This is a genomic window from Lonepinella sp. BR2271 (assembly GCF_051851515.1).
In the GTDB taxonomy this organism is placed as follows: Bacteria; Pseudomonadota; Gammaproteobacteria; order Enterobacterales; family Pasteurellaceae; genus Lonepinella.
In genome coordinates, this window is sequence record NZ_JBPDVF010000005.1 from 57,672 (window position 1) to 114,781 (window position 57,110).

Below are 57,110 nucleotides of genomic sequence, written 5' to 3' on the forward strand. Positions count from 1 at the left end.
AGAAAATAAAACCAAACGTGCGCCATTAGTACAATTTGAAAGTCAGATTTATAATAAAATCTATCAGGAATAGCGTTGCGCTAAGAAAAATAAGGGTTCTCCATATTGAGACCCCTTTTTTATCATAAGATAAAATAAAACGCTGATTACAGCATATTTTTTTCGCCCCGAGAAAGGCTAATCAAACCTGAACGCACAATCTCTAACACATTGGTTTCTTCTTTTAACGCATGAATAAACGCATCCAATTTATCTTTGGTACCCGATAGCTGAACAGTATAAGATTTGGTTGTCACATCCACGATTTGGCCTCGGAAAATATCGGCTAAGCGTTTGATCTCGTCACGTGACGTGCCTGTCGCACGTACTTTAACTAACATCACTTCACGTTCCACATGATCGCAATCGCTTAAACTGATCACTTTAAACACATCAACCAATTTATGTAATTGCTTTTCAATTTGTTCTAATATCTGTTCATCACCTGAGGCTTCAATGGTCATCCGTGAAAGGGTCGGATCATCTGTAGGCGCCACGGTTAGACTTTCAATGTTAAACGCACGTTGTGAAAATAAGGCGACCACACGGGATAAGGCACCAGATTCATTTTCTAATAATACTGATAAAATTCTACGCATTTTGTTTCTCCTTATTCTTTTTCTGGTGCGCCTAACAACATTTCATTCATTGCCCCACCCCGTATTTGCATTGGATACACATTTTCGGTAGCGTCGATCAACACATCTACAAAGACTAATTTGTCTTTAATGGCAAAGGCTTGAGTGAGCTTTTCTTCTAATTCATCAGCATGATTAATTTGAATCCCCACGTGTCCATAGGCCTCGGCTAATTTCGTAAAATCAGGCAACGAATTCATATACACTTGTGAATGACGACCTGAATAAATTAAATCTTGCCATTGTTTCACCATGCCTAAGAAACGGTTATTTAAACTCACAATCACAACGGGCGTGTCATATTGTTTGACAGTGGACAATTCTTGAATATTCATTTGAATACTGCCGTCCCCCGTTACACACACCACGGTGCTGTCTGGATGGGCAAATTTCACCCCAATCGCTGCCGGCAAACCAAAGCCCATGGTGCCTGCACCGCCTGAGTTGATCCAACGGCGTGGTTCATCAAAGGGATAATGTAACGCCACGAACATCTGATGTTGTCCCACATCAGAGGCAATATAAGCGTCGCCTTTGGTTAAGCGATAAATGGTTTCAATCACCGCTTGTGGCTTAATTTCTTTCGAAGTGCGGTCAAATTCAAGGCATTTTTTCGCTTTCCATTGATCGATTTGTTGCCACCATTCCGTTAAATCCGATTGAGATTTGGCTAAATTTTCATCTTGTAATAAGGCTAAAAATTCGCTAAACACATTATCCACACTGCCAACAATCGGAATGGCTGCCGGAATATTTTTTGAAATTGAGGTTGGGTCAATATCAATTTGAATGATTTTGGCATGTGGACAATATTTTTTTACATTATTGGTGGTGCGATCATCAAAGCGCACCCCAACCCCTAAAATCAAATCCGAGTCGTGCATGGCACAGTTGGCCTCATAAGTCCCGTGCATGCCAAGCATGCCTAAGAATTGACGATCCGTTGAGGGATACGCTCCCAATCCCATTAAGGATGACGTCACCGGTAAATTTAATAATTTGGCAAATTGACGCACTTTGTCACTGCTGTTGTTAATCACCACCCCGCCGCCTACGTACAACACCGGTTTTTTCGCCACCAATAAGGCTTTTAAGGCTTTTTTAATTTGCCCTTTATGACCTTGCGAATTTGGGTTATAAGAACGTAAGCTCACCTCTTTTGGATATTCATAAGGATATTTATTGGCCGGATTGACCATATCTTTAGGAATATCAATCACCACAGGACCCGGTCGCCCCGTAGAGGCAATATAAAAGGCCTTTTTAATGATTTCTGGAATCTGTTCAGGATATTGAATAATAAAGCTGTGTTTCACCACAGGGCGGGTAATCCCAATGGTATCGCACTCTTGGAATGCGTCGGTGCCGATTAAATTAGAGGGTACTTGTCCCGTTAAAACCACCAACGGCACGGAATCCGCATAGGCGGTGGCGATCCCCGTAATCGCATTGGTGGCACCGGGGCCTGAAGTCACTAACACGCAGCCCACTTCCCCCGTAGAACGCGCATAACCATCAGCCATATGCACGGCGGCTTGTTCATGACGAACCAACACATGCTCAATGCCACCTAAGGTATGGATAGCGTCATAAATATCTAACACCGATCCACCCGGATAGCCAAACAAAAATTTTACTCCCTGATCACGCAACGACTGCACAACCATTTCTGCGCCTGATAATTTCTTCATAAAATCACTCCGTTTTTACTCATTATTCTTGCCGAATTTTAACCGCACTTTTTACTTCAAGTACAATCTTCGGTATCACTGTAAAGTCAGTGTACTAAATTTTGATTAATTGTCTATTCTTTTTTTTTGCCATAAAACCCGAATTAATCAGAATAAAATTCTAAATTTATAAATATAACGATATTTAATAAATAAAAATCATCTAAAAAATAAAAAATGCGACATAAAGCCGCATTTTATAAAAACAAAACAAAATAAAATTTTATTTAAAAATTTTCATCAGATCACAATTTTAGCGTTTTCTACTGATCAATATCGTGATAAACAACACGGCACCCGTCGTAATAAAACCTAACCAACCAGACTGAGTGAAACCGATCACTAAATAACCAATGGTGGTCGCTAATGCCACTAATAACGCATAAGGCAACTGTGTCGTCACATGATCAATATGGTTACATTTCGCTCCCGTTGAGGATAAAATCGTGGTATCTGAAACAGGTGAACAATGGTCACCACATACCGCCCCCGCCATGACCGCTGACAAGCAAGGCAACAATAATTCCGGTGAGGCATTCACCGCAATAGCAGCCGCAATCGGTAACATAATCCCAAAGGTTCCCCAACTGGTGCCCGTTGAAAAGGCCATGGCCGCCCCTAAAACAAAGAGGATTGCAGGTAAAAAGGCTGGATTTAAATTGTCAGAAATTAAGGTAGACAAGTATTTTCCCGTTTGCATATCGCCCACAATTTTATTAATCGTCCAAGCGAAGAATAAAATGGCAATGGCGCCTAACATGGATTTCACACCCACCCACCAAGATTTTCCGTATTCGTTTAAACTCACATTGCGGTTAGCTAAAATTAATAAGCTCGATACCACCAAAGCACAAACACCACCCACTACTAAGGAAATCCCAACGGTGGTATTCTCAAAGGCGCCCAACACGCTAAACGGTTTACCATCTGCACTTAACACATCATTACCGGTTTTCATCATCATTGCCACGGTGGCGACAATCAAGGTGATAATTGGCAACACCAAATTGCGCACTTTCCCCGAGCTTTGCTCTTGCACTTCGCTTTCTTCCGTCGCTTGTGCTAACGCCAACTGTTCATGCGTTGCCATTGGACCAATATCAAAAGAAAAATACGCCACCACAAAAACCATCACCATAGAGAAAATCGCATAGAAATTCATCGCACTCATGGTCATAAAGGCACTAAATGGCGAATAACCGGTAATGGCATGTTCTGCTAATAAGCCCGCAATCAGGGTCATAATATAGGCCCCCCAACTGGAAACGGGCATCATCACGCACATTGGTGCGGCGGTGGAGTCTAAAATATAAGCCAATTTTGCACGTGACACATGAAATTTATCAGTGACAGGACGTGCAATGGCGCCTACCGCTAAACTATGAAAATAGTCATCAATAAAGGTCACAAACACCAAACAGGCCGCCATTAATTTCGCCCCACGACGCCCTTTAATGCGCTTTTGCGCCCATTCAGCAAAGGCTTGATTACTGCCCGACACGCTCAAAAGTGCGGTTAAAATTCCCAGCAATAATAAGAAAAGAATAATATGAAGATTGCTGTCATTGAAAGCAAACTGACCTTGTTCGTCCACTTCATAAATTAATGAAGAGACACGTTCAAAAAGATAGCTCAGTGTTGATCCCACCTGAGCATTGGTGAGCATTAAAGCACCCACAATAATACCAATACTTAATGACAACAAGACTTTACGGGTAATAATCGCCAACCCGAGCGCTAATAATGGCGGTACAACCGACCAAATTGAGGAGGAAAAATCGATAAGATCCATACGTTCTACCTAAAGTAAGGGAGAACCACTGACATTACTTTCATCATAAAACCAATGAAAATAATTTAGCAATAAAGGCAGTAAAAACCACCCCTAACAGTAGCGCTCCATAGTAAATAAAGTGGCGTAATAAATTACACCCTCGACTATGACAGTAACGTTTCTTTCGATAACGTCACCAACCAATTAAAATGACTTTTAATTGATTTCGGCGAATATTCCTTTCCTTTTTCTTCTTCGTTATCCACTCGGAAAAAATACTTATAATATCCGCACCTCTACATTTGTAGGATGTGCAAAGATTACCTCAATAATGGACAAATGCCAATAGGTATGAAAAATATTTTTTCATTATTTCCGTAAAAAACAAAATATTTACAAAAAACAAGAATAAGGATATGATTATTCATATCTAATTTTAAATTAACTTATCACTGGAGAATATAATATGAGTAACCTCGTAAATGTATTAACTAACTTACGTAGCTTACGTGCGGCAATTAATACGATTGACTTAGCTAAAGCAGAACAAGTCTTAGAAAAATTACAACTTATTATTGATGAAAAACGCAAAGCCGCCGAGGCGCAAGTGGCGGAAATCAAAGCACGTCAAGAGCTGATAAAAAAATATCAAGCTGAACTGAAAGAAAAAGGGATTTCCTTATCTGAATTAATTGATAATCATGCAGAAAACAAAGTCAAAAAACAACGCACTTCACTGCCTGCAAAATATCAATATATTGATGACAATGGTGAACAACGTACTTGGAGTGGTCAAGGTCGTACGCCGAAAGCTATTAAAAATGCCTTAGATGCAGGAAAATCCTTAGACGATTTTAAACTCTAATTCGCCTCACTTTTCCGATAAAACCCATTAATTAATGGGTTTTATTTATCTCCAATACAAAGAAAACGCATATGATTGAAAATAAAATTTTATTAACCGACTGTCCTGATGATAAAGGACTTATCGCAAAGATTACGAATATTTGTTATAAGCACCAATTAAATATTATACATAATAACGAATTTGTGGATTTTGAAACCAAACATTTCTTTATGCGCACCGAATTACAAGGTATTTTTAATGAAGAAACCTTGCTAGCGGATTTAAATTTTAGTTTACCACAAGGGACAAACTGCCGTTTAATTGATAGTTGCCGAAAAAAACGTATTGTAATTTTAGTCACCAAAGAGGCCCATTGTTTAGGTGATATATTAATGAAAACCTATTATGGCGGCTTAGATCTTGAAATTGCGGCGGTCGTCGGCAATCATGAACATTTACGTTCCCTTGTTGAACGCTTTGATGTGCCTTTTCATTGTATTAGTCACGAAAATTTAACACGTGTAGAACATGATAAATTATTGGCCGACAAAATTGATGAATATCAGCCTGATTTTATTGTGCTCGCCAAATATATGCGTGTATTAAATCCTGAATTTGTCGCTCGTTATCCAAATCGAGTGATCAATATTCACCATTCTTTTTTACCGGCCTTTATTGGTGCGAATCCCTATAAACGGGCTTATGAACGTGGGGTAAAAATTATTGGGGCAACCGCACATTTTATTAATAATGAATTAGATGAGGGCCCAATTATTATGCAAAATGTCATCAATGTGGATCATACTTATTCCGCAGAAATGATGATGAAAGCGGGACGAGATGTGGAAAAAACCGTATTAAGTCGTGCGTTAGATTTAGCAATTCATGATCGGTTATTTGTGTTCCAAAATAAAACCATTATTTTATAAACCTAATTTAACACCCAATATAAAAAAATCCCCAGAAATTATCTGGGGATTAAAATTCGCAATAAATAATTTATTATTTAATCACAACAACATCAATTGCCGCAGGACCACGTTGAGAATCTTGTACATTATATTCTACGTTGTCACCTTCGTTTAAAGTTTTGTAGTTGTCACCCACGATACCAGAGAAATGAACGAATAAATCTTTTCCGCCATTTGCTGGAGTGATGAAACCAAAACCTTTATCAGAGTTGAACCATTTTACAGAACCGTTTAATTTAGACATGTTGTCTTCCTTATATTTTAAAATTTAAATTTGCGCTTGGAAATGCAAGCAATAACGCTAAGAAGGGATATAGAAACTGATATTAATAAAAATCCAAGAACAAATTTAAAACTTGTGATACGGAAGAACTAATAACGCATTTTATAAACTATCGTGTAGCTGGGGCGTATTAGAACATTAATCCCCTATTAAAGCAAGTGTTATTTCCTATTATTTTAAAATAAAAATGATTATTAAAAAGATGTGAAAAAATACCGCGCTTTTCGCCAAAAATAGACAAAAAAATTGCAAGCCTTTCGACTTGCAATTTCTGTATAAAACGAAAAATAAAGAATTAACGTTTTGAGTATTGTGGACGACGACGTGCTTTGTGTAAACCCACTTTTTTACGTTCAACACGACGAGCATCACGGGTAACAAAGCCCGCAGCACGTAATGCTGGACGTAAAGATTCGTCGTATGCCATCAATGCACGAGTGATACCGTGACGGATTGCACCCGCTTGACCAGAAATACCACCACCAGTTACAGTGATGTAAAGGTCTAATTTATCAGTTAACTCAACAAGTTCTAATGGTTGACGTACGATCATACGTGATGTTTCACGACCGAAATATACGTCTAAAGAACGTTGGTTAATGGTGATGTTACCATTGCCCGGTTTGATAAATACACGAGCTGAAGAGCTTTTGCGGCGACCTGTGCCGTAGTTTTGATTTGCTGCTGTCATTTTTCTGCTCCGTGATTAAATATCTAAAACTTGTGGTTGTTGTGCAGCGTGTTCATGTTGTGAACCTGCGTACACTTTCAATTTGCGGAACATTGCACGGCCTAATGGACCTTTTGGCAACATACCTTTCACCGCAATTTCAATCACTGCTTCTGGACGGCGAGCAATCATTTCTTTAAAAGTCGCTTGTTTGATACCGCCTACATAGCCAGTGTGCCAGTAGTAAATTTTGTCGTCTGCTTTACGACCTGTTACGGCTACTTTCTCCGCATTGATTACCACGATATAATCGCCAGTATCAACGTGTGGCGTGTATTCCGCTTTATGTTTACCACGAAGGCGACGAGCTAATTCAGTGGCTAAACGACCTAACGTTTTACCTGTCGCATCTACTACATACCAGTCACGTTTTACTGTTTCTGGTTTTGCTACAAAAGTTTTCATTAATTAAATTACCAATATTAAATATTAATACCCAGTGTTTGAACCAATTCCAAACACAACCATTGATCTCAATCATCACCCCTTCGAGTGCGATCTCGACAAATAATGTGCGGTGGGAAAACCGCTACATTTACAGGGTCGTGCGATTATACAAGGTTTATCAGAGAAAAGCCAGTCATGTATGAAAAAATAAACAAAAAATAACCGCACTTTTTCGCAAAAAATCATCAATTCATACAAGACAAACGCAAAATTTAACGCTATGATAAGACAATAGTTTTATATCTTGCATTAACAATAACATTAAGGGGGCATTATGCAAAATATTCAGAACTGGTCAAATGAAATGTGGTTAGTGGCAGGCATTGGTTTCTTTGTCGGGTTTATTTTAGCTTACGTGTTAATTAGCCTAACCAAGGGTTCCGTCAAAAAACAAACAGAAACAGCCAAAGAGTTGTCACAAACCAAACAAGAATTAGACACGCAAAAACAATTATTAGAAAAACATTTTGCTGAAAGTGCCGATTTATTTAAAACCTTGGCGCAAGATTATCAGAAAATTTACCGTCATCTTGCTAAATCTTCTGAACAACTTTTGCCTGATGCAAACAACAAAAGTTTATTTTTGCAAAGTTTTATGAATTCAGAAAAATCCACGGCAGTTGAGCCTGAAGCCCCTCCAAAGGATTATAAAGAAGGTTCTTCTGGGTTGTTAAAGAATTAATCTATTAATCAATTGGGGCGAATTTAACATGAATTCGCCCTTATTTTTTAGTTAAACAAATAAATGATGATACTGTTCCAATTCCGCTTTCGTCAGAGAAAACACCCCTAATCCCCCATTTTTAAACTCAATCCAATGAAACGGCACTTCGGGGAAACGAGATTCCAAATGAATCATGGAATTGCCTACTTCACAAATTAACACGCCATTATTTTTGAGATATTTCGGCGATTCGGCAAGAATTTTAACCACCAAATCTAAACCATCTTCACCCGCTGCCAAGGCCAATTCTGGTTCGTGAGAAAATTCCTCTGGCATACAATCTAAATCTTCTTGATCCACATAAGGCGGATTGGTGACGATCAAATCATATTGATCTGGCGGTAACTGCGCAAATAAATCCGATTGAATCGGAATCACCCGTTCAGTTAAACCGTGCCGTTCAATATTATATTCCGCCACATCCAACGCATCACGGCTTAAATCCACTGCGTCCACTTCCGCCTCAGGAAAACGATCTGCGCAAGCAATCGCAATACAACCACTACCGGTACACATGTCTAAAATTCGGTTCGGTGCTTGCTCCACAAAATCCACAAAGCCATTTTGGATTAACTCACCAATCGGCGAACGAGGAATCAACACGCGTTCATCCACATAAAACGGTAAGCCACAAAACCAAGAGGTATTCACTAAATACGGTGTGGGAATACGCTGCTCTACCCGTTGCGTCACCAATTCAATAATCTGGACTTTTTCTGTCTGCGTTAAACGACTATCATACAAATCCGTCGGCACATCCAAGGGTAAATTCAGACTGCTCAACACCAATAAAGAGGCCTCGTCCCACGCATTATCCATACCTTGCCCATAAAATAAGGGTTCGCTATTAAAGGTACTGTATGCCCAACGTAAATAATCTTTTATCGTATGTAAATCTTGTGACAACGTTTGTTCAGAAAAAGCCATTTTTGTTATTCCTATTTGGTAAAATCATGATTTTCCGTTAGTATATAGAAATTCTCGAAATTTGTCGTTATTAGGATAAAAAGAATGTCGGATATTGACGAACGCTCACTTTTTTTACAAGAAATCAAAGGTATTAAACCGTTAAAGCAAGACACTTATGTACCACCACAAAAGCTGAATAAATTCAAACTTCAGCAAAAAGCAGCGATTAAAAATGATCGAGAAAAGCAAGATACCTTGTTTTATTTTTCGGATGAATACGAACCCCTATTAAATGAAGAAAGTGCGGTGAAATATTTGCGAGAAAATGAAAACAGCTATTTGTTAAAACAACTTCGCCGTGGTGATTTTGCTCCTGAAATTTTTTTGGATTTGCATGGACTAACCCGAGAACAAGCTAAATTAGAACTGGCAAGCCTAATTCAAGTCTGCGAAAACGACAATCTTTTTTGTGCCAGTATTATGACAGGCTACGGCACATTCACCCTAAAAAAACAAATCCCCCGTTGGCTGGTACAACATCCTAAAGTACGAGCATTACATCAAGCCCCAAGAGAATGGGGCGGTGATGCGGCAATTTTGGTGTTGGTGGGATGATTAATCATAAGCAAATCCACCACAAGCCCCTTTTTGAAGTTTCTCGCCTTTTTCAAACAAGGCTTTCGCTTTTTTTTCATCTATCGCAAGAAGTGGCGGGACATTCTCATCATCAGATGAAATGCCATTCTGATAATGAAAACCCATAGCACATATGGCCCGAGCATGTCTTTGGGCGGCGGCTTTTTCAAACCATACCATAGAAGCAAAGGAGTCTAACCCATCGCCCGTAAGATAATTTATCCCAACAGTATATTGTGCCTCCGCATTGCCTTGTGTCGCGGCCCTCACATACCAGTACATCCCAAGGGATTTATTAATTTCTGTGCCAAATCCATAATAATAAAGATCGCCAAGGCGAAGTTTAGCAGTGGCATTATTTCCTTCATCAATGGCTTTACTTAAGCTAGTAAAGATTTTTTGTTTTTTCTCTGCAGGAATTTCATCCGGATCAGAAGTAATATAAGCCAACCAAGTTTTGTAGTCTACTTTTTCAGGCGCAGTGGTAATATCAGCACTTTTTGCCAAAGCATTAAACGATAATCCCATTAAGGTTGAAAGGAAAAGTGCTTTAAGTTTCATAGTAAGCCCTCGCAGTTGAAATAATAAACAGAATAACATAGAGAATAGCTAGGATATTGACATATTCATCTTGCATTTTCAATGGGAAAAACAAAAAAAAGGATACTTTTTTAAAGTATCCTTTCTTTTAATTGGGTTGATTAAAAAGTTGAAGTATCCTGAAACAATCCCACTTTCAAATCCGTTGCCGTATAAATCACACGTCCATCAACCAACACTTCGCCATCTGCTACGCCCATAATTAATTTACGGTTGATCACGCGTTTGAAATGAATTTTATAGGTCACTTTTTTATTGGTCGGCAACACTTGGCCAGTAAATTTCACTTCGCCAACCCCTAACGCACGGCCTTTGCCCTCGCCACCGATCCAACCGAGATAGAAACCAACCAACTGCCACATGGCGTCTAAACCTAAACAACCTGGCATAACTGGATCGCCGATAAAATGACAATCGAAGAAGAATAAATCTGGTTTAATATCTAATTCAGCCTCGACATAGCCTTTACCGAATAAACCGCCCGTTTCGTTCATTTCCACGACTCTATCCATCATTAACATGGTAGGTGCAGGAAGTTGTGGGCCTTTTTCGCCGAATAATTCACCACGTCCAGAGGCTAATAAATCTTCATAATTGTAAGCATTTTTTCGTTCTGGCATTGCATTTGGTGTACAGGTGTTAGTCATTTTTTTCTCTTTTAAATTAAATAATATGGTGTTTTTCAGTGATTTCACTGAATTAACGCCATATTAACAGACTTTGATTTAAAAAGATATAGCTAACACGTGTTCGCTAAACAGTTCCGAGCAGTTATTTTTTACTGAACCATTTTAACCAAAATGGCGGTGCATGATGTTGTTCAGCATATTGCTCAATACGTTTTGTGATCAGTTGAGCGATAGCACTTTTTTCTTGCGCTGGTTGTTCGGCAACTAATGGGCGATCAAACAAAATTTCACAAGCCTCGAACACATCATTCACTACCCAAATAGAAAATTGATTATTTTTCACCGCAGTGACCACTTCGTCTGTCAACGAAAGCTGATACAAACAGGATTCAGGAATAATTACGCCCTGTTTTCCGTTTAATCCTCGGCCCTGACAAATAGCAAAAAAGCCTTCAATTTTATCGTTCACACCGCCCACGGAATGCACCAAACCAAATTGATCAATGGATCCAGTGACAGCAATGGATTGCGGAATGGGTAAATCCGATAACGCACTGGCTAGCACTAAAAAAGCCGCTAAAGACGCACTGTCGCCGTCAATTTCGCCATAAGATTGTTCAAACACTAGCGAGGCAGAAAAAGGCAGTTGGGACGGCATGTCTAAAATATTGGCTAGACAGTTTTCTGCGATCATCATGCCTTTGCCATGCACATTGCCGGCCAATTCGCTTTTTCTTTCGATATCAATAATTTCACCATCACCAAATTGCACAATACAACTGATTCGAGAGGGCTCGCCAAAGGACATTGGCGTGCCGCTAAATTCCACCACGGATAATCCGTTAATTTGCCCAACCGCCTCATTTTCCGTTTCAATATAAACTTGATGATAAAAAATATCCGCATAGGCTTGTTGACGCAGAAAACCTTGTTGCTGAGATTGCTGTTGAAAATATCGTTCAATATCCACCGCACTTAACGCATGGTGATTTGCGCTTAACTGACTGGCACCACTGAGAATTTGTGTGAGTTTCAAAGGAGAAGTATTGATCAACACTCGACTTTCACTTTCCCTGACGAGCCATTGATATAATTTATCCAAACCGTCAGGGGTTAAAGGCGAAAATTGTTGTTCGGCAAAAGACAACACATATTGTTGCCATGCCTGTTGCTGTGGCGCTTTTTCCACACTGACATAGCTTTCAATTTCGCTATACTCTGCAAGATGGTAAAGATCTGGCACAAGTTCATTCAAGGTCGCTAATTCTTCCCTATTGCCAAGTAAAATCACCTTTAAATTTAATGGATAACTGGGAATCTCGCATGGCAAGGCTTTAAACGGATGGGCGGAATACCAATCAAATTGCTTGGTGACCAAAATATGTTTTAAGCGTTCCCAACAATCAAAATGCGTTAACAACTGGCTCACGCTTAAAATTAACACGCCATGATTCAGTTGATGTACCAAACCTGCATTAAGCTGAATATCATGGGAAGTCGGATGAATCCGAATTGAGCCGAACAAACTTGCATGATCAAAATACAGTGCCGTGGCGACGGTTTTTTTGCTAGCAAAATTATCTTGCACGGATTGGGCCGGTTGAACGTTCACTTGGGCAAAGGAAAAACTATCTCCTTGTTCCACTTCATACTGAACCCCCGATACCTGTAACGGTGCTTGTTGTGATTTTACCCATTTTTCCACCGCACTTGCATATTCGCTTTGATCGTCCGCTTTTAACACCAACAAACTGCGGTGCGAATTTTGCAAGAATTGGGTTAAAACCGAACAGGATCGTGGTTGTAAGGCGAAAAAATCTCGCAGATGTTGTTCCCCTGCCTCTGTTGCCAATGCCGTCAAATGCGGTTGTAATGCGGTCCACGCTAATTTTTGTTCGGATAACGCCACGTTTCTTTCTCTTATCAAATCAAATAATCACGCATTATCTCACATTTCATCAAAATTCAAAAAATCTACTAGAAAAAAAAACAAAATAAAGGTATATTATTTTCAGTTACCACGTCACTAATAATGAGAAAACAATGAAATATCAAAAACTTGAAAATCAAGAAACCCAATGGAAATGGCTTTATCTCACCAAGAAACACCGAGATGGCGAAAATATTACTCGCTATCAAGAAAAAAGTTTAGCGGAAGATAAGGTAATCGCCTTGATTGCTTGCAAAAATCAGCCCGAACAAATTGAGGCTTGGATTGCCGATCATTTATCTGAACACTTAGTCATTAAATTAGATCAAGCCATTCGTGCCAGACGTAAACGCTTTTTCAATGCGGAAAAACAACATACTAAAAAGAAATCCATTGATTTAGAATATGCCGTGTGGCAACGCCTATCTAAATATTCTCGCAAAATGGGCATGACGTTGTCACAAACCATTATGTATATGATTGATGAACGAGAAAACAAAGCTCAATATGAAAAGAAAATGTCAGTAATGAAAGCCAGTTTAAAAGATTTGCTAAAATAAAGGCGAGCTTAATACTCGCCTTTCGTTGGTCTAAAAAATCACTTGGTTTTCATGCTTTGATAAATATAATAGCCATTCACACAAGCCACAAAGATATTCAACCCCGCCACTGGCCATGAACTAATCAGCAAGCCATAAATAATAAAGCAAATTGCCCCAATCAAATTGACCAAACGTAATTTCACAATATCTTTTAATAAAAACGATCCTGACACTAAAATCATGGCGACATAGCCCAATATTTCAATATAATCCATGCGTTATTTCCTTTCTGTTATGGTTATGGCACATTAGTCTAACAAGGAATGGAAAATAACACAAAACCGCAAAGGTTTGCGTGGGGAAATTTTTTAAGTGATCAGATTGTTGGATAGCAACAAGGGAATTTAATCACTAAAACGGAGAATTTTTATACGTTTGATAGATCATATTTTGCATTAATTTTTTTCTTGTTTTCCCTATTTCATAAAATGACGCATAACGATCAAATAAATGTACGCCGTATTGCACTTCGTCAATAATTTGTAATGCTTCTGTCCAATCTAAATTAGCGATATTCGCAAGCGATTGAATGGCTTTTAATGGTGGATTTTTGCCAAAACCATTAAATGACGTCATGTGTTCGCCATAAGGACTTGGGCTAAAGGTCACATCATAAAAAGGCGATAATGTCCATTTTCCCTGATCATCTTGCAAGAAAGACCAATTTTTAGAATGGTCATCCTGATTGCGCATCAATAAATTAAACATGGCTCGGCGAAATTGCATTTTCCCCGCATTAAGATCCTGACAAAGCCAGTTACTCACTTTAATTAAATCGGCATAATCTAAACTCGGTTCACGGAAATTCGCTTCAAGTAAACCGCAAGCGCTCAGTGTATGCAACCGCCCTAATTGATTGCTATCCGTTTCTATACAATCAAAGCGTTTAATCGCCAACCAATGACGTTCACCTGATTTTACCTTTAAACTCAATAAATTATGTTCAGGCACGTCAATCCCTGCTTGTTCCGCTAAATCCAAATAAAGCATTTCACACAAACCTTCTTCATGTTTTAACGCAAGATTGTTAGAGGTAAATTTCACTATCCATGCACTGTCGCCTTGTTGGTATTGACTGCGACATTGTGACATAGAATGGGCTGGGAAATAGACTTGAGCTTTTGGTCTTGCACCACCAGAACTGCCCATTTGGGTAAGTGCGGTCAACACATCTTCCGTTTGCCCATCAAAAATAGCTTGAGCCTCCGTGCCTAATTGCGTTAATTCAATTAATTTCGGATCTTGATCTGCAAAAGGCGAAATCGGTTGATAAGATAACGCCCCGATTGCCGTGTCACCAACATAGGCTAGACGATCTAAAGGTGAAAGGCTATGTGGCGAAATTTGATGTTGAATGAATACGCGATCCATTAACAACCGCCCCCAACCATCTGGCAAACTATCAGAAAAAACAGAATGTAAGCCTTCAAATAACCTTGGGGCCAGTTGTAATTCATCATTAAATTTCAATTTTAACGGTGATAAATTACCATTTGGCAACCTATCCAAATAATCTTGGTCATATTGAAAGAAAATGCCTTGAGCATTCTTGGCTAACTGCCCGACGTTGATTTTTTCAGTGCTCGATAATGTTCGCCAGACATCTAAAAGATCATTTGTTTTCATCTTTTCCCCTTATTCATGGCTAGCACTTGTTCAATGGTTTTTGGCATAGGTTCTGTTGAACGTTTAGTGAGTTCATGTAATGCGGTTAAATCATCTAAAATTTGCCAAAGTTGCAATAATTGACGAAAAGAAATTTGTCCTGTGGTTTCAAATTTCTTAATGGTTGAGGCTGGCACAAGACTGATGTTAGCCAGTTGCTCTCTTGAAAAACCTTTGCTTTTGCGTTTTTTACGCAAATAATCCGCAAAGGCTTGTTGAGTTTCGTTGGCAGAATAAAAAGGTAATAGCATAATCTTAAAATGGATACAATAATAGCTAAATTATAACATATTCTGCTATTTTAGCTACTATTATATCTATTTAAGATAGAGTTTCTTGTACTTCACTATAAACCAAATATCCCCCAAAAGCTAAAAAGATGATACCCGCCACATTATCAATATAACGACTATATTTTGCGAAAGGGCGAGAAAATAACAAAGAAATGGTGTAAAATAAGGGCTGTTTAACGATTGTATCCATTTAAAAATCATCAATTATTTACAAGGAGTTTAAATATGCTCAGTAATAAAATTAAATCAGGTTTAATTTGTGGTTCTTTATTTTTAATTTCACAAAATGTTTTTGCTTATGGTTGCCAAAATATGTTTTATGATAAAGAAATAAGATATTGCACCCCAGATGGTTCAAGATTATATTCCTATGGTGAAGTCACCAAAGAAATGAAACAAATTAAAAGCACATTTAGGGGAAAAACTTACACATATAAAGATTTAATTAAACCTTTAAATCCTGATGAATTAGTAGGGTATAAAGAGTTTTCAAAAAATCTAAATAATTTTAATCTTGAATTAGAAAGGAAATTAAATACTCTAACTGAATCTCAATTTATGCAAGTTCTACAGGTTAGGGGGGATTATCTAGAGAAAATATTAGATAATAAATATTATAATATTGGAATAGTTAATTCATTAATAGGAATTGATAAAATGATTATTTCTCTTTTTGATAAATTTAATGTCAGCAAAGAAAACCAAAATTTATTTAAAAAAGGGTCTGCTGAAAAACATAAAACTTTAAAGATTATGTCAAACTACATAAAAATGAACACATATTAAAAAATAAAAGAGCCTATAACAAAATTTGTGTAAATACCTGTTTCTGAGATAATAACCAAAAACAGGTATTTTCATTATGAATGAACAACAAATTAAATTATTGGCGAGCCTATAACAAAATCTCCCGCACACCACTATAAACCAAATACCCCCCAAACGCTAAAAAGATAACACCCGCCACATTATCAATATAACGACTATATTGACTGTAAAAACGTTTTGCGAAAGGGCGAGAAAATAACAAAGAAACGGTATAAAAATAGAAAAAGGTTTCAATCAGAATAATGATAAATGCCGTAGCCATTTGCCAGATTTCTTGCATATTGACTAACACCAAAGACATCACGCTGCTGAAATAAATCACCACTTTTGCATTGGAAAGATTAACCCATAAGCCTTTCATGATTTCGGTTTTAATGGTCGTTTTCTGGTTAAAATCCTGTTCCGTAAGTTCAGCAAACACGGTATTTTGCCGACTTTTCGCCATTTTTACGCCAAGATAAGCCAAATAACTGCCACCGAGTAACATAATAACACCATGTAAAATCGGTAAGGTTTTAAATAAAATCGCCAAGCCTAAAATCGCTGCGGCGGCCCACATGGCCACGCCAAGGGTGATACCCAAAATACCACAGATCGTATTGCGTCTTGAATTACTGGCCGCCATGCGACTCACATATAAAAAATCAGGGCCGGGGCTTAATAAACCGAAAAAATGCACAATAATTAAATTCAGCATGTTACACCACAAATGACATCAAAAAATAAACCAACACGGCATAGCCAGCGGCCAGCACATCATCAACCATAATCCCAAAACCGCTTTCTAATTTTTGATCAAAATATTTAATCGGAAAGGGTTTCCAAATATCAAATAAACGAAAGAGTACAAATGCTAATACATTGCCGATAATCCAATGTTCGGCGAACAATCCAACCATGCCGATTTGTACGATCCAAATGCCGACAAATTCATCCCAAACAATGGAACCATGATCATGGATACCCATATCATCAGCGGTTTTTTGGCATAAATAACAGCCTACAAAAAAGCAAACTGCGGTGAAAATAATGAATATTTTTAATGGCATAATTTGCATGAATAATATGCCGAGTAATAATCCAGCCAAACTGCCCCAAGTACCTGGGGCAGGATGAATTAAACCAGAACCTAAGCCCACCGCAAGCAAATGCACTGGGTTGGTTAGGCGAAGTCGTTGTAATGGGGTTTTTATGCTGTCTGTCATGATTTAAAATGTTCAAAGCTAGAGATGTGTAAATCTACCATTTTTCCCTGTCGTTGGTAAATCATATTTTGCTGTGGATTTTTTTCCACGATACGGCCTATACAGGTATAAGGCACCTTTAATGGGGCTAAATGTTGCTCCAATAAGGCTTTTTGATGATCGGGAACCGTAAAGCAAAGTTCGTAATCTTCGCCCCCTTGCAAAGCAAATTGCTCCGCTTGTTCTCGTCCATATAAATTGACCAAAGCGGAAGAACAGGGTAAATCTTCTAGATTTAACACCGCACTTACCCCACTTCGATCTAAAATATGCCCGAGATCGCCGACTAAGCCGTCAGAAAGATCTAACGCACAACAGGATAATTGATGTTGCGTTAAAGCTAATCCAAGGGAAATTCTAGGGGTCGGTCTGAGATTACGTTGAATTAAATAGCTTTCTTCTAAATTCACCTCACTTTTCTTGCCTTGATACAGATCGGAAAGCAAATAAAAACCGGCTAACCCATCTCCTAGTGTTCCAGAGACATAAATCCAATCCCCTACTTTCGCTTGATCACGCCGAAGTGCGGTGTTTTTTTCCACAAATCCTTGGGCAGTAATGGTAATAGACGGCACGCTTCCACTGGTGGTATCACCACCGATTAAAGCAACATTGTGTTCATTAAGGATGTCAAACATGCCCTGACTAAAAGCGCGTAACCAATTTTCATCTGCTTTCGGCAAGGTTAAAGCTAACGAAATCCATGCAGGTTCAGCCCCCATGGCGGCCAAATCGCTTAAATTGGTGGCCACGGCTTTATAACCTAAATCTCGGGGATCAATATTTGGATAAAAATGCGAATTTTCCACCATGGTATCGGTGGTAATGGCCAAGGATTTGCCCATTGGAATGGTGGTTAATGCACAATCGTCGCCAATATTGAGTTGTACATCCGCACGTTGTACAGTTTGCTGTGTGAAAAAGGTATCAATAAGATCAAATTCGCTTTTTGCCATACTAAATTACCACACATTGTATAATCTCCCTCTCCTTTTGGGAGAGGGCTGGGGTGAGGGGGACTATCGACGCCCTAAAGACGGTGCCACTTTATCTAATACGCCATTGACATATTTATGGCTATCGTCTGCCCCAAAGGTTTTAGCCACTTCAATAGCCTCATTGATCACCACTTTATAAGGCACATCAAGCACATATTTCAATTCATAGGTCGCTAAACGCAAAATGGCTTTTTCAATCGGAGTTAATTCTTCCGACGTGCGGTCTAAAAAAGGTGCTAATGTGCTATCTACCGCCGCTAAATTATCCACAGTTTGACGGAATAATTGACGGAAATAGGCCACATCTACGCCTTTTAAATCTTGCTCAGACACAAAAGCCAATTCCACTTCTGCGGCCTCATTTTGCGAAACAGCCCAAGAATACAAGGCTTGTACAGCACATTCTCTGGCACGACGACGTGCTGAGGGTTTCTTCACTGGTTCAGTCATAGGATTGCCCATTGTTATTTAATTTGATCAAGTAAGTTGATCATTTCTAACACGACTAATGCAGCCTCAGCCCCTTTATTGCCTGCTTTGGTGCCTGCACGCTCAATGGCTTGTTCAATATTTTCGGTGGTTAATACACCAAATGCCACGGGAATATCCGCATCAAGAGAAACATGACCAATTCCACTGCTCGCTTCGCCTGCCACATATTCAAAATGGGCGGTACCACCACGAATAACCGTACCCAAAGCAACGATACCGTCATATTTTTTGCTATCCGCTAAACGGCGAACGGCTAATGGCAATTCATAAGCCCCTGGGACTTTCACCAAGGTAATATTTTCATCTTTCACTTGACCAACACGTTTTAACGCATCAATCGCCCCATCTACTAAACTGTCATTAATAAAATGATTAAAACGAGCCACTACGACGGCAATTTTTGCATTGGGTGCGGCTAATACGCCTTCTAATACTTGCATTTTGTTTCCTTTATAAATAAACACTGATTGACCGCTGATTCTAGCACATAATTGATAATAAAAAAAGGAAACCAATTTGGTTTCCTTTCAGTGAAATTCAAAACGAATTATTTCGTTACAGCCTCTTTTACTTCTGCTGCTTTCTCTGAAACAGCGTCTGCTGCGGCAGCCGCTTTTTCTTTCACTGCATCTTTCATTTCTGTCATTTTGTCTGAGGCTGCGTCTTTCATCTCAGTCATTTTGTCTGACGCTGAATCTTTCATCTCAGTCATTTTGTCTGACGCTGAATCTTTCATCTCAGTCATTTTGTCTGACGCTGCGTCTTTCATTTCTGTCATTTTGTCTGAGGCTGAATCTTTCATCTCGGTCATTTTGTCTGACGCTGCGTCTTTCATTTCTACCATTTTATCTTTAGCTTCGCCTGCTTTTTCTACCATGGCATCTTTGGCTTCGGTTGCTTTTTCTACGGCAACATCTTTCATTTCTTTTGCTGCTTCAACCGTCGCATCTTTGGCTTCAACTACGCTTGCTTTTGCCTCTTCTACTTTAGATGACATTTGATCTTTTGATGCTTGATCACAAGCGGCTAATGCGAATACTGAACTTAATACTAATGTTGCTAATACTGATTTTTTCATTGTTTTTTTCCCTAAATAAATGTTTGTTTAATAATATCGGTCTTGCCGATGGTTGCATATTGTGAACAATTTTATTGTAAAATGCAAAAAATTTTACACTCTCTTTACAATTCAAGTCATTTGATTAAATCAAATGGTTTCACGTTCGACTAAAAAAACAGAGCAAAGTTCCCTTTGCCCTGTTAATTGCTTAATTTTTAACAATCGTCTTATTCATCAATGGTACGCAATAATTCATTGATACCGACTTTACCAAGGGTTTTGGCATCCACTTTTTTCACAATCACGGCACAATAAAGACTATATTTTCCGCATTTTGACGGCAAACTACCCGATACCACCACAGAACCGGCAGGCACTCGACCATAATGAATTTCACCGGTTTCACGATCATAAATACGTGTAGATTGACCAATAAACACGCCCATGGAAATCACGCAACCATCTTCCACAATGACACCCTCAACCACTTCAGAACGAGCACCGATAAAACAGTTATCACCAATAATAGTTGGATTGGCTTGCAACGGTTCTAATACCCCACCAATGCCTACGCCACCTGATAAATGCACGTTTTTACCAATTTGAGCACAAGATCCCACAGTTGCCCAGGTATCCACCATGGTACCCTCGCCCACATAAGCCCCGATATTCACATAAGACGGCATTAACACGCAATTTTTTGCAATATAGGCCCCTTTACGCACGGTGGCTGACGGCACAACACGAAAACCTTCTTCAGCAAAACGTTGTTCGGTGTAATCAGCAAATTTCAATGCCACTTTGTCATAATATTTGGTTTCTGCACCATCAATCACTTGGTTATCGTTGATACGAAATGAAAGTAACACAGCTTTTTTCAACCATTGATGAGTGACCCATTCGCCATTCATTTTTTCTGCCACACGATAAGTGCCTTTATCTAATCCCTCAATAACCTGTTCAATAGCTGAACGTGTTTCAGCGTCAACGGTTTTTGGAGTAATCTCTGCACGTTTTTCAAAGGCATTTTCAATGATTGCTTGTAAATTTGACATAAATTTTCTTTCCTATTTGTCGATATAAAATAATTTAACGAGTTTTACCATAACTTGCGGTAAAATTCACCTGTTCTTAACGATATTTTTTGCCGTCATCGCCGTCTTGTTCGGTTTTAAAACGGCGGTGTAACCACATATACTGATCCACCCCTTTCATAATTTCACTTTCCACCACCTGATTCATCCGAATCGCAATCTCTTTTTCTGAACTCACATCCGTGAAATCCACCGGCGGAGAAATGGTGACGGTATAACCTGAATTATCCTTATTGCGTAACGGTGCAAAAGGAATGACCTTACTGGTGGGGGAGGCTTTCAGTAAATAATAAGATCCTGTGGTTGTGGCGGCATCTTGCACCGCAAAAAACGGAATAAACACCGCACTTTTTCGCCCATAATCATGATCGGGGGCATACCAAATCGTATCCCCTTGGCGGAGTGCTTTTACCATGGCTCGCAAATTTTTCCGATCCAATAAATGCTTATTTGAACGCATTCTTCCCCACGCCTGTAACCAGTCCATAATCGGCTTATCATTAGGGCGATACACCCCAATCCCTGGGTGATACAGCCCGACAATTCTCGCCCCTAATTCTAAGGTTAAAAAATGCACGCCCACTAAAATAATCCCGTCTTTGGCATTTTCTTTTAGATACTCCACGCCCTCTACTTTAGACCATTTTTTAATCCGCCGATCCGACCAAAACCACGCCATTCCAGTTTCAATAATGGCCATGCCCACATTATTTAAATGCGCTTGTAAGACTTCTTCTCGCTGTTGTGCTGACCATTCGGGAAAGGCTAATTCAAGGTTACGCTGTGCAATTTGGGCTCGACGTTTGCCGACTTTTAACCGCTTAAATAACCCACTTAATCCACTGCCAATTTTCACCAAACAAGGATAAGGCAAACATAATAGTAACCAATATAATCCCAAGCCTAACCAAAATCCCCAGTATTTAGGATGCAGAAACGCTTTTTGAAACCTTGGATAAGGATGATGATTTTCCGACATAATGCCCCTCAATAAATAAACTCCGCATAGTTTAACCGAATTTCATCGAAATTTTAAGCCAAACTGTTTTATGCTGTGGTAAAATCAGCAAAAATATTTTTATTCTATACTATTAGGACATATTTTATGAATCAATTCTCTGCACAATTTCCCCATGCAAAAGTGTTAGTTCTTGGTGATGTGATGTTAGACCGCTACTGGTTTGGTGCCACCAATCGCATTTCGCCAGAGGCACCGGTTCCAGTGGTTCGTGTACAAGAAAATGAAGAACGCGCAGGCGGTGCCGCTAACGTTGCGATGAATATTGCCTCACTGAACGTACCAGTTGAATTGCTCGGCTTAATTGGTCATGATGAAACAGGGGTTGCCTTAACGCACTTATTAGAACAACAAAAAATTGAGTGTAATTTTGTTAAATTAGACACCCATCCGACCATTACTAAATTACGTATCCTCTCTCGTCATCAACAACTATTACGTCTTGATTTTGAAGAAGATTTTCATCAAGTCCCGACCAATGATTTATTACAAAAATTAGAAAGTGCGGTGAAAAATGTCGGTGCGTTAATTCTCTCCGACTACGGCAAAGGCACCCTAGCGGAAGTTCAAAAGATGATTCAAATCGCACGCCAAGCCAATGTGCCAGTTTTGATCGATCCAAAAGGGACTGACTTTGAACGCTACCGTGGCGCCACCTTATTAACGCCGAATATGTCCGAATTTGAGGCGGTGGTGGGAAAATGCCACAGCGAAGAAGATATTATTGAAAAAGGCTTAAAGCTGATTTCTGATATTAATTTAACCGCACTTTTAGTCACACGTTCAGAAAAAGGCATGACCTTATTACGTCCAAACCAACCGGCCTATCACTTGCCAACCGTGGCCAAAGAAGTGTTTGATGTCACCGGTGCAGGCGATACCGTCATCAGCGTGCTTGCTACCGCTCTCGCAGATGGTCGTTCTTTTGAAGAATCTTGTTATTTAGCCAATATTTCTGCCGGTATTGTGGTAGGAAAACTCGGTACCTCTACGGTATCGACGGTGGAATTAGAAAACGCCATTCATGGCAGAACCTCGACTGGCTTTGGTATTATGAATGAAAGCGAACTCAAAACGGCAGTGCAATTAGCCAAAGATCGGGGCGAAAAAATTGTAATGACCAACGGTTGTTTCGACATTTTGCACCCTGGTCATGTTTCCTACTTAGAAAACGCCCGAAAACTCGGCGATCGCTTAATCGTTGCGGTGAACACCGATCATTCCGTTAAACGCTTAAAAGGCGAAACACGCCCAATCAACGATTTAGCCAGTCGCATGGCGGTACTCGCAGGCTTATCTTCGGTGGACTGGCTGGTTGCCTTTGATGAAGACACGCCACAACGTTTAATTGCTGAAATCTTACCTGATTTATTAGTTAAAGGTGGAGATTACAATCCTGAAGATATTGCGGGCGCCAAAGAAGTCTGGGCCAATGGCGGTGATGTTCAAGTCTTGAATTTTGAAAATGGTTGCTCCACCAGCAACGTCATTCAAAAGATCCAAGCGTTGAAAGATTAAGCAATTGAAAAGTGCGGTGAAAAAAGAACTTGTTTTTCACAAAATCTTTCTATATTATTACCGCACTTTTGAGAATAATCTCATTCTTCATATTTCAAATATGCGACTATAGCTCAGTTGGTTAGAGCACCACCTTGACATGGTGGGGGTCACTGGTTCGAGTCCAGCTAGTCGCACCATTTACTAAAACGCTGTCTTTAAGGTAGCGTTTTTTTGTTTTTATCCGAAATTAAGCATAAAAAAAGTGCCTATATTTCAAGGCACTACTCGGAAAGCAAAATATGTCTGGCTATTTATCATAGCACTTGTTTTAAGTGCGGTCATAATAATGAAATATTTTTATGATTGCAAATAGCAATGTTCATTTTTGTGACGTAGGTCACACGAATTACATATAATTGCTTATTTTTTAATTATTTTCCTGTGAAACCAAAGCTAATCAACACTTTTTTCGCCTCATCAGATTTTAAATAATCCAAAAAGGCTTTGGCATCTGCACTGTCGTGATCTTTGATTAATGCCACTGGATATTCTACTGGTGGATGGCTATCTTCAGGGAAAGTGGCAACCACTTTCACTTTTTGACTTGCGGCTGCGTCGGTACCATAAACCACACCTAATGGGCTTTCCGCTTGTTCCACTAATGCTAACGCTGCACGTACGTTGTTGGCACGAGCTAATTTGCTTTCTACACTGCTCCATTGACCTAAATGGGTTAATGCGGTTTTAGCATATTTACCTGCTGGTACATGATCAGGATCGCCCACAGCTAAGAAATGACCGTCTAAGGCTTTTTGCCATTTGTCATTGCTTAAATCCACGCTGTCAATTTTGCTGTCTTTCGGTGCAATCATCACAAGGCTGTTACCCACTAAAATGGCACGGCTATCTTTGACAATGGCATCTTTCTCTGCCACATAGTCCATCCATTTTAAATCGGCTGAAACAAAAATATCCGCTGGTGCGCCTTGTTCAATTTGTTTGGCCAACACAGAAGAAGAGGCAAAAGAGAACACCACTTCTTCACTTGGTTTGACTTTTTTATAATCATCTGCCACTTGTTGTAAAGCGTTGGTCATTGACGCAGCAGCAAAAACAGTGACTTTTGCCATCGCACTTTGGCTCATGATTAAACCTACACCCACAACTAATGCGAGTTTTTTCATCGTTAATTTCATTTTTTCTCCTTGTATAATGACTAACGTTATCGCCTAAATTATATAATGAATTAGAAAAGAAAAGCTACAAGAATCAAATGATTTCCTTTAAAATAGCCAAAACCATTTAATAGGACGAAAAAATGCACACCGAAATCTTACTTACTATAAAATTACATCAAGAACTTTTTGTGGATCCCAAACGCATTCGTTTATTAAAAGAAATTCAAAAATGTGGCTCCATCAATCAAGCCGCGAAAAATGCCAAAGTGAGCTATAAAAGTGCGTGGGATCATTTAGCAGCAATGGACGAAATTAGCCCTAAACCTATCTTAGAACGTAACGTAGGGGGCAAAAATGGTGGCGGTACTGCATTAACCACTTACGCTGAACGTCTGTTACAACTCTATGATTTATTAGAACAAACCCAAGAAAAAGCGTTTAATATTCTGCAAGATGAACAGATTCCATTAAATAGTTTATTAAGTGCAACGGCTCGTTTTTCTTTGCAAAGTAGTGCTAGAAATCAGCTTTTTGGCAAAGTCAAACAATGTATCATTCATCAACTTAATGCCATGGTAGAAATTGAATTACCCTCTCTTACTCAACCTATTTACGCGTGGATTACGCAAAAAAGTGCGGTGCGTTTACAGCTAAGTTGGGGCAAGGAAGTCATGTTGATGATCAAAGCACCATGGGTAAAAATTCATACGGATATGAGCCAATATCCATCAGATGAAAAAAATCTATTCCCTGTTCAAGTTTCGTCAATTTTAGACAAAGGCGATAGCAAAGAAGTTTTACTGGCAATCAATGACCAACTCGAATTTTGTGCCACGGCACCACATCAACAAGAATTTGATGTCGGGCAACAGGTTTGGGCAAAAATCGATCCTGAACAAATTATTTTAGCCACTCTCTACTAAAGGAAATTTTTTATGAGTTTAAAATACCGCTCTGATATTGATGGACTGCGAGCCATCGCCGTGCTATCCGTGATTATTTATCACGCCAATCCCTATTTATTGCCAAGTGGCTTTTTAGGGGTGGATATTTTCTTCGTGATTTCAGGTTATTTGATTACCAAATTAATTAGCCAAGAAATGCAAGAAAACCGTTTTTCTTTTTTAACTTTCTATAAACGCCGTGCGAAGCGGATTTTGCCTGCCTTAATTACCGTGTTAGTGGTCGCATTGGCAATTGGCTCTTTTTTACTCGCCAGAGAAGATGCGATTCCATTTTTGCGTTCTTTAAGAGCTGTGCTGTCCTTTGAAGGTAATATGTATTTTGCTCGACAAAACGGTTATTTCAATGTTGAAGGTTATGAAACCCCTTTATTGCATTTTTGGTCATTAGCTACCGAAGAACAATTTTATTTTGTTTTTCCTGTATTATTGTTTGCATTATTTAAAATAACCGCTAAAATCCGCAATCCGCAATCCGCAATCCGCAATCCGCAATCCGCAATCCGCAATTATTTTAATTAGTGTTTTGATTGTTGCAAGCCTGTTGGCGAAATTTATTCCAACTCACTTACAACAATATTATCTTCCTCATTTACGAGCTTATGAACTGTTAATTGGGGCATTATTTTCTTTCTTACCCGTGAAACAAGGTAATGGAAAAACTACCTACGCTTTATTAATTGCAATGCTAGTTTGTTTGGCGATACCGAAAGATTATCTCATAGGGGACGGCTATATTGAGCAGATTGCGATTAGCCTTATTACTGCGTTATTAATTCTATTCCCCTATAACAGCACAAAAAATATTTTAGTCCACAAATGGTCGGTTAGAATTGGTTTGCTATCTTATTCGCTTTATTTGTGGCATTGGGTGATCTTGGCATTCTTTAGATATTATCAATCTCACTCTATTTTATCTTTGGAACTAACTTGCCTTGCCTTATTTATTGCAGCGGTTGGCGCAATCATTTCTTATTATGTGATTGAACAGCCTATCCGTAGAATCAAAAATCTATCCACTAAACAATTTTTAATGATACTTGGGGTTTATGTGGCGTTATTTATTCCAACTATCACCTTACTGAACCACACAAGAAATATGCCAACGAGTGTTGATTTCTCCCCTTATGTTGTGAAAAATAATCAATGTTACGGCGATAAAGCCTTTTGCCAAATTGGTGATAGCGAACAACCTATTCATATTCTCGCCATGGGAGATTCGCATATGTTGCATTATGTAGAATTTGTGGATTACGTTGGGAAAAAAGAAAAGTGGTCTGCTGATTTTTATGCCGTAGGCGGTTGCCAATTTATTTACAATGATTTTTCTCATCGTAATGAAGATTGCAATGAATTTAGACGCTACGGTTCAAAAAATCTAGATAAATATGACACAATACTTTTGGCCGGTCGTTGGGAGTCATTATTAGGAAGTGAGAATGGTGAAAAAGCGCTTAGAGACACTTTAGATTATATTTTAAGCAAAAATAAAACCTTGTATGTGTTTAGGGATAATCCCCGTTCACCTTACTCTGGTATGAAAATGCACCATTTAATCCTACGTGGTTTTTCTATTGATTTAGATGAACTTCTCCGTAGTCAAAAAGAAAGAGTGGCAGAATATGAAGCGGGCGATAAAAAATTTATGGAAATCATAAAAGATTATCCACAAATCCATTTAGTCGATTTAAATGCTTATATTCCTAAAAATTTCTTTTTTAATGGCATTCCATTATACCAAGATTTAGATCATCTCAATTCTTTCGGTTCATATCATCTTGCTGAAGAATTTGTGAAAGAGCAAAAATTAATTAAATAATGCCACCCCAAATAGCACAAGTCAGCCTTGTGCTATTTTTTTCACAAAATCCCTTTACATTTATGTACTAGTGCAATAGTATAACAGTTATTCAATAATCATTTATGTAAGGAAATATAATGACAGATACGTTACTCAATCCCTATTTTGGGGAGTTTGGCGGCATGTATGTGCCAGAAATTCTGATTCCCGTACTCAAACAGTTAGAAAAAGCCTTTGTCGATGCCAAAGAGGATCCCGAATTTCAAGCCGAATTTCAAGATTTACTCAAAAATTACGCCGGTCGTCCGACAGCATTAACCCTGTGTAAAAATATCACCAAAGGCACCAAAACCAAAATTTATCTCAAACGTGAAGACTTGTTGCACGGTGGCGCCCACAAAACCAATCAAGTGTTAGGCCAAATTTTATTGGCAAAACGCATGGGCAAAACTCGCATTATTGCCGAAACAGGGGCGGGGCAACATGGTGTCGCAACCGCTCTCGCTTGTGCGATGCTTGGCATGCCTTGTTTGGTTTATATGGGGGCAAAAGATGTAGAGCGTCAATCACCGAATGTGTTTCGTATGCGATTAATGGGAGCAGAAGTCGTTCCAGTGCAAAAAGGATCTTGTTCACTCAAAGATGCCTGCTGTGAGGCCATGCGTGACTGGGCAGCCAATTATGACACGACCCACTATTTAATCGGTACCGCAGCCGGCCCTCACCCTTTCCCGACCATTGTACGTGAATTCCAAAAAATGATCGGCGAAGAAACCAAACGCCAAATTTTAGAAAAAGAGGGACGCTTACCTGATGCCGTGATTGCAGCCGTAGGTGGTGGATCCAATGCGATTGGTATGTTTGCGGATTTTATCGAAGAAAAAAGCGTACGTTTAATCGGTATTGAACCGGCAGGAAAAGGCATTGAAACAGGTGAACATGGTGCCCCATTAGGTGAGGGAAAACCGGGTATTTATTTCGGCATGAAATCGCCGATTATGCAAACGGAAGACGGCCAAATTGAAGAATCTTACAGCATTTCCGCAGGATTAGATTTCCCATCCGTTGGCCCACAACATGCCTATTTAAACAGCATTGGACGTGCCGAGTACCCTAGCATTACCGATGATGAGGCCTTAAATGCGTTCAGAGAATTAGCTCAACACGAGGGCATTATTCCTGCTCTAGAAAGCTCCCACGCTTTAGCTCATGCGTTAAAAATGGCAAAACAAGCACCAGAAAAAGAACAATTATTGGTGGTGAATTTATCAGGTCGTGGTGATAAAGATATTTTTACCGTAGATAAAATTTTTACTGAAAGAGGGATCCTATAATGAGTCGTTTTGCTACCCTATTTGACAATTTAAAAGCAAAAAATCAAGGTGGATTTGTGCCATTTGTTACCTTAGGCGATCCTGACTTTAATCGTTCTTTTGAGATTATTTGTACGCTTGTGGATAACGGTGCAGATGCCTTAGAACTTGGTTTTCCCTTCTCGGATCCTTTGTTAGATGGCCCTGTGATTCAAGCCGCCAATAACCGTGCTTTAAAAGCAAACTGCAGTACCGAAGAAAGTTTTCAACTGATCGAAAAAGTGCGGTCAAAATATCCTGAGATTCCGATTAGCTTATTGCTTTGTGCCAATTTAATTTATGCGCAAACCCTAGACGGTTTTTATCAACGCTGTCAAGCCGTAGGCGTGGATGCGGTACTTGTGGCGGATATTCCGTTATTAGCCAGTCAAGATTATATTCAAGCCGCAGAAAAATACGGTATTCAACCTGTCTTTATTTGCCCACCGAATGCGGACGAGGCGACCATTAAAGGCGTGGCAGAAAAATCCAAAGGCTATACCTATTTGGTTTCTCGTGCCGGTGTCACCAGTGCGGAAAACCAAAGTCATGCGAAAAATTTAGATGATTTAGTCGAACGTCTAAAAGCCCATAATGCACCTCCGATTTTGCAAGGTTTCGGTATTGCTCAACCGCAACAGGTGCGTGATGCGTTAGCTATGGGCGTAGCGGGAGCAATTTCAGGCTCGGCAACGGTGAAGATTATTGAGAAAAATTTGAATAATCACGCTCAATGCTTGAAAGAGTTGGCGGAATTTGTGAAAGCAATGAAACAAGCCACGTTATAACCTGTAATTTATCTCATAAAACACTATATAAAAAAACAAATAGCCACTTTTCAAAGTGGCTATTTGTGTTATAATCGCCCGTGGTTGGTCGGGTGTGTTATCGCTTTCCCGACTGGAACTCGGGTTAGCGATATCCTCCCAAATCTTACCGATCTAAAGAAGTGATGATGTATGAAATGGTTGAAGATTTTACTCATCTTGATCATTATCTTCATGCTAACTGCTGATACCCCTATCGTCAGATAGCAACCCAACCAAGGGCGGACTTCGGTTCGCCCTTTCTTGTATTATAAATCTTTCTATAAATCTTTCAACTGTATTTTTATCATAAAATACTATACAAAAAAACAAATAGCCACTTTCAAAAGTGGCTATTTGTGTTATAATCGCCCATGGTTGGTCAGGCTCACGTAGTCTGATTGCCGTCAGACCGCTGAAAGTCTCGATCAGCTTAGCTTAAAACTAAAACTGATAAGGAGGCAAGTATGCCGACGTGGTTAAAATGGGCGCTGCTCATTACAATCATCTTGTTGCTGTCTGGCGACACACCGCAAGCGTTTAGCTAGACTGGCAACCCAACTAGGGGCGGACCTCGGTCCGCCCTTTCTTGTATTATAAGGATTTCTATTCAGATTTCAACCCCTCGCTTTTTAATTTGCCTTGTCTGTCAACACCAAATCAAATTGACCGCGCAATTTCAGTATAAAGATGATAAGACGATTCAACAACGCACTCTTTTAAAATCAAACAATGAATAATTTTTTTATTAATGTAAAGCATATAGCAATCGTTTGCCTAAAAGCCTGAATTTATGCTATTCTATGGCCTATTTTCTACAATTCATTTTTTCTAACGGAAATCCAATATGTCTAATCAACAGCCACAAATTGCTATTGTGATGGGCTCAAAAAGCGACTGGGCGACAATGCAAGAAGCCACTCAAATCTTAGATGAATTAAATGTCCCTTATCACGTGGAAGTGGTATCCGCTCACCGTACACCAGACAAATTGTTTAGCTTTGCAGAAACTGCTGAAAAAAACGGTTTCAAAGTGATTATTGCTGGTGCTGGCGGAGCCGCACATTTACCTGGCATGATCGCTGCAAAAACCTTGGTACCTGTATTAGGTGTGCCAGTAAAAAGTTCTATGTTAAGCGGAATTGATAGTCTTTATTCTATCGTGCAAATGCCAAAAGGCATTCCTGTCGGCACATTAGCTATTGGTCCTGCGGGTGCAGCTAATGCAGGATTATTAGCAGCTCAAATTTTAGCCGCTTGGGATACAGAATTATTAGTGCGTTTAAAAGTATTCCGTGAAAATCAAACCAATGTGGTGTTGGATAATCCAGATCCAAGAAGTTGATTAATTTTAACCGCACTTTGTCATAAAAAGTGCGGTGCTTTTTTTTGAGATTTTTTATTATGCAACAAAGTACTTTATATCCTACTATTTATGTTCTAGGCAATGGTCAACTTGGGCGTATGTTACGTTATGCTGGAGCCCCTTTAGATATTAATGTTGAACCATTAGACTTTAACGCTCCCCTATTTGATTTGCCAAAAGATGCCATTATTACGGCGGAAATTGAACGTTGGGAACCAACGCCTTTAACTGAAATGCTCGGCAATCATGATAAATTTGTTAATCAAAAAGTGTTTGCCACTACCGCAGATCGGTTTACCCAAAAATCTCTGTTAAATGAATTAAATCTTCCAACTTCGCCATGGGCATTAGTAAAAAGTGCGGTGGATTTTAAGCATATTTTTACCGAAATAGGTGAAAAAGTGGTAATAAAACGCCGTACTGGTGGTTATGATGGTCGAGGACAATGGATTGTTACACCAGAAAATCAAGATGTGATTACAGATGACTTATTCGGTGAAGTGATTGCGGAAAAATTTATTCCCTTTGATGGTGAAGTATCCATTGTGGGCGCTAGATTTAGAAATGGTGAAACTCGCTTTTATCCTGTAACTCATAATTTACAGCAAAACGGTATTTTACGTTATAGCGTTGCCGACAATTCAAATATTCATTTACAACCACAAGCAGAACAAATGCTTGGCAAAGTGATGTACAAACTCAACTATGTAGGTGTCATGGCAATGGAATGTTTTGTGGTTAAAAATCAGCTATTAATCAATGAATTAGCCCCTCGAGTTCACAACAGCGGACATTGGACTCAACTCGGCTGCTCAATTAGCCAATTTGAATTGCATTTGCGAGCATTATTAGATTTACCAACGCCTAAATTAGAAATCTTTGCACCAAGTGTAATGGTCAATTTAATCGGTACACAACATAACCCACAATGGCTCAATATCCCATTTAGTCAATTACATTGGTATGGAAAAGAGGTAAGAGAAGGACGAAAAGTTGGGCATATTAATTTTACCCATGTGGATAAATTACAGCTAATCACTCAATTAGAAAATTTACGCCAAGTGCTACCTGAAGATTATCAATCTGGTTTAAACTGGGCAATTAGTAAATTAAATAATTATTAGCCATAATTTTTTTGTTTTCATCAAAGAATCTAAAAATTAGCTACTTTTTATAGAATAATAACTTGCATTTTTTAACTGTTATCAGTATAAAATAAAACACTGACATATCATTTATATAAGGAAAATTATCATGTTTGAGAATATTACAGCAGCTCCCGCTGATCCCATTTTAGGTTTAGGTGAAGCATTTAAATCTGAAACCCGTGCTAATAAAATTAATTTAGGTATTGGTGTCTATAAAGATGCACATGGTTCAACACCGATTATGAAAGCGGTTAAAGAAGCAGAACAACGTTTATTTGAAATTGAAACGACAAAAAATTATTTAGCGATTGACGGTGTAGCAGATTTTAATGAACGTACCAAAATCTTATTGTTTGGTGAGGGTTCAGAAATCGTTACCCAACGCCGAGCCAAAACCGTACAAAGTCTTGGTGGTACAGGGGCATTGCGTATTGCAGCAGAATTTATTAAACGTCAAACCAAAGCACAGAATGTGTGGATTAGCACGCCAACATGGCCAAACCACAATGCTATTTTCAATGCGGTTGGCATGACTATTCGTGAATATCGTTACTACGATGCTGAACGTAAAGCCTTAGATTGGGATAACCTAATTGCCGATTTAAGTAATGCTAGCGAGGGAGATGTGGTATTGCTACACGGTTGCTGTCATAACCCAACGGGTATCGACCCAACGCCAGAACAATGGCAGCAATTAGCCAACTTGTCAGCCAAAAATGGTTGGTTGCCATTATTCGATTTTGCTTATCAAGGTTTAGGTAACGGTTTAGAAGAAGATGCGATTGGTTTACGTACTTTTGCCGCAAATCACAAAGAGTTATTAATCTCTAGTTCTTACTCTAAAAACTTCGGTTTATACAGTGAGCGTGTTGGGGCATTTACGTTAGTCGCAGAAAATGAACAAATTGCTGTAACCGCACTGACACAAGTCAAAGCGATTATTCGTACACTCTATTCTAACCCAGCTTCACATGGTGCAGCAACGGTTGCCATTGTGTTGGCGGATCCCGTATTACGTAAACAATGGGAAGATGAATTAACCGAAATGCGTAATCGTATTAAAGCGATGCGTACAAAATTTGTTGAATTGCTCAAAGAATTTGGTGCAACACAAGATTTTGGCTTTATTACGCAACAAAATGGTATGTTCTCTTTCAGTGGATTAAATGCAGATCAAGTAGATCGCTTAAAAGATGAATTTGCGATTTATGCAGTACGTTCTGGTCGTATTAATGTGGCAGGTATTACCGAAGATAATATTCGTCATTTGTGTGAGAGTATTGTGAAAGTGCTTTAATCACGCACATTATCAAGATTTTTAACCCTGTAATAATTAAGTACAGGGTTATTTTTTATTTGTCAGATTTTATTAATTTTTCTGCCATGATTTGCCCTAAATTCTCCAACATCGCATAGCGTTTGCGATACATTGAGCGTTTATGGCTCGGAATATCTTCTAACGATTTTGTGGCAGAATGCAGCGGAAGTTGCCAATATTGACCTAAAACACCCGCACATTCACGGAAAATAGTATCATAATTGACAATATAACGTTTACTTTGTATCCAGCGAGATTTATTTTGGTATTTTTGCGGAATACCGAGTAATTTTTCATACCCCAATACTTGAGTAAGAGCTTTCATCGCCTCAACCATAAAATAAGCAGGGCGAAGTCCGTGACATTTTTTAGTCAACAGCTTCACGATTTCTTTTGACCCCTCAATATTCGGCCCTTGAATAACCCCAATCAGTAAGGCTTCATCAATTTTTCCAAAGGTCAATAAATAAATCAATTCTTGTGTTGGGCGATGACGAAGTTCTAATGTCCAATAACCTTCCATTGCTTGATGTTCATTGAGCATCAAAAGCAATTCAAAATCGGGAATAATTTCGCCAAAGTTGATTGGTTGTTCCCATAAGGGTGGAATCCCTTGATGTTGTAATTTTTCGGGCAAAAAAGTGAGATTATCACACACAACTTGGAATCGTTGACGAGCATTAAAACGTTTATCTAAGAAACGATGTACTACAGGATAGCTATAATTAGGACGGGGCTTTAGCAACTCAATAAGATTGATTGATTGATTGACAAACGACTCGAACGCTTGCACATAACGGCGATTTAACCAAGAGCGTAAATGAAAGCGAAAACGTTTTAAACGATAGGATTTTTTGCCACGATTCGGGTATAAGGTCATAGGATCTGGCCATTGATAGTCTTGTTTACTTTTAGTCACGGGATAATTCCTTATAAAATAAAGGCGCATTTTACCATAAGGTGAGTTAAGAAACAAAAAAGGACGCTAAACAGCGTCCTAATTTTCTATGCTTTAAATATTAAAGCGCAGATTTTGCTTTTTCAACTAAAGCAGCAAAAGCCACTTTATCGAATACAGCGATGTCAGCTAAAATCTTACGGTCGATTTCAACAGAGGCTTTTTTCAAGCCATTGATGAATTTGCTGTAAGATAAACCGTTTTGACGAGCGGCAGCGTTGATACGAGCAATCCATAATTGACGGAATTGACGTTTACGTTGACGGCGGTCACGGTAAGCATATTGACCAGCTTTAATCACTGCTTGGAAAGCAACGCGATACACACGTGAACGTGCACCATAATAACCTTTAGCGGCCTTAAGAACTTTCTTATGACGCGCTCTTGCAATAACACCACGTTTTACACGAGCCATTATTTAATCTCCTAATGTATATGTTTAACTAAAATTTACTAATGAACGCTTGTGCTTAGGCGTATGGCAAGCACGCTACAACTAAAACTTGGTCTGCTTTCGCAACCATGGATTTATGACGTAGATGACGTTTACGTTTAGTGGTTTTCTTAGTCAAAATATGACGTAAGTGAGATTGTTTACGCTTGAAACCGCCAGAAGCTGTTTTCTTGAAACGCTTCGCAGCACCACGTACTGTTTTAATTTTAGGCATTGTTTAATAACTCCGCATTGTTTTGTTTAAAAAACGATAAATAGGCGAATGTTTTGCAACATTACTTGTAAAGCTCGTATTTATCACACTAATGATAACAGTGGTTTTCACCCTGTTATAACATAAAAGCCATCAGGCTGCTGAGTGTGCCTGATCGGCTTTAGATTTCTCACTGAACGAAAAAATTCAATGAAAAATTATTTCTTCTTCGGTGCAATCACCATAATAGCTTGGCGACCTTCTAATTTCCCTGGCGCCGATTCCACCACCGCAATTTCTGCGGTATCTTCTTTCACTCGAGCCAACACATCTAAACCAATGTCTTGGTGAGCCATTTCACGACCACGGAAACGTACAGTAATTTTTACTTTGTCGCCATCTTCTAAGAATCGAATAATGTTACGCAATTTGACTTGGTAATCACCAATATCGGTACCCGGACGGAATTTAATTTCTTTTATTTGAACGACTTTTTGTTTTTTCTTCTGTTCTTTAGCCGCTTTTTCTTTCTCGTAAATAAATTTACCGTAGTTCATAATACGACAAACTGGCGGTTCAGCATTTGGGCTAATCTCAACTAAGTCTAACTCAGCTTCTTCAGCTTTTGCTAATGCTTCTTGAATTGATACGATACCTACTTGTTCGCCGTCTTGGTCAGTTAAGCGAACTTCTTTCACACGAATTTCATCATTAAGGCGATGAGCTCGGTTGGTCTGAACACGTTTTACAGGTTTGATAGTCCTATTCCTCTCGTCAATTTATTTTACCTCATATTTTTCCGTTCATCACAGAAGATATGATTTCTTTCCTTGCTCCGTTAACATGAGCAAAACAGGCGAAATTCTACGAGATTTTTTGGATTTATGCAATAAAAGAATGCTTTTTGTACATAAAAATTTCACCGTTAATGGTTTTCCAATAGCTCACACAATTTTCGACCAAAAGGTTCACGCCAATCTCGCATTAAATCGGGCAATTTATTGGGATCTTTTTGTTTTAACCAAACCCATTTCATTAATTTCTCTAAACTTTTACGGCTTGCAATCACTTCACTGGCGAAATTGTGCGGTGCAATTTCTTGGAGTTTTTCACGTAAGGCTTTGATCGCTTTTTTATAACGAGGATCTTCGGAAAATCTCACCATGGGTGAGGGATAATCAGCGGGATCAAGGCGTTTTAATTGCTCAATAAGTTGTAGCATTTTTTTCCCATGAATACGGACTTCTTGCGGATTAATGCCAAGTTGTAATAATGCTGAGGTATTTTTCGGATTGTGCATGGCCACTAAAAATAAACTTTCTGCACGAACGACGAAATTTAATGCAAGATCACGTTTTATCGCCTCACCTTGTCGCCAACTTGCCAACAGTTTTAATCGCATTAATTGCTCTGCATTGAGTTTATAAGCGTTGGGAATATTCACATAAGCCTTATCAGGATCTTTGCTTTTTTGGGCTTTTTCCAGTAATAAATGGCAATCAAATTGCACCGCACTTTGTATGCTACTCTCCCCTTGCCATGGCATTTGCGCCAGTTGTTCCGCCATTTTGTGATACAAGGGCAATAAATACCACACATCTGCGGCCGCATATGCTAATTGCGTTGCGGATAATGGACGAGCAAGCCAATCCGTACGTGATGCCCCTTTATCCAAGGCAAGGTCAAAATAATGCTGAATCAAGCTAGCAAACCCTGTGGAGTTGGGAAACGCCAAGAAATTCGCCATCATTTGCGTATCCAGTAATGGCGTGGGCAACTGTTGAAAATAATGCTGAAAAACCTCCAAATCTTCCGAGCAAGCGTGTAACACTTTCAGCACATTCTGGTTCGCTAATAACGCAATAAAAGGCGAAAAATCATTGATGTCGTTGGGATCAATCAAGCTCACTTGCTCACCGTCATACAGTTGAATTAAGCCTAATTTGGGGTAATAACTGCGTACACGAATAAATTCGGTATCTAACGCCACCACCGAATGCTGTTGAGCTTGCTCACAAATTTGAGCAAGCCCCTGATTATCCGTGATTACCTGAAAGTGCGGTGTATTTTGGATTTCTTTTATCATCATTCATTATTCGGACGTTTGGCCAATTCTTCATCACGCAACACTCGGCGTAAAATTTTACCAATATTACTTTTCGGTAATTCGTCACGGAATTCAATTTCTTTTGGAATTTTATAACCGGTTAAATGCTGACGGCAATGTTGACGCAGTTCATCACGGGTTAGGCTATCGTCTTTTTTCACCACGAAAACTTTTATCGTTTCACCCGATACTTCGTGTGGCACACCAATAGCCACCACTTCTGCCACTTTGTCATTGAGCATGACCACATCTTCAATTTCATTTGGGTACACATTAAAACCTGAGACTAAAATCATGTCTTTCTTGCGATCCACAATGCGTAAAATGCCTTTTTCATTTATTGTGACAATGTCACCGGTAGCCAACCACCCGTCTTTTAACACTTCGCTGGTGGCCTCTGGACGTTGCCAATAGCCTTGCATCACTTGTGCGCCTTTGACCCAAAGTTCACCGGCCTCACCTAAACTTGCTTCACTGCCATCTTCTTTCAGAATTTTAATATCCGTATTCGGCACCGGCAACCCGATACTGCCGTCATGTACCAAACAATCTACCGTTGAGGCTGCAACCAAAGGCGAGCATTCGGTTAAGCCATAGCCCTCAATAATATTACAACCGGTCAACTCATGCCAACGTGTAGCAATGGCTTGCTGTACTGGCATACCGCCCCCCACCGTTAATTTTAACGCCGAGAAATCCACTTCTTTGAAATTTTCATTATTTAACAAGGCATTAAATAACGTATTCACCCCCGTTAAGGCCACAAAACGGTGTTTTTTCAATTCTTTAATAAAACCCTCAATATCACGTGGATTAGTAATCAATACAGCCGTAATGCCAAGCTCAATAAATAATAAACAGTTGGCACACAAAGCAAACACATGATACAACGGCAACGGCAAAATGGCGGTACGCTCACGTTGATTACCTCCCACAAAAGGCTCGGCAATCCAACGGGCTTGCATAACGTTAGCGGTCATATTGCCATGGGACAACATGGCGCCTTTCGCCACGCCGGTGGTGCCACCGGTATATTGCAAAAAGGCGAGATCAGAGGATTCCAATTCAGGGCGCACATATTGACGATTTTTTCCCACGCTCAACACTTCACGAAAGGTCACTGCATTGGGCAATTTGTATTTTGGCACCAATTTTTTCACATATTTCACCACAAAATTGACCAACGTCCGCTTACCAAAAGAAAGCTGATCGCCCATACGGGTCAAAATCACATGCTTAACGGCGGTGTTAAACACCACTTTTTCCAAGGTTGAGGCAAAGTTAGACACCACCACAATGGCCACCGCACCGCTATCTTGGAGTTGATGTTCTAACTCTCGTGGCGTATAAAGCGGATTAACATTCACCACCACTAGACCTGCACGCAACACGCCAAACAACGCTATCGGATATTGCAATAAATTTGGCATCATTAAGGCCACAGGGTCGCCACGTTTGAGCTGTAATTCATTTTGTAGATAGGCCGCAAAAGCTCGGCTGCGTTCTTCCAGTTTACGAAAGGTTAGCACCTGTCCCATATTAATATAAGCGGGACGATCAGGGTGTTTTTGCACCGCACGTTCAAACATATCCAATAAATGATGATATTTCTGAATATCAATCTCTTTTTCTGCCCCTTGCGGATAATTATCAAGCCATAACTTTTCCATACCAATCCTTTTTATTCTTATTTAATGTTACTGTAAGACATAACGCACTTTAGGTTGCGCCAACCAAAGCCCACCAAAACGTCCCCAACGCATACCGAAACCAAAGCGGTAATCATCCCAATCATCAGGATCATAATAATATTCTTGCACTAAACGCCATTGTTTCAACGTATCCACAGCGACCACAGGATAATGATAATCCGCCTGATCAATTTTGCCGGTTTCTTTGCCAGTTAATTTGCCTTTCACCGTAATATATTGATCTTTCAAACTGACAGGATCCACAAAGCCGTCCACATAGGCAATAAAACGTCCATTACTGCTCCCGTCTATCACTGGTTTAGCTGAATAAGAGGACACTTGCAAACTCAACACTTCAATTTTGGTTTTATCTTTCAACGCATTTACCGCCAACACTTTGCCGCCCAAACGCACCTGTTTACATTGGCAAGCATAATGATCCGCCTCAATATCTTTTAGATTTTGAATGGTAAATTCATCTTTTTCCAACCCTTGCGGGGGATTGACACACCCCACTAACCCACTCACCGTCAATAAAAGTGCGGTGAAAAAAAAGCCTCTTTTTATCATAACTCCTCCTTTCTGGTTGAAACGCTATTCTCTACCCGGCAATTTCTGCCAAGTTACTTCATTGCGCAAATAAATGGGTTCAATGTCCGTGGCGGAAATTATCTCTTGATTAAACCACATTGGCATGGCAACAGATAACATATATTTTGCGGATGGCAAGGTAATTTTACTGCTGTTGCCTAACTCACTCAACAAGGGATAGGCTTGCCACCCCGTGCCAACGGTCGCCCACGGCCCTGTTAAAGTTTGGCATTGTTCTAGCAAATGCTCTGGCGAACAAACTTGCTCACTCAACATTTCTTGCCAATGCAAAAACTCGCCAAATTCGCCCCGCACTTTTTCGGCTTTTAAGGCTGAAAAATACACTTCATTCATACGAGCGTCAATGGCACAAAGCACTTGCTCCGCCTGCTGTTGCACATAAGCCGCTTGTGCCATAGCCGTTAAATTGGACACCGCAATCACCGGCAAATCGGCCCCAAAGGCCAAACCTTGCGCCACGCTTGCCCCTACTCGCACGCCGGTAAAACTGCCCGGCCCACGACCAAACACCAAGGCGTCCAACTGATTTAATGTCAAGCCAGATAGCCCTAAAATTTCATCAATCATTGGCAAAATGCGTTTGGTATGGGTGCGCTGTGCCACTTCATCTAAATGGGTGATTTCGCCCTGATGTAATAACGCCACGGAACAGGCCTCGGTTGAGGTATCCAGTGCAAGTAAAGTCGGTTTTCCCATGATTATTTTATTCTTCCTTTGTCCTATTTGGGTGCTGTTTCCGCTAACACCTTATGGATGACATTCATCTCGTCCGACCATTTTACTAGATTTGGAAAACTTTTGCCAAAATCTATGCCTAATTTTTCCGCACGAAATGCCCACCAATCAATCACACAGACCGCACAAATCGTGCCGATATTTAATTCGGTACCAAATTCCGCTAAATTTTGCTCCAACTGCGCAAAACTGCGTAAATTGCGATCCATTAATTGCTGATGACGACTTGTCCACCATTCGGCCTCTGGTCGTAGCATTTTTTCCGAAATAATCGGCAACGTATTTTCCATAATGCCATCCGCTAAATTATGTAACGCCAATACATTCCAACGCGCTTTGCCCTCTTTCGGAAACAAGGTCGTATTTTTTCCTTTATTATCCAAATATTCCGCAATCAACAAACTTCCAAACAACCAACGCCCACAATTACGTTGCAACGCCGGCACACGTCCTAGCGGATTATCTTGATTATGGGGAGATTGGGGATCAAAAGAGGATTGAATCGGCAACATTTCAATTTTATCTTGCAACTGATGATGTTGAATCACGGCTAAGACTTTACGCACAAAGGGGCTAGTGGTGGAATACCAAAGTTTCATAGGGGATCCTTATTTTTAATAAATTTAACCGAAATATAGCATATTTCCCTAAAGTAAATCAAAAAAGCATTGACACTGTCATATTAACCATATATTATCACGATAAATTGTTTATATATACATGTTATTGAGGTTTATATGCTTAATTTATTTGACAAACCATACGAAAAAGAAACCTTAGAAGATTGGGCAAAGTTGTCAATTGATATTGCAAGAGTTGCAATTCTGGCTGTTCCTGTTATTCTATATAGAGAAGATCCTATGAATATTAAAATATTTAATTCAATTGTTCTAGGGGTTGCTTTCTATGTTGGGTTATACAGCGGACGAAAATTCCGAAAAATGACAAAGGAGTTATAAAATGGGTTGGACATTTGGATTAGTGGTATTCCTTATCTTTGTATGTGCATGGGGTGCTTTTGCTCATTATGCGTCAAAATAAGTAAAATCATAAATAAAGGCAGAATAAATAATCTGCACCCCAAAAGTTGGACTAATAACCAACTAAGTAAGGTGCAAATTTTTATGACTAAATACAACCAAGCATTTTAACAACAAGTCGTTGATTTTTGATTGATGAGTATCCTTTTTTACCAATATTGATTAACCGATTTTACATAACCTTATTTCGACACCTTACGAGATTGATTATAAAGCGCTATCGCCGCAGGCAAATTTTCTTCCATGGCTTTATATCTCGACTCATGGGTTGGATGGGTTGACAATAATTGTTTAAATTTACTGTCAGAATCTTTATTGGCAATATTAAATTTTTTCCATAAATTTGGCGCATCTTTTGGATTGTAACCAGATTTTGCCATCAGCATTAACCCTAATTTATCCGCATCAGATTCTTGGCTACGAGAAAAGGTGTTTTCCACCCCTATATTTACCGCCAAAGCGATCGTAGCTTGCGCTAGCCCTACAACCGCACCACCAATATCGGTGGGCTGTTCAAACTTACTCGTATCGGTAAATATTCTCGTCCATTGTTTTAAATTCTCCCCTTTCCATCCATGTTCTAATAAAACATGCGACATTTCATGCCCCATTATAGTAGCAATTTCATTATCATTCAGTTTTAATCTATCCACGATCCCTGTAAAAAATAGCATTTTTCCACCAGGCATTGCCCAAGCATTTAATTCATTTGATTTCACCACATTAACTTCCCATTTAAGTTGGTTGCCAGTTTTATTTTCGGTTGTGGCATAAGGCACCATATGATTAAAAATTTTTCTTATACGTTTTGCAGTGGAAGACGTAGTATCAATTTGATGTTTACTTTGATATGTTTTTATCATATGCGCATAGGCAACTTCAGCCTCATTATTCGCCGTAGATGATGACGTCACACAAGCCGTTAATGACAACATAGGAACAATAAGAAAAACAGCGTGAATACATTTTTTCATAGAAAGACCTTTTATAAGATAAAAAATAAAACTCATGAACAAGGTGCAAATCACTTATATCACTTAAAAAATGATTATGCGTATACGGTAAAAAAACATAAAATACCATATACTATCATTTTCTAATCCTAGCACAATGAACTTACTCATTTTAAATAGATTAGGAAAGAAACAGAAATCAACAATATTCTCTCAATCCCTAGTCTGCTTTGTATTGGGTAAAAAACCCGCCTTAAACCCGTCTTGAACTCGTTGTTACCATTCCAATGACCTGTTTAAACCCACAACAAGGGCATTGACAAATTTTGTCATAATAATCTGTCTTATGTTGATAGACATCCGTTGTATACTCATGATAGCCATAATATGTCCCACGGTAACGTTGCTGTGAAGAATATCCCTGTTGGGAACCTTTGTAGATAGAGGACAGTTGCTTATAGTCGGATATAGGTGCAACTTCCGCACAATATTCACATATATGAGATTGAAACGCTAATTTACGTGATTGTTGATACAAGATATAGGCAACACCCCAAGTTATGAAAGCGATTATCCACCAATCTTGTTGACCAATTAAGAAGAATGGATATATAGCAACGGCACCAGCGGCCAAAATATAGAGTAAATACTTATTTTTCACTTTTTTAAGACTCTGTTCTTTTAGAATTTTACGGAGGTAATCGGCCTCGTCTTCTGATTTCGCATTAAATAACAAGTTCAACAGCGTTTTTCTGCTCGTTTTCTCATTAATATTAGCGAGATCAAAACCACTGGTATTATTCCTTTGATTAAAATTCGTTTTCAACGTGCTATTAATCACATTCGCCACCGTCGGCGGTAAATCAACACGTTGAGAAATTTGTTTTAATAGAAAAGGTAAAAGATAACGCATAATCAATCTAAACATAAATACTCCTTTGATAATTAAAGCAAGACCATAAAAAAGGATCGAAAATCCTCATATCACTTGAAAAAATTATGACACATAATATGTAAAAAAAACAACATCCCCCCAATCTCTCACCCACTTCACATTCGGGAAACCTTTTAAAAAGTTTCCCCGTAACGTGCTTTTATCGTCTTGATAAATCACGCTCACAATCTTTTTTAATACTTTCCACAAAATTATCTGCGGATTCTTGTGAAACTTTGGCTAATTTAGCATATTTGGATTGAAAAAGTTTATTTAAAATATCGTAGTCATAATGCCTTTTGTAGGCTGAAATACGATTAGCCAACGCATAAATAGGATCTTCTTCGTCAACCAATTTCCATAAACCTGGAAACATATATACTTGATGGGTTATTGCTCTAATAGGTGTACTCTCAACTGAGTCGTAGATCATCTTAATCCCCTTACACTCTTTCGGCATATCCACTGTTCCACCAATAAACGTCGGTGCAACCACCACACAAGCCACCACCGTACTTACCAATTTATGCTGACTGACCCAAGATAACATTTTGCTTAGCAAATGGTTCGTTTTTTCGCTTTGTTGAATTTTTTGCACGAACGGTGAAAATATGCCTTTTATTTTTTCCAATAACTTCTTAAAGGTGTCGGATTGCATAAATGCTTCAATAAATTTTTTAAACTTTTCCATAATCAATTCTCAAAAACAAGGTTAAAAATGGGGCGGATATTCCGCCCCTGTTGGCGTTAATTTAACGGCTCATAATGGCTGTAATTTAATTGCAATGTTTGCAAGGCTTTTTCAGCAGTAGAACAAGGGAAGTTATCAAAGATTTGTTTTTCTTTGTCTTTCACAGCGTTATATTGTTCTCTTGACATATCATCTTTATTAATGCCTTTTTCGCTTAAAAAGGCGGTCATTTTCGCCACACATTGCTCGTTATAGTCTTTTTTCAGGCTGTCAAAATTCGCGGTATAGTCTTGTACGGCTTGCTCTTGCTTTTCGTTTAGCACTACCCAATACAAACTACACACCGAATATTTACGTCTGTCCGTTTTGCAATAGCTATTGTCCAATGCCAATTCTTTAAAGGATTTTTGGCGCATTTCTTCAATGCCTTTGAAAGCGTAATCCCGATATAATGCGTCTTGAATATCATCAATATATCTTTCCCACAATTTTTGTTCGGAAGCTGTTGTGGTTTCATCTTCACGAATCCCACTCAAAACTTTTTCTTCCACGGTGCTTTCTAATGGGCTAATTCTAAAATCAAAACTTTCGTAATTTTTATGAAAATCAGTGATTAAATTCCGCACCGCTTGTTGCCAAGGCAAATCGGCATATTTCTGCCGTTCTTGATTTAATAACTTGGTTACCACTGATCTTTTGTTTACCTCTATATAGCCATATTCATTTTCAATTTGCCCCCCTTTTTTGACTTCTTCAATCTTGGCAACACATTGTTGATAAAGTTGTGTTGGATCTAATTGAGATTGGGAAAATGCGTTAAGCATTTTGCTATTTTCTATGACTATTTTTTCACGCCGATTAAATAACGCCTCTAAAATAGAACGAGACGAATCATAATAACCACATAGTTCATCTGTTTTCATACCTGATTTAATCTCCTGTTCCACATATTTCACAGGATCTTGTTCAAAACTCATTTCCGCACTCACGGCATTCGCACAATTTTGATCCACTTTTTCCAGTTGTGATTTAAATTGTTGAGTAAATATTTCTTTCGCTGTTTCTTCTGAAGTTCCTTGAGGAAAGAACAGGCTATACTTATAGCTAGTTTCAGGAATTCCAGTGAGTGTATATGTACAAAATTTGAGTGTCGCACTGCGTTCATCAAAATGTTGCAAATAATAGTCTGGGGTTTCAACAATTTGTGGCAGTCCAAAATGGATATTCGTTTCATCACCACCACAAGCAGATAAGCCAAGGGCTGTCAGCATTGATACAATCAATGGTTTTTGTCGTTTATTTAACATAATTTACATCCTGTTGTTCTAAAAGTTGTGCTAAAAGTTAATCTAATTTATCAATATGGCTAAAGCCCAATTTGAGATTTTGCAATGCCTGTTGTGCCAAATCACAAGGATACGATTGAAAAATTTCTTTTTCTTTATTGACAATACTGTCGTAAGCCTCCCTTGGAATGGTTTCGGCTTTTTTGTCCACATTCAGAGATTGATAATGGGCTTCAAATTGAGCAACGCATTGATTGTAGTCTTTTTTCAAGCTATCAAAATCTTTCATATAATTCTCAATGAGTTGATTTTGCTGTTTTTCCACGGCTTTGTTATACACAGAACAAGCCGAAGATGGTCGTCTGTCAGTTTGGCAATAGGAAGTATCTTTAATTAACTCAAGATATGGTTTCGCCAATAATTCTTTTAGCCCAGTGAAATAGAATTTATTATAAAGATGATGCCTAACATTATTGCGGATTCTGTCATCTATACGGGTTGAGCCACTAAAATCGGTATGATTTAAAACGTAGTCCAAGGTATTTAACTCTGACTCCTCTGTTTCTACCCAATAATCTAGCGAAAAAGATCTGTCATTAGGTTTCATTAGAACGCTAATCAATTTAGCAATGCCCTGTTGCCAATTTAAATCTTTAAAAGGGGCTATTTCTTGTTCAACCTTGGCAGACACTTGTTTTCTTAGGTTGGCTCGCTCAAATTCGTTCTGAGCTATACGATATTTCTGATAGAAACGATCCAATTTGTCGCTATAAAGCTCTTGGTAAAAAAAGAGAGAAGAATTATGAATGAGAAGAACGAAAGGAACTTTCAACTCTAATTTTTCGCCATAAAATTGTTTAAAAACATCATAGTCCGAGGTTTTTTCATCAAAAGTCGTTGGCATTGGCAATTCAAGCGTCAGTAAACCCAAACCTGCATTGGCACAATTTTCAGCAAAGACTTGATAGGCATTCTGCATTTCAAAATAATTCAAATCCCCGAAACTAAAGTCTTTGTCTTTAAATTTATCTTCAATTTGATCCGCTTGCTTTTCTATTGACTTGTACTCGCGTTGAGCAATGGGTTTACACTGAGCCAACACCTCTTTGGCTTTGTCAGGATTTTTGCTGTAATAATCCTTTGTCTGTAAATCTTTTGGATAATTCAGCTCAATATTTTCAATAGCATAAGTCATGCTACTCACACCAGCCAGCACAATGGCTGCACCAAGGCTGATAAAAAAGTTTTTTTTCATTTTCATAGGGACATCCTGTTGTTAGATAAAAAAGAGAGGTCGTGAAAAAGGATCAAAAATCCCCATATCACTTGGGAAAATTATGCCATATTATCTGTAAAAAAAAACAGTATTTTGTGAGATTATTGGAATAAATGGGATCGGGAGCGGGGGGAAAGGATCTCACTATTTTGTGAATAAAATACGCATAAACATCTTGACTTATCCCCGACTTCCATTATCATAAGAAACAAGGTAACGTTCCTTTAAAACGTAAATGTGGGTTAGCACATCATCAATCTGAAACCAATCTAGAATATAAAGGTCTAGCAGATGGCAAGCATCAAAAAAATTTGAAACCAATCTAGGATCATCAAAGCCTAGCAGATGGCAGACATCAAAAAAACTAACAATTCCATTTTAAGCCCACATTTGATGTGGGCTTGTTATTCTAAGTAAACTTTCTATTCGTTCTGTTCATTTACAAGATAAAACAGAAATTGTGTATTTTTAAAAATAGTTAATTCTGCAATACTTTTAAAAATTCTACCACCTTGCCTAAATCTCGCGTTCTTTTGGCATTTGGCAAACTTTTCAAAAAGGTTTCGCCATAAGGACGATTGACCAATCGACTGTCACAAATAATCACCACGCCACGGTCTGTCACATCCCGAATTAAGCGCCCTACCCCTTGTTTTAAGGCAATTACAGCTTCTGGGATTTGTAAATCATTAAAGGGTTCGCCACCCTGTAACTTACAATCTTCAATACGGGCTTTGAGTAAAGGTTCGTCAGGTGAGGTGAACGGTAATTTGTCAATAATGACTAATGATAAGGCGTCCCCCCGCACGTCCACGCCCTCCCAAAAACTGGAGGTGGCGACCAATACGCTGTGCGGTTCGTGAATAAAATGATCGAGCAATTTGGCTTTGGCCATTTCGCCTTGTAATAAAATCGACAGTGTGCTGTTTTCTCGAAAATATTCCGCTAAGCCTTTCATCATAAAATAAGAGGTGCAAAGCACAAAACAACGCCCTTTGTTCGCTTCAATCACCGGTAATAACATTTCTGCGAGCTGTTGTAGGGTGTGTTTTTGGTTGCTACTTGGTAAATAGCGTGGCACGCATAACATGGCTTGTTCGGGGTAATTAAAGGGGCTTTGTAGCACTTTTTGATCGGCCTGTTGAATGCCTAAACGTTGGCAAAAATGGTTGAAACTGCCACCCACTTCAAGGGTGGCGGAGGTGAAAATCCATGCGGCTTTTTGATTGGCCAGTTGTTCTCCAAATTTATCAGCGACGGTCAACGGCGTGATATGTAAGCCAAATTGACGGTTAAAGGTTTCATACCAATAGCAATAGCCGGTAATACGGGTATCAGCTAGGCGGGTGAGCTGTGTTTTTACGGCGTTAATACGATCAAAAATGCTGTCTAAGGTTTGCGAACGCCCTAAAGCCAGTTTTACCACTTCGGCGGTAAAATCCAATTTTTCTTGTAAAATTTCTAGCCCTTTTTGCACCGCAGTTTGTCGCAATAAATCCCGCCAATTCCCTCGCTGATTACCCTCACCAAGCAACAGGCGAAAATCTTGCACCATTTTTTGCAGATGATCGCTTGCCACCCCCAACTGTTGCATATCTTTCACTTCGGTACGATAGACAATTTGCAAATCTTTACAAATATCAAATAGTTGACGTGACGTCAGCGATTGCCCGAAATATTGACTGGCAATGTCTGGCAGTTGATGGGCCTCATCAAAAATAATCACTTCCGCATCGGGAATGAGTTCCGCAAAACCGCTTTCTTTCACCGCCATATCGGCACAAAATAAATGATGATTCACCACCACCAAATCCGCCGCCAAGGCTTTTTTGCGAGCCAATGCCACATAACAATCGGCATAATGGGGACAATCCGTACCTAAACAGCTATCCGTGGAACTGACTAACTGCGGTAAAATTGGGCTGTCTTCTGCTAACGTGCTACATTCCGACAAATCCCCTGTTTTGGTGGCAATTTGCCATTTTTGCACTTTGCTTAAATCCACCAAAATGGATTTATCCCCCACCAAGCCCATGTATTTCACCTGTTCCATCCGTTCCAAACAAAGATAATTGGCACGTCCTTTCAGTAAGGCGATTTTGCCTGTGTAATTTAAGGCTTGTTTAATGGCGGGTAAATCTCGTTTAAACAGTTGATCTTGTAGATTTTTTGAACCTGTGGAAATAATCGTTTTCTTTTTCGCCAACAATGCAGGGGCAAGATAGGCAAAGGTTTTGCCTGTACCTGTCCCCGCCTCGACCACAAGTGCGGTGCGATTTTTGATCGTTTTTTCCACCGCAGTTGCCATATCCAACTGTTCTTGACGAGGACGAAAACCGCTAATCTGTTGGCTTAAGGCCCCAGTTTCAGAGAAAATTTGGATAATGTCGGATGGCTGCATGTTTATTTAGTTCGTTATTCCTTTGGCGGTATTGTATCATTTTGAGTGAACAAAAAGGCAATTTTATTCTCACCCGTTCGCTAAAATTATTGAAAATAATTCTTATTTAGTTTAATCTAAAGCGGACTACTTTGTGGTCAAATAACGTGGTAAATAAAATTTCACATTCATGAGGAAGGTATTACAATGAAAAAATTACTGAAAAAAAATGCGATTTTAACGGGTTTTGCTGCGGCTGGCTTGATGTTATCCAATGTCGCCATGGCCGATCTTTTGGTGTATAACGGTCAACCGAAAAATACAGGGGTTGAAAAAGCGGCGCAATTATTTAGTGAGAAAACCGGCATTAAAGTTGAGTTAAAAGCGGGCAAAGGTTCGGACTTCGTTAACCAATTAAAAGAAGAAGGCAATAAATCCTCTGCCGATATTTTTATTGCCGAGGGGGCTAATTTATTCTTAACCTTAAGTGATGCAGGCTTACTTGCGCCTGTGAGTGAAACCGCATTAAACAATGTGAAAAGCGACAATGTGCCACCGGCCCCGAACAAAGATTTTGTGACGATTGGCGTGCGTGGTCGTGTGTTAGCTTATAATCCGACTAAAATTGCGGAAAAAGACTTGCCAACGTCTTGGACAGAAATGGTCAATGATCCAAAATGGAAAGGCAATTTCTCTTATCACCCTGCCTCTGGTGCATTAGTTGAGCAAGTGGCAGTATACCAAAAATTACACGGCGTAGAGGCCACTAAAGCCTTTTTGAAATCCCTTAAAGCCAACGGACAATCCATTAACGGGCATTTAGATGCCTTGAAAAAAGTGGACGCGGGCGAGTTAGGCGTGGCGATCATTAATCAATATTATTTAGAGCGTTTATACAAAGAAAAAGGGCAAGAAAATGTGCAAGCGAAAATCCATTATATGCGTAATGCGGATGCGGATTCTACCTTGGTATTTTCAGGCGCAGCGGTGTTAAAAGCCACAAAACAAGCCAAAGAGGCCCAACAATTCTTAGATTTCTTAACCAGTAAAGAAGGACAGGAAGTCTATGTGTCGACCTCTGCAGAATGGCCAACCAATGCAAAAGCGGTCTCACCCGTGGGCTACTTAGTGCCATTGGATAGCCTCAATCCACCGAAAGTCACGCTAAACAGTAAAGCCGAATTAGATGAGGCCAAAGCGTTGATTAAAGAGGCGGGCATTAAAAAAGAAGAAAGTGCAAAATAAGCCAAAATCAGGGATAATATTGTCAAATATTCAGTTTTTGTATTGATTATATTTGTGATGTAATTGTAGGGGCGTATTGCATACGCCCTTTTGCTCGATCTGTCTTGGGCGTATGCAATACGCCCCTACAAGATCAATACAATATTTATTTACATCCATCAAAAAAAGGAAACATTATGCACCGCACTTTCGTCCAATCTATCAGCCATGAACTCAGCCTTTATCACTATAATGACATTCCCGTATTGGAAGTAAACCACAATGTTGGCACGGCAAAAATTGCTTTGCAAGGCGCCCATTTATTCAGTTGGCAACCTGCTCATACTAAACAAGATGTGTTTTGGTTAAGCGAGATTGAACCATTTAAACAGGGTTCAGCCATTCGTGGTGGCGTGCCGATTTGCTTTCCGTGGTTTGGTAATAACGGCACACCTGCCCATGGGTTTGCTCGCACCCATTTGTGGGATTTAACAACGCATGAAATCAGCCCGAATCAAGTAAGTTTGACATTCTCTTTGTTCGCAGAAGATAAAACGCTGATTGCCACAATTCAAATGTTATTTTCTGAACAATGCGAACTCATTTTTACCAATTATTCGCAAGAGAATGCGCAATTAGCGTTACATAGTTATTTTAATGTGGGCGATATTCAACAGGTACAATTACACAATTTACCAACCACAACCTTTAACTCATTGACAAAACAACAAGAAACTGTGCCATCACCACGTACCATTGGGGAAAATGTGGATTGTATTTATTCCGCTCAACAAGGCGCAACGATTATTGAAGATCAGGCCCATCAACGTACGATTACGGTTGAACATCAAAATGCCTCCGACATTGTGGTATGGAATCCATGGCATAAACCGACGAGCAGTATGTCAGAAACGGGTTATCAAACCATGGTTTGCGTGGAAACCGCACGGATTAAACAGGCTTTACAGCAGGAAAGTGTGGGGGTAAAAATTCGGGTGGAAAAATGAGAATTGGAGGGATGAATAAAAGGTCATTGTATCCCGAATAAAACAGTGCTAACATTATTTCATTCATTTTTCAATGATGAATAATTCTTATCTTCTGCATAAAATGCAACCACATATCCATTTAATAGGAGTTAACCATGTTAAATAACATGAAATTAAAAAAACTTGCCTTAATTATGCCAATGTTATTCGGAATCGGAGCGGGCTTAACCGCTTGTGCCACCGATAGCGTGCAACAACAAGTCGAACAATTAAAAGCCCAACAGCAACCACAAGTTGAAAAAAGTTTAGAGCAATATTTGGCGTTAGCCAATCAAGGCGACGCAGAAGCGCAGTATCAGTTGGGTAGATTTTATCGTTCAGGCGTTCAATTTCCTAAAGATGACCAAAAGGCATTGGAATGGTTTACCAAATCAGCGAATCAGGGACATGCAGGTGGGCAGGCTGGTTTAGCTGTATCTTACCGAGATGGACTTAGCGTACCCAAAAATTACACGAAAGCAATAGAATTATTAACCCTTTCGGCTAATCAAGAACATCCTTATGGATTGCTTCATTTAGGTTATGCTTACTTAGATGGATTAGGCGTAACACAAGATTACAGTAAAGCCCTAGCCTTATTTCAAAAAGCAGCAGCGAAAGGAGAAAAATACGCACCTGTTAATATTGGTTGGATGTATAATGAAGGTTATGGGGTAGAAAAAAACTATGCCAAAGCAATGGAATGGTATCAAAAAGGTGCGGCACTTAACGAGCCTCTAGCATTCAATAATATTGGTGCTTTATACCAGCAAGGGCATGGCGTTAGCCAAGATTACAATGAAGCCTTAAAATGGTATATCAAAGCCGCCGCTCAAAATAATGAATACGCACAGGCGAATATTGGTTATTTGTACTTAGACGGTCATGGCGTAGCACAAAGTGACAGCAAAGCCTTTGAATGGTTACTCAAATCTGCTAATCAAGGTCATGCTAGAGCACAAAATACCATTGGTTGGCTATATGATAAAGGTCGTGGCGTAAAACAAGATTATGCTAAAGCCTTTGAATGGTATAGCAAAGCAGCAGAGCAAGGAAATGCAACCGCATTAGGAAATCTTGGTTATCTCTATGAACGTGGTTATGGCGTGCCACAAAGTGATACTAAAGCAGTAGAATATTACCGTCAATCAGCCGAAAAAGGAAATGACGTTGCTCAAGCAAATCTGGGTAATATGTACCGTTTAGGCCAAGGGGTAGAAAAAAATGAAGCTACGGCTAAAGAATGGTTTAAAAAAGCCTGTGAAGCAGGGAATAAACGCGGTTGTGAAAAATTAAATCAATAATTGATTAGCAATAATAATCACAAAAAGCCTTAACTTATGACAGTTAAGGCTTTTTTATATAGGATTTTCCCCGTTACAAATCTTATAAAAACAACGCCGCTGCCCCACGCACGCCACCTGAATCACCATATTTGGCTTTTTTAATCACAGGCACTTTAGCACTTCGCATTAAATGAGCAGGTAAGGCGTTTGGTAAGGCCTCATAAAGATAATCAAAATTAGACAACCCGCCACCAAGAACAATTAAGTGCGGATCGAATGCGGTGATAATATTGCCAATCGAAATCGCTGCGAGTTCCACAAAAAGATCCACAAATTCCACCGCGGTTTTATCCTTGGCATAAAAGCGCTCAATAATGTCTTTGGCTGATAACTGTTCACCTTTTAAATCATGATATAACAATTCAAAACCACGACCCGATAAATAAGTATCTAAACAGGCTTGATTGCCACAACCACAGCGATAAATCGGGGCTTTGTCCCAACCGAGCAATTTTAAGGCGTGATAGTTTAATTGCAAATGGCCTAATTCGCCCGCCATGCCCACTTTGCCAGAATGCACTTTGCCGTTAAACACTAAGCCGCCACCAAAACCCGTGCCTAAAATTAAACCTAACACAAAAGGATAGTGCTGATTTTCGCTGTCCCACGCCTCCGATAAGGCAAAGCAGTTGGCATCATTTTCCGCTCGCACTTCTCGCCCTAATAATGCCGACAAATCTTGCAAAATCGGCTTATTGTCGGCCACTCGAATATTGGTAATTTCCGCTAACCCTGTTTCACGATTAACAAAACCCGGTAAGCCCAAGCCTACCGTGCCTTTTTCGCCGAATTTTTGATCTGCCCGATTCACTAAATCCACAATCGCTTGCAACCATTGTTGATAGCTGTCTTTCGGGGTTTCAATGCGTTCGCTGTATTGTTTTTCTAACTGTGCATTAAAGGCCGCCAATTCAATTTTGGTGCCGCCAATATCTAATCCATATAACATAAAAAACTCCTGTTTTTTTCACCGCACTATTTGACAAATAATAATCTATTTTGCTGAAAAATCTGTTTCTTTTCAAGATAAAAGAACATGACGGCATGGACAATCCAAGCAATCAAGGTGCTAATCAATAAATCAATCGGATGGTGCATGCCTAAACGTAAACGGCTCACCAACATCAATACCGACCACAACAATACGCCGACCACTAACACTTTAGACGCAAGGCGACAGCGTCCCATAAGTTGGGTAAAGCCCACCGCTAATAATAACCAACTGGTGGAAAAAATCGTATGGCCTGATGGGAAAGAATAGCCTGTTTCTCGCTCACGGTGATGAACTAACCAAGCGGGTGTTTCAGTTTTATTGGCATAAAATTGGCTGACAATCACCGCACGTTGTTCACGGGTTTGATCATAAAAATAGTCCGTTGACACACCGCTTTGTTCAGCCAAGGCGCTGACATAAGGACGGGGTTCGGCAAACACCGTTTTGGCGGCGGTTTTAATACCTTGCGTGATCACCATCGAAATGGCCATAATGATCACCGCACTTATCCATTTTGATTTGCTGGAAAAAAGTGGCAAAAAACATAAGGCCAACACCGCACAACTTATCACCGCATAAGGCACGCTGCCCGTTTCGGTTAACCCATATAAAATATGATCAAATGCGGTTAAATCACCATCACCTTGCCATTGCCATGAAAAAATCCACGCAAAAAATGGCACAAGGCAAAGTAAAAAAGTATATAATGAAAGGCGTTTTAGCATAGCGGCTGTCCTATGTAATAAAGTATGTAATAAAGTATGTAATGAAATGTAATTGAAAAATCTATTTTATCACTAGAAAACTAAAAGCAAAATAAGGATTTATTTTATGGCGAAAATTCAGCTTGTGACTGAAGCCAATTTACCGACCGAATTTGGTATTTTTAAGATTGTCGGATTTGAATTTCCAGAGAGCAAAAAAGAACATGTGGCCTTGGTGATGGGCGATATTCGAGATGGTCAACCGGTGTTGGCTCGTATTCATTCCGAATGTTTAACCGGCGATACGCTGTATAGTTTAAAATGCGATTGCGGTTTTCAGCTCGCTAGCGCCTTGCGTCAAATCAGCGAAGAGGGCCGTGGCGTGTTGATTTATCACCGAGAAGAAGGCCGTGGCATTGGGTTAATTAACAAAATTCGGGCCTATGCCTTGCAAGATCAGGGCATGGATACCATTGAGGCCAATTTAGCCTTGGGGTTTGCCGCAGATGAACGTAATTTTGCGGTTTGTGCGGATATTTTTGCGTTATTAGGCGTTAATCAAGTGCGCTTATTAACCAACAATCCGGCGAAAATTGAGACCATGAAAAAAGCGGGTATTAATGTGGTTGAACGGGTGCCATTAAACGTGGGGGAAAATCGTTACAACACCGCTTATTTAGACACCAAAGCGAAAAAAATGGGGCATTATATTGTGCATCATCAAGGCGAGGCGGAAAATAGCGAAAAACATTTTTTAAATTGTCCCCATTGTTTGTCGGAAATTCCATCCAAATAAGCCTCAATTTTATGACATAGATCACAAAATTTGTGACTAATTGCAAATTTTTATTGTTGCAAGATTGTTACAATTATAAAATAGCGGATTATTATTTCACATGCTTGTGATGTTTGTTTTTTGAAGGACACATAACTATGGCTACGCCACAAATTCTTATCGTTGAAGATGAAACAATTACGCGCAATACCTTAAAAAGTATTTTCCAAGCGGAAGGTTATCATACCTTTGAGGCTTGCGACGGTAATCAAATGCAACAAATCCTCGCCAACAAAGAAATCCATTTAATCGTGATGGATATTAATTTACCCGGTAAAAACGGCTTGATGTTAGCCCGTGAATTGCGTGAACACACCAAAACGGCACTGATGTTTTTAACCGGTCGTAATAACGAAGTGGATAAAATTCTCGGCCTAGAAATCGGTGCGGATGATTACATCACCAAACCGTTTAACCCAAGAGAATTAGCCATTCGGGCTCGTAATTTGTTACAACGTACCATGGGCGAGGAAAAAGACGATCCGAAAGTCGATACCTACCGTTTCAATGGTTGGACGTTAGATGTCAATCAACATGCGTTGATTAACCCAGAGGGCGACATTCTCAAATTACCACGTAGCGAATTTCGTGCCATGGTGCATTTCTGCCAAAACCCCGGCAAAATTCAAACCCGTGAAGAATTATTGAAAAAAATGACCGGCCGTGAATTGAAAGAAAATGATCGTACCGTGGATGTCACCATTCGTCGCATTCGTAAACATTTTGAAGATCATGCGGGAACACCCGAAATCATCTCCACCATTCATGGTGAGGGTTATCGTTTTTGTGGTCACTTAGAATAACCCCTTTCAAGCGACATTTAAGTGCGGTGAAAAATTTAGCCGAATTTTTACCGCACTTTTTCTTGATTATTCCCCTTGTTTATTTGTACATTGCCCCGATATTAGGTAGAATTGTCTTATCTTTTGAAATCAACGAAATACTATGACCAAGAAAAAAAATAAAGTCGGTTCCAATACTATTGCGTTAAATAAACGGGCTAGACACGAATATTTTATTGAAGAAGAAATTGAGGCGGGTCTTTCCCTGCAAGGTTGGGAAGTAAAATCCATGCGTGCGGGCAAAGCCAATATTAGTGACAGCTATGTGATTTTTAACAATGGAGAGGCCTATTTATTTGGGGCCACCATTCAACCCTTAAGCGTGGCCTCTACGCATATTGTGTGCGACCCTACTCGAACCCGTAAATTATTGTTAAGCAAACGAGAATTAGATAGCCTATTTGGTAAAGCAAATCGTGATGGATTCACCATTGTGGCCTTGTCGCTGTATTGGAAAAATGCGTGGGCGAAAATTAAAATTGGCTTGGCCAAAGGCAAAAAATTACACGATAAACGTGATGATATTAAAGATCGTGAATGGAAAGTTCAAAAAGATCGAATTATGAAACATGCCCAGCGTGGCTAATCACTCATTTTAATTAACTACTTGGAGAATATGAATGGCACAGGATCAAGATCCTTGGGCAGCACCGGGAACGAATTCAGGCAATTCCTCGGCGCAAAAGCCAACTAATCAACCCACAGATGAACCGAAAAAATCGCAAGATAACGAGCAATCGCCGCCCGATTTAGAGGAGGCCTTTACCAATTTGCTGAAAAAATTATCCGGCAAAAATAAAGGTAATGGCTCAAATAATTCATCCAATAATAAATTACCTGAAATTAACGTCGGTAAATTATTGCCCCTTGCCGTTCTGGTTGGCGCCGTGGTGTGGGGATTAAGCGGTTTATATACGGTGAAAGAGGCTGAACGTGGCGTAGTAACACGTTTTGGTCAACTGCATGCGATTGTGCAACCGGGGTTAAACTGGAAACCGACCTTTGTGGATCAAGTGTTGCCGGTGAATGTTGAACAAGTTAAAGAGCTAAAAACCCAAGGCTCCATGCTCACGCAAGATGAAAACATGGTGAAAGTTGAATTAACCGTGCAATATCGTGTGCAAGATCCGGCCAAATTCTTATTCAGCGTGACCAATGCGGAAGATAGCTTGGGCCAAGCCACCGACAGTGCGTTGCGTTATGTGGTCGGTCACA

64 protein-coding genes, 1 tRNA gene and 1 riboswitch (2 of these 66 cut by a window edge) are annotated in these 57,110 nt (G+C 39.4%); of the genes, 25 read left to right on the plus strand and 40 right to left on the minus strand.

The annotated features are described in order from the left end of the window. Window positions 1–73: the 3' end of a serine-type D-Ala-D-Ala carboxypeptidase gene (dacB, locus tag ACTG7X_RS05655; protein WP_439257573.1), read on the plus strand. 1,355 nt of this gene lie to the left of the window's left edge; only the last 73 of its 1,428 coding nucleotides appear in the window; the start codon falls outside the window, past its left edge; its stop codon occupies window positions 71–73. 73 nt (window positions 74–146) lie between these two features. Here dacB and ilvN read toward each other — a convergent pair whose 3' ends face one another. The 3 genes from ilvN to ACTG7X_RS05670 form a co-directional block, all read right to left on the minus strand. Next, the gene (ilvN, locus tag ACTG7X_RS05660) at window positions 147–638 is read right to left on the minus strand and encodes an acetolactate synthase small subunit (RefSeq protein WP_439257574.1); all 492 of its coding nucleotides are present in this window, start codon (window positions 636–638) and stop codon (window positions 147–149) included. An 11-nt stretch (window positions 639–649) separates the two neighbouring features. Continuing rightward, a complete protein-coding gene (locus ACTG7X_RS05665) occupies window positions 650–2,368 on the minus strand; it encodes an acetolactate synthase 3 large subunit (RefSeq protein WP_439257575.1) in 1,719 nt (572 codons plus the stop codon). A 292-nt stretch (window positions 2,369–2,660) separates the two neighbouring features. Next, the gene (locus ACTG7X_RS05670) at window positions 2,661–4,199 is read right to left on the minus strand and encodes a Na+/H+ antiporter NhaC family protein (protein ID WP_439257576.1); all 1,539 of its coding nucleotides are present in this window, start codon (window positions 4,197–4,199) and stop codon (window positions 2,661–2,663) included. A 92-nt stretch (window positions 4,200–4,291) separates the two neighbouring features. After that, a riboswitch (Lysine riboswitch) is annotated at window positions 4,292–4,488 on the minus strand. A gap of 159 nt (window positions 4,489–4,647) precedes the next feature. Here ACTG7X_RS05670 and ACTG7X_RS05675 point away from each other — a divergent pair. Together ACTG7X_RS05675 and purU are read left to right on the plus strand one after the other, a co-directional pair. Then, window positions 4,648–5,046: an H-NS family histone-like protein gene (locus ACTG7X_RS05675; RefSeq protein WP_439257577.1), complete on the plus strand. Its 399-nt coding sequence runs from the start codon at window positions 4,648–4,650 to the stop codon at window positions 5,044–5,046. A 71-nt stretch (window positions 5,047–5,117) separates the two neighbouring features. Then, on the plus strand, window positions 5,118–5,957 hold the full coding sequence (gene purU / locus ACTG7X_RS05680; protein WP_439257578.1) for a formyltetrahydrofolate deformylase: 840 nt from the start codon (window positions 5,118–5,120) through the stop codon (window positions 5,955–5,957). A 73-nt stretch (window positions 5,958–6,030) separates the two neighbouring features. On the opposite strand, the gene cspE is transcribed toward purU, so the two are convergent. From cspE to rplM, 3 genes are all read right to left on the minus strand, one after another. Beyond that, entirely contained in the window at window positions 6,031–6,243 is a 213-nt protein-coding gene (gene cspE, locus ACTG7X_RS05685) for a transcription antiterminator/RNA stability regulator CspE (protein WP_386685963.1), read from the minus strand. A gap of 334 nt (window positions 6,244–6,577) precedes the next feature. After that, entirely contained in the window at window positions 6,578–6,973 is a 396-nt protein-coding gene (rpsI, locus tag ACTG7X_RS05690; protein ID WP_439242510.1) for a 30S ribosomal protein S9, read from the minus strand. Between the two features lie 15 nt (window positions 6,974–6,988). Then, window positions 6,989–7,417 (minus strand): 50S ribosomal protein L13, encoded by a 429-nt coding sequence (rplM, locus tag ACTG7X_RS05695; RefSeq protein WP_439242508.1) that lies wholly within the window; start codon window positions 7,415–7,417, stop codon window positions 6,989–6,991. Between the two features lie 325 nt (window positions 7,418–7,742). Here rplM and ACTG7X_RS05700 point away from each other — a divergent pair, with 325 nt between their 5' ends. Beyond that, window positions 7,743–8,141: a YhcB family protein gene (locus tag ACTG7X_RS05700; RefSeq protein WP_439257650.1), complete on the plus strand. Its 399-nt coding sequence runs from the start codon at window positions 7,743–7,745 to the stop codon at window positions 8,139–8,141. Between the two features lie 51 nt (window positions 8,142–8,192). Here ACTG7X_RS05700 and prmB read toward each other — a convergent pair whose 3' ends face one another. Beyond that, window positions 8,193–9,110 carry a 50S ribosomal protein L3 N(5)-glutamine methyltransferase gene (prmB, locus tag ACTG7X_RS05705; RefSeq protein WP_439257579.1) on the minus strand — a complete coding sequence of 306 codons (918 nt, stop codon included), beginning with the start codon at window positions 9,108–9,110 and terminating at the stop codon, window positions 8,193–8,195. Between the two features lie 84 nt (window positions 9,111–9,194). Between prmB and smrB the strand changes: the two genes are divergently transcribed. Then, complete coding sequence (gene smrB, locus ACTG7X_RS05710) at window positions 9,195–9,707, plus strand: endonuclease SmrB (RefSeq protein WP_439257580.1); 513 nt, start codon at window positions 9,195–9,197, stop codon at window positions 9,705–9,707. On the opposite strand, the gene ACTG7X_RS05715 is transcribed toward smrB, so the two are convergent. The 3 genes from ACTG7X_RS05715 to ACTG7X_RS05725 form a co-directional block, all read right to left on the minus strand. Further along, the gene (locus tag ACTG7X_RS05715) at window positions 9,708–10,289 is read right to left on the minus strand and encodes a tetratricopeptide repeat protein (protein WP_439257581.1); all 582 of its coding nucleotides are present in this window, start codon (window positions 10,287–10,289) and stop codon (window positions 9,708–9,710) included. Between the two features lie 140 nt (window positions 10,290–10,429). Then, window positions 10,430–10,975: a 3-hydroxyacyl-[acyl-carrier-protein] dehydratase FabA gene (gene fabA, locus ACTG7X_RS05720; protein WP_439242338.1), complete on the minus strand. Its 546-nt coding sequence runs from the start codon at window positions 10,973–10,975 to the stop codon at window positions 10,430–10,432. 124 nt (window positions 10,976–11,099) lie between these two features. Further along, on the minus strand, window positions 11,100–12,866 hold the full coding sequence (locus tag ACTG7X_RS05725; protein WP_439257582.1) for an AAA family ATPase: 1,767 nt from the start codon (window positions 12,864–12,866) through the stop codon (window positions 11,100–11,102). A 134-nt stretch (window positions 12,867–13,000) separates the two neighbouring features. Between ACTG7X_RS05725 and matP the strand changes: the two genes are divergently transcribed. Then, window positions 13,001–13,447 carry a macrodomain Ter protein MatP gene (gene matP / locus ACTG7X_RS05730; RefSeq protein WP_439257583.1) on the plus strand — a complete coding sequence of 149 codons (447 nt, stop codon included), beginning with the start codon at window positions 13,001–13,003 and terminating at the stop codon, window positions 13,445–13,447. A gap of 38 nt (window positions 13,448–13,485) precedes the next feature. On the opposite strand, the gene ACTG7X_RS05735 is transcribed toward matP, so the two are convergent. The 4 genes from ACTG7X_RS05735 to ACTG7X_RS05750 form a co-directional block, all read right to left on the minus strand. After that, entirely contained in the window at window positions 13,486–13,704 is a 219-nt protein-coding gene (locus tag ACTG7X_RS05735; RefSeq protein WP_439257584.1) for a YgjV family protein, read from the minus strand. A gap of 136 nt (window positions 13,705–13,840) precedes the next feature. Beyond that, window positions 13,841–15,115: a type II toxin-antitoxin system HipA family toxin gene (locus ACTG7X_RS05740; protein WP_439257585.1), complete on the minus strand. Its 1,275-nt coding sequence runs from the start codon at window positions 15,113–15,115 to the stop codon at window positions 13,841–13,843. Next, a complete protein-coding gene (locus tag ACTG7X_RS05745) occupies window positions 15,112–15,405 on the minus strand; it encodes a helix-turn-helix domain-containing protein (RefSeq protein WP_439257586.1) in 294 nt (97 codons plus the stop codon). The genes ACTG7X_RS05740 and ACTG7X_RS05745 overlap by 4 nt, the downstream gene beginning before the upstream one ends. 70 nt (window positions 15,406–15,475) lie before the next feature. After that, complete coding sequence (locus tag ACTG7X_RS05750) at window positions 15,476–15,637, minus strand: hypothetical protein (RefSeq protein ID WP_439257654.1); 162 nt, start codon at window positions 15,635–15,637, stop codon at window positions 15,476–15,478. 35 nt (window positions 15,638–15,672) lie between these two features. Here ACTG7X_RS05750 and ACTG7X_RS05755 point away from each other — a divergent pair, with 35 nt between their 5' ends. Then, the gene (locus ACTG7X_RS05755; protein ID WP_439257587.1) at window positions 15,673–16,233 is read left to right on the plus strand and encodes a hypothetical protein; all 561 of its coding nucleotides are present in this window, start codon (window positions 15,673–15,675) and stop codon (window positions 16,231–16,233) included. Between the two features lie 109 nt (window positions 16,234–16,342). On the opposite strand, the gene ACTG7X_RS05760 is transcribed toward ACTG7X_RS05755, so the two are convergent. From ACTG7X_RS05760 to lpxL, 8 genes are all read right to left on the minus strand, one after another. Then, window positions 16,343–16,972: a homoserine/threonine efflux transporter gene (locus tag ACTG7X_RS05760; protein ID WP_439257588.1), complete on the minus strand. Its 630-nt coding sequence runs from the start codon at window positions 16,970–16,972 to the stop codon at window positions 16,343–16,345. 1 nt (window position 16,973) lies between these two features. Continuing rightward, complete coding sequence (locus ACTG7X_RS05765; protein ID WP_439257589.1) at window positions 16,974–17,480, minus strand: phosphatidylglycerophosphatase A family protein; 507 nt, start codon at window positions 17,478–17,480, stop codon at window positions 16,974–16,976. After that, window positions 17,477–18,475: a thiamine-phosphate kinase gene (gene thiL / locus ACTG7X_RS05770; protein ID WP_439257590.1), complete on the minus strand. Its 999-nt coding sequence runs from the start codon at window positions 18,473–18,475 to the stop codon at window positions 17,477–17,479. The genes ACTG7X_RS05765 and thiL overlap by 4 nt, the downstream gene beginning before the upstream one ends. Window positions 18,476–18,538: 63 nt before the next feature. Further along, entirely contained in the window at window positions 18,539–18,967 is a 429-nt protein-coding gene (gene nusB / locus ACTG7X_RS05775; RefSeq protein WP_439241822.1) for a transcription antitermination factor NusB, read from the minus strand. A 14-nt stretch (window positions 18,968–18,981) separates the two neighbouring features. Then, the gene (gene ribH / locus ACTG7X_RS05780; RefSeq protein ID WP_439241824.1) at window positions 18,982–19,449 is read right to left on the minus strand and encodes a 6,7-dimethyl-8-ribityllumazine synthase; all 468 of its coding nucleotides are present in this window, start codon (window positions 19,447–19,449) and stop codon (window positions 18,982–18,984) included. Between the two features lie 107 nt (window positions 19,450–19,556). After that, complete coding sequence (locus ACTG7X_RS05785; RefSeq protein ID WP_439257591.1) at window positions 19,557–20,087, minus strand: hypothetical protein; 531 nt, start codon at window positions 20,085–20,087, stop codon at window positions 19,557–19,559. 209 nt (window positions 20,088–20,296) lie between these two features. Further along, the gene (gene dapD, locus ACTG7X_RS05790; RefSeq protein WP_439257592.1) at window positions 20,297–21,124 is read right to left on the minus strand and encodes a 2,3,4,5-tetrahydropyridine-2,6-dicarboxylate N-succinyltransferase; all 828 of its coding nucleotides are present in this window, start codon (window positions 21,122–21,124) and stop codon (window positions 20,297–20,299) included. Between the two features lie 76 nt (window positions 21,125–21,200). Next, on the minus strand, window positions 21,201–22,142 hold the full coding sequence (gene lpxL / locus ACTG7X_RS05795; RefSeq protein WP_439257593.1) for an LpxL/LpxP family Kdo(2)-lipid IV(A) lauroyl/palmitoleoyl acyltransferase: 942 nt from the start codon (window positions 22,140–22,142) through the stop codon (window positions 21,201–21,203). Between the two features lie 126 nt (window positions 22,143–22,268). Between lpxL and hldE the strand changes: the two genes are divergently transcribed. Both hldE and ACTG7X_RS05805 read left to right on the plus strand, forming a co-directional pair. Next, window positions 22,269–23,699: a bifunctional D-glycero-beta-D-manno-heptose-7-phosphate kinase/D-glycero-beta-D-manno-heptose 1-phosphate adenylyltransferase HldE gene (gene hldE / locus ACTG7X_RS05800; protein ID WP_439257594.1), complete on the plus strand. Its 1,431-nt coding sequence runs from the start codon at window positions 22,269–22,271 to the stop codon at window positions 23,697–23,699. Between the two features lie 102 nt (window positions 23,700–23,801). Beyond that, window positions 23,802–23,878, plus strand: a tRNA-Val gene (locus ACTG7X_RS05805). Between the two features lie 234 nt (window positions 23,879–24,112). On the opposite strand, the gene modA is transcribed toward ACTG7X_RS05805, so the two are convergent. Next, complete coding sequence (gene modA / locus ACTG7X_RS05810; RefSeq protein WP_439257595.1) at window positions 24,113–24,877, minus strand: molybdate ABC transporter substrate-binding protein; 765 nt, start codon at window positions 24,875–24,877, stop codon at window positions 24,113–24,115. A 122-nt stretch (window positions 24,878–24,999) separates the two neighbouring features. Here modA and ACTG7X_RS05815 point away from each other — a divergent pair, with 122 nt between their 5' ends. From ACTG7X_RS05815 to ACTG7X_RS05850, 8 genes are all read left to right on the plus strand, one after another. Beyond that, a complete protein-coding gene (locus ACTG7X_RS05815) occupies window positions 25,000–25,782 on the plus strand; it encodes a TOBE domain-containing protein (RefSeq protein WP_439257596.1) in 783 nt (260 codons plus the stop codon). Between the two features lie 12 nt (window positions 25,783–25,794). Further along, window positions 25,795–26,343: an acyltransferase family protein gene (locus ACTG7X_RS05820; RefSeq protein WP_439257597.1), complete on the plus strand. Its 549-nt coding sequence runs from the start codon at window positions 25,795–25,797 to the stop codon at window positions 26,341–26,343. A gap of 22 nt (window positions 26,344–26,365) precedes the next feature. Continuing rightward, window positions 26,366–27,640: an acyltransferase family protein gene (locus ACTG7X_RS05825; protein ID WP_439257598.1), complete on the plus strand. Its 1,275-nt coding sequence runs from the start codon at window positions 26,366–26,368 to the stop codon at window positions 27,638–27,640. 119 nt (window positions 27,641–27,759) lie between these two features. Then, a complete protein-coding gene (gene trpB, locus ACTG7X_RS05830; protein ID WP_439257599.1) occupies window positions 27,760–28,956 on the plus strand; it encodes a tryptophan synthase subunit beta in 1,197 nt (398 codons plus the stop codon). Next, complete coding sequence (trpA, locus tag ACTG7X_RS05835; RefSeq protein WP_439257600.1) at window positions 28,956–29,762, plus strand: tryptophan synthase subunit alpha; 807 nt, start codon at window positions 28,956–28,958, stop codon at window positions 29,760–29,762. The genes trpB and trpA overlap by 1 nt, the downstream gene beginning before the upstream one ends. An 865-nt stretch (window positions 29,763–30,627) precedes the next feature. Continuing rightward, complete coding sequence (purE, locus tag ACTG7X_RS05840) at window positions 30,628–31,125, plus strand: 5-(carboxyamino)imidazole ribonucleotide mutase (protein WP_439257601.1); 498 nt, start codon at window positions 30,628–30,630, stop codon at window positions 31,123–31,125. A gap of 59 nt (window positions 31,126–31,184) precedes the next feature. Continuing rightward, on the plus strand, window positions 31,185–32,270 hold the full coding sequence (purK, locus tag ACTG7X_RS05845; RefSeq protein WP_439257602.1) for a 5-(carboxyamino)imidazole ribonucleotide synthase: 1,086 nt from the start codon (window positions 31,185–31,187) through the stop codon (window positions 32,268–32,270). A 130-nt stretch (window positions 32,271–32,400) separates the two neighbouring features. Continuing rightward, complete coding sequence (locus tag ACTG7X_RS05850; RefSeq protein WP_386686211.1) at window positions 32,401–33,591, plus strand: amino acid aminotransferase; 1,191 nt, start codon at window positions 32,401–32,403, stop codon at window positions 33,589–33,591. 55 nt (window positions 33,592–33,646) lie between these two features. Here the strand turns inward: ACTG7X_RS05850 and ACTG7X_RS05855 are convergent, their stop codons facing one another. The 9 genes from ACTG7X_RS05855 to ACTG7X_RS05895 form a co-directional block, all read right to left on the minus strand. Next, the gene (locus ACTG7X_RS05855; RefSeq protein ID WP_439257651.1) at window positions 33,647–34,492 is read right to left on the minus strand and encodes a VirK/YbjX family protein; all 846 of its coding nucleotides are present in this window, start codon (window positions 34,490–34,492) and stop codon (window positions 33,647–33,649) included. Between the two features lie 139 nt (window positions 34,493–34,631). Further along, window positions 34,632–34,985 (minus strand): 50S ribosomal protein L20, encoded by a 354-nt coding sequence (gene rplT / locus ACTG7X_RS05860; protein WP_005596075.1) that lies wholly within the window; start codon window positions 34,983–34,985, stop codon window positions 34,632–34,634. Window positions 34,986–35,040: 55 nt separating this feature from the next. Beyond that, window positions 35,041–35,238, minus strand: a complete 198-nt coding sequence (gene rpmI, locus ACTG7X_RS05865; RefSeq protein WP_005596065.1) for a 50S ribosomal protein L35 — start codon at window positions 35,236–35,238, stop codon at window positions 35,041–35,043. 197 nt (window positions 35,239–35,435) lie between these two features. Next, the gene (gene infC, locus ACTG7X_RS05870; RefSeq protein WP_439257652.1) at window positions 35,436–35,996 is read right to left on the minus strand and encodes a translation initiation factor IF-3; all 561 of its coding nucleotides are present in this window, start codon (window positions 35,994–35,996) and stop codon (window positions 35,436–35,438) included. 146 nt (window positions 35,997–36,142) lie between these two features. Then, window positions 36,143–37,303, minus strand: coding sequence for a ribonuclease D (gene rnd, locus ACTG7X_RS05875; protein ID WP_439257653.1), 1,161 nt, complete (start codon window positions 37,301–37,303; stop codon window positions 36,143–36,145). Beyond that, the gene (gene fadD, locus ACTG7X_RS05880; RefSeq protein ID WP_439257603.1) at window positions 37,303–38,994 is read right to left on the minus strand and encodes a long-chain-fatty-acid--CoA ligase FadD; all 1,692 of its coding nucleotides are present in this window, start codon (window positions 38,992–38,994) and stop codon (window positions 37,303–37,305) included. The genes rnd and fadD overlap by 1 nt, the downstream gene beginning before the upstream one ends. A 27-nt stretch (window positions 38,995–39,021) precedes the next feature. After that, entirely contained in the window at window positions 39,022–39,585 is a 564-nt protein-coding gene (locus tag ACTG7X_RS05885; RefSeq protein ID WP_439257604.1) for a Slp family lipoprotein, read from the minus strand. Between the two features lie 24 nt (window positions 39,586–39,609). After that, window positions 39,610–40,323, minus strand: a complete 714-nt coding sequence (gene tsaB, locus ACTG7X_RS05890) for a tRNA (adenosine(37)-N6)-threonylcarbamoyltransferase complex dimerization subunit type 1 TsaB (protein WP_439257605.1) — start codon at window positions 40,321–40,323, stop codon at window positions 39,610–39,612. A gap of 23 nt (window positions 40,324–40,346) precedes the next feature. Then, complete coding sequence (locus ACTG7X_RS05895; RefSeq protein ID WP_439257606.1) at window positions 40,347–40,961, minus strand: glutathione S-transferase; 615 nt, start codon at window positions 40,959–40,961, stop codon at window positions 40,347–40,349. Between the two features lie 138 nt (window positions 40,962–41,099). On the opposite strand from ACTG7X_RS05895, the gene ACTG7X_RS05900 reads away from it, so the two are divergent. Then, window positions 41,100–41,321 (plus strand): hypothetical protein, encoded by a 222-nt coding sequence (locus ACTG7X_RS05900; RefSeq protein WP_439257607.1) that lies wholly within the window; start codon window positions 41,100–41,102, stop codon window positions 41,319–41,321. A gap of 263 nt (window positions 41,322–41,584) precedes the next feature. On the opposite strand, the gene ACTG7X_RS05905 is transcribed toward ACTG7X_RS05900, so the two are convergent. The 6 genes from ACTG7X_RS05905 to ACTG7X_RS05930 form a co-directional block, all read right to left on the minus strand. Further along, window positions 41,585–42,376, minus strand: a complete 792-nt coding sequence (locus ACTG7X_RS05905; RefSeq protein ID WP_439257608.1) for a M48 family metallopeptidase — start codon at window positions 42,374–42,376, stop codon at window positions 41,585–41,587. A gap of 232 nt (window positions 42,377–42,608) precedes the next feature. Then, window positions 42,609–43,283, minus strand: coding sequence for a hypothetical protein (locus tag ACTG7X_RS05910; protein WP_439257609.1), 675 nt, complete (start codon window positions 43,281–43,283; stop codon window positions 42,609–42,611). Window positions 43,284–43,449: 166 nt separating this feature from the next. Further along, entirely contained in the window at window positions 43,450–43,980 is a 531-nt protein-coding gene (locus tag ACTG7X_RS05915; RefSeq protein ID WP_439257610.1) for a hypothetical protein, read from the minus strand. 56 nt (window positions 43,981–44,036) lie between these two features. After that, entirely contained in the window at window positions 44,037–45,287 is a 1,251-nt protein-coding gene (locus ACTG7X_RS05920) for a hypothetical protein (protein WP_439257611.1), read from the minus strand. Between the two features lie 37 nt (window positions 45,288–45,324). Beyond that, complete coding sequence (locus ACTG7X_RS05925; protein ID WP_439257612.1) at window positions 45,325–46,527, minus strand: hypothetical protein; 1,203 nt, start codon at window positions 46,525–46,527, stop codon at window positions 45,325–45,327. 493 nt (window positions 46,528–47,020) lie between these two features. Beyond that, window positions 47,021–48,943, minus strand: coding sequence for an ATP-dependent DNA helicase (locus tag ACTG7X_RS05930; RefSeq protein ID WP_439257613.1), 1,923 nt, complete (start codon window positions 48,941–48,943; stop codon window positions 47,021–47,023). 186 nt (window positions 48,944–49,129) lie between these two features. Here ACTG7X_RS05930 and ACTG7X_RS05935 point away from each other — a divergent pair, with 186 nt between their 5' ends. From ACTG7X_RS05935 to ACTG7X_RS05945, 3 genes are all read left to right on the plus strand, one after another. Continuing rightward, window positions 49,130–50,167 carry an extracellular solute-binding protein gene (locus ACTG7X_RS05935; protein WP_439257614.1) on the plus strand — a complete coding sequence of 346 codons (1,038 nt, stop codon included), beginning with the start codon at window positions 49,130–49,132 and terminating at the stop codon, window positions 50,165–50,167. Between the two features lie 176 nt (window positions 50,168–50,343). Next, entirely contained in the window at window positions 50,344–51,153 is an 810-nt protein-coding gene (locus tag ACTG7X_RS05940) for a D-hexose-6-phosphate mutarotase (protein WP_439257615.1), read from the plus strand. A 137-nt stretch (window positions 51,154–51,290) separates the two neighbouring features. Continuing rightward, window positions 51,291–52,478: a tetratricopeptide repeat protein gene (locus tag ACTG7X_RS05945; RefSeq protein ID WP_439257616.1), complete on the plus strand. Its 1,188-nt coding sequence runs from the start codon at window positions 51,291–51,293 to the stop codon at window positions 52,476–52,478. Between the two features lie 82 nt (window positions 52,479–52,560). Here the strand turns inward: ACTG7X_RS05945 and nagK are convergent, their stop codons facing one another. Both nagK and ACTG7X_RS05955 read right to left on the minus strand, forming a co-directional pair. Beyond that, window positions 52,561–53,469, minus strand: a complete 909-nt coding sequence (gene nagK, locus ACTG7X_RS05950) for an N-acetylglucosamine kinase (protein WP_439257617.1) — start codon at window positions 53,467–53,469, stop codon at window positions 52,561–52,563. 26 nt (window positions 53,470–53,495) lie between these two features. Further along, window positions 53,496–54,239, minus strand: a complete 744-nt coding sequence (locus ACTG7X_RS05955; RefSeq protein ID WP_439257618.1) for a phosphatase PAP2 family protein — start codon at window positions 54,237–54,239, stop codon at window positions 53,496–53,498. A gap of 106 nt (window positions 54,240–54,345) precedes the next feature. Here ACTG7X_RS05955 and ribA point away from each other — a divergent pair, with 106 nt between their 5' ends. The 4 genes from ribA to hflK all read left to right on the plus strand — a co-directional run. Next, window positions 54,346–55,014, plus strand: a complete 669-nt coding sequence (gene ribA, locus ACTG7X_RS05960; RefSeq protein ID WP_439241791.1) for a GTP cyclohydrolase II — start codon at window positions 54,346–54,348, stop codon at window positions 55,012–55,014. Between the two features lie 137 nt (window positions 55,015–55,151). Next, a complete protein-coding gene (gene arcA, locus ACTG7X_RS05965; RefSeq protein WP_439257619.1) occupies window positions 55,152–55,856 on the plus strand; it encodes a two-component system response regulator ArcA in 705 nt (234 codons plus the stop codon). 142 nt (window positions 55,857–55,998) lie between these two features. Then, a complete protein-coding gene (gene smpB, locus ACTG7X_RS05970; RefSeq protein WP_439241796.1) occupies window positions 55,999–56,481 on the plus strand; it encodes an SsrA-binding protein SmpB in 483 nt (160 codons plus the stop codon). A gap of 34 nt (window positions 56,482–56,515) precedes the next feature. Further along, on the plus strand, window positions 56,516–57,110 hold the beginning of the coding sequence (gene hflK, locus ACTG7X_RS05975; protein ID WP_439257620.1) for an FtsH protease activity modulator HflK. Its footprint extends 644 nt past the window's final position; the window shows 595 of its 1,239 coding nt (coding positions 1–595); it begins with the start codon at window positions 56,516–56,518; its stop codon lies off the right edge, out of view.

Coding starts and splice junctions, on each gene's coding strand:
- arcA (WP_439257619.1), top strand. CDS start 55,152: ATGGCTACGCCACAAATTCTTATCGTTGAAGATGAAACAATTACGCGC.
- ACTG7X_RS05910 (WP_439257609.1), bottom strand. CDS start 43,283: ATGTTTAGATTGATTATGCGTTATCTTTTACCTTTTCTATTAAAACAA.
- ACTG7X_RS05885 (WP_439257604.1), bottom strand. CDS start 39,585: ATGATAAAAAGAGGCTTTTTTTTCACCGCACTTTTATTGACGGTGAGT.
- ACTG7X_RS05675 (WP_439257577.1), top strand. CDS start 4,648: ATGAGTAACCTCGTAAATGTATTAACTAACTTACGTAGCTTACGTGCG.
- ACTG7X_RS05665 (WP_439257575.1), bottom strand. CDS start 2,368: ATGAAGAAATTATCAGGCGCAGAAATGGTTGTGCAGTCGTTGCGTGAT.
- purU (WP_439257578.1), top strand. CDS start 5,118: ATGATTGAAAATAAAATTTTATTAACCGACTGTCCTGATGATAAAGGA.
- ACTG7X_RS05915 (WP_439257610.1), bottom strand. CDS start 43,980: ATGGAAAAGTTTAAAAAATTTATTGAAGCATTTATGCAATCCGACACC.
- ACTG7X_RS05750 (WP_439257654.1), bottom strand. CDS start 15,637: ATGGATACAATCGTTAAACAGCCCTTATTTTACACCATTTCTTTGTTA.
- ACTG7X_RS05935 (WP_439257614.1), top strand. CDS start 49,130: ATGAAAAAATTACTGAAAAAAAATGCGATTTTAACGGGTTTTGCTGCG.
- ribA (WP_439241791.1), top strand. CDS start 54,346: ATGGCGAAAATTCAGCTTGTGACTGAAGCCAATTTACCGACCGAATTT.
- ACTG7X_RS05905 (WP_439257608.1), bottom strand. CDS start 42,376: ATGAAAAAATGTATTCACGCTGTTTTTCTTATTGTTCCTATGTTGTCA.
- ACTG7X_RS05735 (WP_439257584.1), bottom strand. CDS start 13,704: ATGGATTATATTGAAATATTGGGCTATGTCGCCATGATTTTAGTGTCA.
- dapD (WP_439257592.1), bottom strand. CDS start 21,124: ATGTCAAATTTACAAGCAATCATTGAAAATGCCTTTGAAAAACGTGCA.
- ACTG7X_RS05900 (WP_439257607.1), top strand. CDS start 41,100: ATGCTTAATTTATTTGACAAACCATACGAAAAAGAAACCTTAGAAGAT.
- ACTG7X_RS05930 (WP_439257613.1), bottom strand. CDS start 48,943: ATGCAGCCATCCGACATTATCCAAATTTTCTCTGAAACTGGGGCCTTA.
- rpmI (WP_005596065.1), bottom strand. CDS start 35,238: ATGCCTAAAATTAAAACAGTACGTGGTGCTGCGAAGCGTTTCAAGAAA.
- purK (WP_439257602.1), top strand. CDS start 31,185: ATGCAACAAAGTACTTTATATCCTACTATTTATGTTCTAGGCAATGGT.
- ACTG7X_RS05715 (WP_439257581.1), bottom strand. CDS start 10,289: ATGAAACTTAAAGCACTTTTCCTTTCAACCTTAATGGGATTATCGTTT.
- ACTG7X_RS05755 (WP_439257587.1), top strand. CDS start 15,673: ATGCTCAGTAATAAAATTAAATCAGGTTTAATTTGTGGTTCTTTATTT.
- ilvN (WP_439257574.1), bottom strand. CDS start 638: ATGCGTAGAATTTTATCAGTATTATTAGAAAATGAATCTGGTGCCTTA.
- matP (WP_439257583.1), top strand. CDS start 13,001: ATGAAATATCAAAAACTTGAAAATCAAGAAACCCAATGGAAATGGCTT.
- ACTG7X_RS05760 (WP_439257588.1), bottom strand. CDS start 16,972: ATGCTGAATTTAATTATTGTGCATTTTTTCGGTTTATTAAGCCCCGGC.
- ACTG7X_RS05785 (WP_439257591.1), bottom strand. CDS start 20,087: ATGAAAAAATCAGTATTAGCAACATTAGTATTAAGTTCAGTATTCGCA.
- ACTG7X_RS05895 (WP_439257606.1), bottom strand. CDS start 40,961: ATGAAACTTTGGTATTCCACCACTAGCCCCTTTGTGCGTAAAGTCTTA.
- lpxL (WP_439257593.1), bottom strand. CDS start 22,142: ATGTCGGAAAATCATCATCCTTATCCAAGGTTTCAAAAAGCGTTTCTG.
- ribH (WP_439241824.1), bottom strand. CDS start 19,449: ATGCAAGTATTAGAAGGCGTATTAGCCGCACCCAATGCAAAAATTGCC.
- nagK (WP_439257617.1), bottom strand. CDS start 53,469: ATGTTATATGGATTAGATATTGGCGGCACCAAAATTGAATTGGCGGCC.
- smpB (WP_439241796.1), top strand. CDS start 55,999: ATGACCAAGAAAAAAAATAAAGTCGGTTCCAATACTATTGCGTTAAAT.
- trpA (WP_439257600.1), top strand. CDS start 28,956: ATGAGTCGTTTTGCTACCCTATTTGACAATTTAAAAGCAAAAAATCAA.
- cspE (WP_386685963.1), bottom strand. CDS start 6,243: ATGTCTAAATTAAACGGTTCTGTAAAATGGTTCAACTCTGATAAAGGT.
- ACTG7X_RS05925 (WP_439257612.1), bottom strand. CDS start 46,527: ATGAAAATGAAAAAAAACTTTTTTATCAGCCTTGGTGCAGCCATTGTG.
- rplT (WP_005596075.1), bottom strand. CDS start 34,985: ATGGCTCGTGTAAAACGTGGTGTTATTGCAAGAGCGCGTCATAAGAAA.
- fadD (WP_439257603.1), bottom strand. CDS start 38,994: ATGGAAAAGTTATGGCTTGATAATTATCCGCAAGGGGCAGAAAAAGAG.
- ACTG7X_RS05920 (WP_439257611.1), bottom strand. CDS start 45,287: ATGTTAAATAAACGACAAAAACCATTGATTGTATCAATGCTGACAGCC.
- smrB (WP_439257580.1), top strand. CDS start 9,195: ATGTCGGATATTGACGAACGCTCACTTTTTTTACAAGAAATCAAAGGT.
- modA (WP_439257595.1), bottom strand. CDS start 24,877: ATGAAATTAACGATGAAAAAACTCGCATTAGTTGTGGGTGTAGGTTTA.
- tsaB (WP_439257605.1), bottom strand. CDS start 40,323: ATGGGAAAACCGACTTTACTTGCACTGGATACCTCAACCGAGGCCTGT.
- thiL (WP_439257590.1), bottom strand. CDS start 18,475: ATGGCAAAAAGCGAATTTGATCTTATTGATACCTTTTTCACACAGCAA.
- prmB (WP_439257579.1), bottom strand. CDS start 9,110: ATGGCTTTTTCTGAACAAACGTTGTCACAAGATTTACATACGATAAAA.
- ACTG7X_RS05745 (WP_439257586.1), bottom strand. CDS start 15,405: ATGCTATTACCTTTTTATTCTGCCAACGAAACTCAACAAGCCTTTGCG.
- ACTG7X_RS05940 (WP_439257615.1), top strand. CDS start 50,344: ATGCACCGCACTTTCGTCCAATCTATCAGCCATGAACTCAGCCTTTAT.
- fabA (WP_439242338.1), bottom strand. CDS start 10,975: ATGACTAACACCTGTACACCAAATGCAATGCCAGAACGAAAAAATGCT.
- ACTG7X_RS05955 (WP_439257618.1), bottom strand. CDS start 54,239: ATGCTAAAACGCCTTTCATTATATACTTTTTTACTTTGCCTTGTGCCA.
- rnd (WP_439257653.1), bottom strand. CDS start 37,303: ATGATAAAAGAAATCCAAAATACACCGCACTTTCAGGTAATCACGGAT.
- ACTG7X_RS05740 (WP_439257585.1), bottom strand. CDS start 15,115: ATGAAAACAAATGATCTTTTAGATGTCTGGCGAACATTATCGAGCACT.
- ACTG7X_RS05945 (WP_439257616.1), top strand. CDS start 51,291: ATGTTAAATAACATGAAATTAAAAAAACTTGCCTTAATTATGCCAATG.
- trpB (WP_439257599.1), top strand. CDS start 27,760: ATGACAGATACGTTACTCAATCCCTATTTTGGGGAGTTTGGCGGCATG.
- rpsI (WP_439242510.1), bottom strand. CDS start 6,973: ATGACAGCAGCAAATCAAAACTACGGCACAGGTCGCCGCAAAAGCTCT.
- hldE (WP_439257594.1), top strand. CDS start 22,269: ATGAATCAATTCTCTGCACAATTTCCCCATGCAAAAGTGTTAGTTCTT.
- ACTG7X_RS05670 (WP_439257576.1), bottom strand. CDS start 4,199: ATGGATCTTATCGATTTTTCCTCCTCAATTTGGTCGGTTGTACCGCCA.
- ACTG7X_RS05850 (WP_386686211.1), top strand. CDS start 32,401: ATGTTTGAGAATATTACAGCAGCTCCCGCTGATCCCATTTTAGGTTTA.
- purE (WP_439257601.1), top strand. CDS start 30,628: ATGTCTAATCAACAGCCACAAATTGCTATTGTGATGGGCTCAAAAAGC.
- ACTG7X_RS05765 (WP_439257589.1), bottom strand. CDS start 17,480: ATGACAGACAGCATAAAAACCCCATTACAACGACTTCGCCTAACCAAC.
- rplM (WP_439242508.1), bottom strand. CDS start 7,417: ATGAAAACTTTTGTAGCAAAACCAGAAACAGTAAAACGTGACTGGTAT.
- ACTG7X_RS05815 (WP_439257596.1), top strand. CDS start 25,000: ATGCACACCGAAATCTTACTTACTATAAAATTACATCAAGAACTTTTT.
- ACTG7X_RS05855 (WP_439257651.1), bottom strand. CDS start 34,492: ATGACCTTATACCCGAATCGTGGCAAAAAATCCTATCGTTTAAAACGT.
- ACTG7X_RS05820 (WP_439257597.1), top strand. CDS start 25,795: ATGAGTTTAAAATACCGCTCTGATATTGATGGACTGCGAGCCATCGCC.
- nusB (WP_439241822.1), bottom strand. CDS start 18,967: ATGACTGAACCAGTGAAGAAACCCTCAGCACGTCGTCGTGCCAGAGAA.